At 65.3% G+C, this 54,211-nt stretch carries 60 protein-coding genes (2 of these 60 only partly in view); 30 read left to right on the forward strand and 30 right to left on the reverse strand.

All coding sequences use genetic code 11. The annotated features are described in order from the left end of the window. The 3 genes in view from AAA989_RS01100 to AAA989_RS01110 are tightly spaced (at most 2 nt apart) and all read left to right on the forward strand, a layout consistent with a single transcriptional unit that may run on beyond the window. Positions 1–25 carry the 3' end of a glycosyltransferase family 2 protein gene (locus AAA989_RS01100; protein ID WP_338240575.1) on the forward strand. It extends 1,004 nt beyond the left edge of the window, so 25 of the gene's 1,029 nt are visible here — the last part of the coding sequence; its start codon lies beyond the left edge, outside the window; its stop codon occupies positions 23–25. 2 nt (positions 26–27) lie between these two features. Beyond that, entirely contained in the window at positions 28–1,716 is a 1,689-nt protein-coding gene (locus AAA989_RS01105; RefSeq protein ID WP_338240576.1) for a hypothetical protein, read from the forward strand. Next, positions 1,703–2,779, forward strand: a complete 1,077-nt coding sequence (locus tag AAA989_RS01110; RefSeq protein WP_338240577.1) for a glycosyltransferase family 4 protein — start codon at positions 1,703–1,705, stop codon at positions 2,777–2,779. The genes AAA989_RS01105 and AAA989_RS01110 overlap by 14 nt, the downstream gene beginning before the upstream one ends. Here the strand turns inward: AAA989_RS01110 and AAA989_RS01115 are convergent. Genes AAA989_RS01115 through AAA989_RS01130 form a run of 4 tightly spaced genes read right to left on the reverse strand, consistent with a single transcriptional unit; the run spans position 2,761 to position 6,906 of the window. Beyond that, entirely contained in the window at positions 2,761–3,549 is a 789-nt protein-coding gene (locus tag AAA989_RS01115; protein ID WP_338240578.1) for a glycosyltransferase family 2 protein, read from the reverse strand. The two genes, AAA989_RS01110 and AAA989_RS01115, sit on opposite strands and share 19 nt — an antisense overlap. Then, the gene (locus AAA989_RS01120; protein ID WP_338240579.1) at positions 3,546–4,304 is read right to left on the reverse strand and encodes a glycosyltransferase family 2 protein; all 759 of its coding nucleotides are present in this window, start codon (positions 4,302–4,304) and stop codon (positions 3,546–3,548) included. Before AAA989_RS01120 ends, AAA989_RS01115 begins: the two co-directional genes overlap by 4 nt. Continuing rightward, the gene (locus AAA989_RS01125) at positions 4,294–5,544 is read right to left on the reverse strand and encodes a glycosyltransferase (RefSeq protein WP_338240580.1); all 1,251 of its coding nucleotides are present in this window, start codon (positions 5,542–5,544) and stop codon (positions 4,294–4,296) included. The genes AAA989_RS01120 and AAA989_RS01125 overlap by 11 nt, the downstream gene beginning before the upstream one ends. A 48-nt stretch (positions 5,545–5,592) precedes the next feature. Then, positions 5,593–6,906, reverse strand: a complete 1,314-nt coding sequence (locus tag AAA989_RS01130) for a flippase (protein WP_338240581.1) — start codon at positions 6,904–6,906, stop codon at positions 5,593–5,595. Between the two features lie 384 nt (positions 6,907–7,290). On the opposite strand from AAA989_RS01130, the gene AAA989_RS01135 reads away from it, so the two are divergent. After that, positions 7,291–8,820, forward strand: a complete 1,530-nt coding sequence (locus tag AAA989_RS01135) for a TadA family conjugal transfer-associated ATPase (protein ID WP_338240582.1) — start codon at positions 7,291–7,293, stop codon at positions 8,818–8,820. Here the strand turns inward: AAA989_RS01135 and AAA989_RS01140 are convergent. Further along, positions 8,817–9,050, reverse strand: coding sequence for a hypothetical protein (locus tag AAA989_RS01140; protein WP_338240584.1), 234 nt, complete (start codon positions 9,048–9,050; stop codon positions 8,817–8,819). The two genes, AAA989_RS01135 and AAA989_RS01140, sit on opposite strands and share 4 nt — an antisense overlap. A 75-nt stretch (positions 9,051–9,125) precedes the next feature. Between AAA989_RS01140 and AAA989_RS01145 the strand changes: the two genes are divergently transcribed. The 3 genes from AAA989_RS01145 (at position 9,126) to AAA989_RS01155 (ending at position 10,414) form a co-directional block, all read left to right on the forward strand. After that, positions 9,126–10,052 carry a DMT family transporter gene (locus tag AAA989_RS01145; protein ID WP_338240585.1) on the forward strand — a complete coding sequence of 309 codons (927 nt, stop codon included), beginning with the start codon at positions 9,126–9,128 and terminating at the stop codon, positions 10,050–10,052. A gap of 66 nt (positions 10,053–10,118) precedes the next feature. Continuing rightward, complete coding sequence (locus AAA989_RS01150; RefSeq protein ID WP_338240587.1) at positions 10,119–10,247, forward strand: hypothetical protein; 129 nt, start codon at positions 10,119–10,121, stop codon at positions 10,245–10,247. A 41-nt stretch (positions 10,248–10,288) separates the two neighbouring features. Further along, positions 10,289–10,414 (forward strand): hypothetical protein, encoded by a 126-nt coding sequence (locus AAA989_RS01155; protein ID WP_338240589.1) that lies wholly within the window; start codon positions 10,289–10,291, stop codon positions 10,412–10,414. 62 nt (positions 10,415–10,476) lie between these two features. On the opposite strand, the gene AAA989_RS01160 is transcribed toward AAA989_RS01155, so the two are convergent. The 11 genes from AAA989_RS01160 to AAA989_RS01210 all read right to left on the reverse strand — a co-directional run bounded on the left by AAA989_RS01160 (position 10,477) and on the right by AAA989_RS01210 (position 17,849). Then, positions 10,477–11,070: a DUF938 domain-containing protein gene (locus AAA989_RS01160; protein WP_338240590.1), complete on the reverse strand. Its 594-nt coding sequence runs from the start codon at positions 11,068–11,070 to the stop codon at positions 10,477–10,479. Next, positions 11,067–11,525: an ABA4-like family protein gene (locus AAA989_RS01165; protein ID WP_338240591.1), complete on the reverse strand. Its 459-nt coding sequence runs from the start codon at positions 11,523–11,525 to the stop codon at positions 11,067–11,069. The genes AAA989_RS01160 and AAA989_RS01165 overlap by 4 nt, the downstream gene beginning before the upstream one ends. Before the next feature lie 30 nt (positions 11,526–11,555). After that, positions 11,556–12,269 (reverse strand): NAD(P)H-binding protein, encoded by a 714-nt coding sequence (locus tag AAA989_RS01170; RefSeq protein ID WP_338240592.1) that lies wholly within the window; start codon positions 12,267–12,269, stop codon positions 11,556–11,558. Next, positions 12,262–13,422: a deoxyguanosinetriphosphate triphosphohydrolase gene (locus AAA989_RS01175; RefSeq protein WP_338240593.1), complete on the reverse strand. Its 1,161-nt coding sequence runs from the start codon at positions 13,420–13,422 to the stop codon at positions 12,262–12,264. The genes AAA989_RS01170 and AAA989_RS01175 overlap by 8 nt, the downstream gene beginning before the upstream one ends. 72 nt (positions 13,423–13,494) lie before the next feature. Next, positions 13,495–13,869: a VOC family protein gene (locus AAA989_RS01180; RefSeq protein ID WP_338240594.1), complete on the reverse strand. Its 375-nt coding sequence runs from the start codon at positions 13,867–13,869 to the stop codon at positions 13,495–13,497. Continuing rightward, positions 13,866–14,558, reverse strand: coding sequence for an aspartate/glutamate racemase family protein (locus tag AAA989_RS01185; RefSeq protein WP_338240595.1), 693 nt, complete (start codon positions 14,556–14,558; stop codon positions 13,866–13,868). The genes AAA989_RS01180 and AAA989_RS01185 overlap by 4 nt, the downstream gene beginning before the upstream one ends. A gap of 152 nt (positions 14,559–14,710) precedes the next feature. Beyond that, a complete protein-coding gene (locus AAA989_RS01190) occupies positions 14,711–16,171 on the reverse strand; it encodes an NAD(P)(+) transhydrogenase (Re/Si-specific) subunit beta (RefSeq protein ID WP_338242164.1) in 1,461 nt (486 codons plus the stop codon). A 2-nt stretch (positions 16,172–16,173) separates the two neighbouring features. Continuing rightward, the gene (locus AAA989_RS01195) at positions 16,174–16,455 is read right to left on the reverse strand and encodes an NAD(P) transhydrogenase subunit alpha part 2 (protein WP_338240597.1); all 282 of its coding nucleotides are present in this window, start codon (positions 16,453–16,455) and stop codon (positions 16,174–16,176) included. After that, the gene (locus AAA989_RS01200) at positions 16,455–16,601 is read right to left on the reverse strand and encodes a hypothetical protein (protein ID WP_338240598.1); all 147 of its coding nucleotides are present in this window, start codon (positions 16,599–16,601) and stop codon (positions 16,455–16,457) included. Before AAA989_RS01200 ends, AAA989_RS01195 begins: the two co-directional genes overlap by 1 nt. Next, entirely contained in the window at positions 16,598–17,710 is a 1,113-nt protein-coding gene (locus tag AAA989_RS01205; protein WP_338240600.1) for an NAD(P) transhydrogenase subunit alpha, read from the reverse strand. The genes AAA989_RS01200 and AAA989_RS01205 overlap by 4 nt, the downstream gene beginning before the upstream one ends. Before the next feature lie 16 nt (positions 17,711–17,726). After that, positions 17,727–17,849 (reverse strand): hypothetical protein, encoded by a 123-nt coding sequence (locus AAA989_RS01210; protein WP_338240602.1) that lies wholly within the window; start codon positions 17,847–17,849, stop codon positions 17,727–17,729. 168 nt (positions 17,850–18,017) lie between these two features. Between AAA989_RS01210 and AAA989_RS01215 the strand changes: the two genes are divergently transcribed. Next, positions 18,018–19,439: a sigma-54-dependent transcriptional regulator gene (locus tag AAA989_RS01215; RefSeq protein WP_338240604.1), complete on the forward strand. Its 1,422-nt coding sequence runs from the start codon at positions 18,018–18,020 to the stop codon at positions 19,437–19,439. A gap of 141 nt (positions 19,440–19,580) precedes the next feature. Beyond that, entirely contained in the window at positions 19,581–20,195 is a 615-nt protein-coding gene (locus AAA989_RS01220) for a hypothetical protein (RefSeq protein WP_338240605.1), read from the forward strand. Between the two features lie 18 nt (positions 20,196–20,213). Here AAA989_RS01220 and folP read toward each other — a convergent pair whose 3' ends face one another. Both folP and AAA989_RS01230 read right to left on the reverse strand, forming a co-directional pair. Then, positions 20,214–21,326 carry a dihydropteroate synthase gene (gene folP, locus AAA989_RS01225; RefSeq protein ID WP_338240606.1) on the reverse strand — a complete coding sequence of 371 codons (1,113 nt, stop codon included), beginning with the start codon at positions 21,324–21,326 and terminating at the stop codon, positions 20,214–20,216. Between the two features lie 157 nt (positions 21,327–21,483). Continuing rightward, positions 21,484–22,629: a site-specific DNA-methyltransferase gene (locus AAA989_RS01230; RefSeq protein ID WP_338240607.1), complete on the reverse strand. Its 1,146-nt coding sequence runs from the start codon at positions 22,627–22,629 to the stop codon at positions 21,484–21,486. Between the two features lie 212 nt (positions 22,630–22,841). On the opposite strand from AAA989_RS01230, the gene AAA989_RS01235 reads away from it, so the two are divergent. After that, complete coding sequence (locus AAA989_RS01235) at positions 22,842–23,534, forward strand: sulfotransferase family protein (protein ID WP_338240609.1); 693 nt, start codon at positions 22,842–22,844, stop codon at positions 23,532–23,534. Here AAA989_RS01235 and AAA989_RS01240 read toward each other — a convergent pair. Both AAA989_RS01240 and rnhB read right to left on the reverse strand, forming a co-directional pair. Next, complete coding sequence (locus tag AAA989_RS01240) at positions 23,531–24,445, reverse strand: oxidoreductase (protein ID WP_338240611.1); 915 nt, start codon at positions 24,443–24,445, stop codon at positions 23,531–23,533. The two genes, AAA989_RS01235 and AAA989_RS01240, sit on opposite strands and share 4 nt — an antisense overlap. Beyond that, on the reverse strand, positions 24,442–25,080 hold the full coding sequence (gene rnhB / locus AAA989_RS01245) for a ribonuclease HII (protein WP_338240612.1): 639 nt from the start codon (positions 25,078–25,080) through the stop codon (positions 24,442–24,444). The genes AAA989_RS01240 and rnhB overlap by 4 nt, the downstream gene beginning before the upstream one ends. Here rnhB and AAA989_RS01250 point away from each other — a divergent pair. From AAA989_RS01250 to AAA989_RS01275, 6 genes are all read left to right on the forward strand, one after another. Then, complete coding sequence (locus AAA989_RS01250; RefSeq protein WP_338240613.1) at positions 25,079–26,290, forward strand: PQQ-dependent sugar dehydrogenase; 1,212 nt, start codon at positions 25,079–25,081, stop codon at positions 26,288–26,290. The two genes, rnhB and AAA989_RS01250, sit on opposite strands and share 2 nt — an antisense overlap. A gap of 62 nt (positions 26,291–26,352) precedes the next feature. Next, complete coding sequence (locus AAA989_RS01255) at positions 26,353–26,874, forward strand: GNAT family N-acetyltransferase (RefSeq protein WP_338240614.1); 522 nt, start codon at positions 26,353–26,355, stop codon at positions 26,872–26,874. Between the two features lie 26 nt (positions 26,875–26,900). Beyond that, on the forward strand, positions 26,901–27,467 hold the full coding sequence (locus AAA989_RS01260) for a DUF1285 domain-containing protein (RefSeq protein ID WP_338240615.1): 567 nt from the start codon (positions 26,901–26,903) through the stop codon (positions 27,465–27,467). Beyond that, positions 27,464–28,066: a CoA pyrophosphatase gene (locus AAA989_RS01265; RefSeq protein WP_338240616.1), complete on the forward strand. Its 603-nt coding sequence runs from the start codon at positions 27,464–27,466 to the stop codon at positions 28,064–28,066. The genes AAA989_RS01260 and AAA989_RS01265 overlap by 4 nt, the downstream gene beginning before the upstream one ends. A 113-nt stretch (positions 28,067–28,179) precedes the next feature. Then, positions 28,180–29,355 (forward strand): CCA tRNA nucleotidyltransferase, encoded by a 1,176-nt coding sequence (locus tag AAA989_RS01270; protein ID WP_338240617.1) that lies wholly within the window; start codon positions 28,180–28,182, stop codon positions 29,353–29,355. 268 nt (positions 29,356–29,623) lie between these two features. Beyond that, a complete protein-coding gene (locus AAA989_RS01275) occupies positions 29,624–30,133 on the forward strand; it encodes a hypothetical protein (protein ID WP_338240618.1) in 510 nt (169 codons plus the stop codon). A gap of 68 nt (positions 30,134–30,201) precedes the next feature. Here the strand turns inward: AAA989_RS01275 and parC are convergent, their stop codons facing one another. Next, on the reverse strand, positions 30,202–32,499 hold the full coding sequence (gene parC / locus AAA989_RS01280; RefSeq protein ID WP_338240619.1) for a DNA topoisomerase IV subunit A: 2,298 nt from the start codon (positions 32,497–32,499) through the stop codon (positions 30,202–30,204). Positions 32,500–32,604: 105 nt separating this feature from the next. On the opposite strand from parC, the gene AAA989_RS01285 reads away from it, so the two are divergent. Further along, complete coding sequence (locus tag AAA989_RS01285) at positions 32,605–33,156, forward strand: type 1 glutamine amidotransferase domain-containing protein (RefSeq protein ID WP_338240620.1); 552 nt, start codon at positions 32,605–32,607, stop codon at positions 33,154–33,156. Between the two features lie 109 nt (positions 33,157–33,265). Here AAA989_RS01285 and AAA989_RS01290 read toward each other — a convergent pair whose 3' ends face one another. The 4 genes from AAA989_RS01290 to AAA989_RS01305 form a co-directional block, all read right to left on the reverse strand. Further along, the gene (locus AAA989_RS01290; RefSeq protein WP_338240621.1) at positions 33,266–34,555 is read right to left on the reverse strand and encodes a class I SAM-dependent methyltransferase; all 1,290 of its coding nucleotides are present in this window, start codon (positions 34,553–34,555) and stop codon (positions 33,266–33,268) included. A gap of 125 nt (positions 34,556–34,680) precedes the next feature. Beyond that, complete coding sequence (locus AAA989_RS01295; protein WP_338242166.1) at positions 34,681–35,010, reverse strand: 2Fe-2S iron-sulfur cluster-binding protein; 330 nt, start codon at positions 35,008–35,010, stop codon at positions 34,681–34,683. Positions 35,011–35,033: 23 nt separating this feature from the next. Then, positions 35,034–36,104: a cysteine desulfurase family protein gene (locus tag AAA989_RS01300; RefSeq protein WP_338240622.1), complete on the reverse strand. Its 1,071-nt coding sequence runs from the start codon at positions 36,102–36,104 to the stop codon at positions 35,034–35,036. After that, a complete protein-coding gene (locus AAA989_RS01305; protein WP_338242167.1) occupies positions 36,101–37,153 on the reverse strand; it encodes a cysteine desulfurase family protein in 1,053 nt (350 codons plus the stop codon). The genes AAA989_RS01300 and AAA989_RS01305 overlap by 4 nt, the downstream gene beginning before the upstream one ends. Before the next feature lie 107 nt (positions 37,154–37,260). Between AAA989_RS01305 and AAA989_RS01310 the strand changes: the two genes are divergently transcribed. Next, positions 37,261–37,917 carry an alpha/beta hydrolase gene (locus tag AAA989_RS01310; RefSeq protein WP_338240623.1) on the forward strand — a complete coding sequence of 219 codons (657 nt, stop codon included), beginning with the start codon at positions 37,261–37,263 and terminating at the stop codon, positions 37,915–37,917. Positions 37,918–38,056: 139 nt separating this feature from the next. Then, entirely contained in the window at positions 38,057–38,746 is a 690-nt protein-coding gene (locus AAA989_RS01315; RefSeq protein WP_338240624.1) for a TonB family protein, read from the forward strand. A gap of 21 nt (positions 38,747–38,767) precedes the next feature. Here AAA989_RS01315 and AAA989_RS01320 read toward each other — a convergent pair whose 3' ends face one another. After that, positions 38,768–38,992 (reverse strand): hypothetical protein, encoded by a 225-nt coding sequence (locus AAA989_RS01320; RefSeq protein ID WP_338240625.1) that lies wholly within the window; start codon positions 38,990–38,992, stop codon positions 38,768–38,770. Positions 38,993–39,091: 99 nt separating this feature from the next. On the opposite strand from AAA989_RS01320, the gene AAA989_RS01325 reads away from it, so the two are divergent. The 3 genes from AAA989_RS01325 to AAA989_RS01335 all read left to right on the forward strand — a co-directional run bounded on the left by AAA989_RS01325 (position 39,092) and on the right by AAA989_RS01335 (position 42,343). Next, on the forward strand, positions 39,092–40,939 hold the full coding sequence (locus AAA989_RS01325) for a DUF885 domain-containing protein (protein ID WP_338240626.1): 1,848 nt from the start codon (positions 39,092–39,094) through the stop codon (positions 40,937–40,939). 81 nt (positions 40,940–41,020) lie between these two features. Further along, positions 41,021–41,983, forward strand: a complete 963-nt coding sequence (locus tag AAA989_RS01330; protein WP_338240627.1) for a polysaccharide deacetylase family protein — start codon at positions 41,021–41,023, stop codon at positions 41,981–41,983. 201 nt (positions 41,984–42,184) lie between these two features. Continuing rightward, positions 42,185–42,343: a hypothetical protein gene (locus AAA989_RS01335; protein ID WP_338240628.1), complete on the forward strand. Its 159-nt coding sequence runs from the start codon at positions 42,185–42,187 to the stop codon at positions 42,341–42,343. Between the two features lie 92 nt (positions 42,344–42,435). Here AAA989_RS01335 and AAA989_RS01340 read toward each other — a convergent pair whose 3' ends face one another. Next, a complete protein-coding gene (locus AAA989_RS01340) occupies positions 42,436–44,043 on the reverse strand; it encodes a phosphoenolpyruvate carboxykinase (RefSeq protein WP_338240629.1) in 1,608 nt (535 codons plus the stop codon). Positions 44,044–44,263: 220 nt separating this feature from the next. Here AAA989_RS01340 and AAA989_RS01345 point away from each other — a divergent pair, with 220 nt between their 5' ends. Genes AAA989_RS01345 through AAA989_RS01375 form a run of 7 tightly spaced genes read left to right on the forward strand, consistent with a single transcriptional unit; the run spans position 44,264 to position 49,535 of the window. Beyond that, positions 44,264–45,034, forward strand: coding sequence for a response regulator transcription factor (locus AAA989_RS01345; RefSeq protein ID WP_338240630.1), 771 nt, complete (start codon positions 44,264–44,266; stop codon positions 45,032–45,034). Next, positions 45,027–46,595 carry an ATP-binding protein gene (locus AAA989_RS01350; protein WP_338240631.1) on the forward strand — a complete coding sequence of 523 codons (1,569 nt, stop codon included), beginning with the start codon at positions 45,027–45,029 and terminating at the stop codon, positions 46,593–46,595. Before AAA989_RS01345 ends, AAA989_RS01350 begins: the two co-directional genes overlap by 8 nt. Continuing rightward, the gene (locus tag AAA989_RS01355) at positions 46,592–47,011 is read left to right on the forward strand and encodes an HPr kinase/phosphorylase (protein ID WP_338240632.1); all 420 of its coding nucleotides are present in this window, start codon (positions 46,592–46,594) and stop codon (positions 47,009–47,011) included. The genes AAA989_RS01350 and AAA989_RS01355 overlap by 4 nt, the downstream gene beginning before the upstream one ends. A 46-nt stretch (positions 47,012–47,057) precedes the next feature. Further along, positions 47,058–47,975 (forward strand): RNase adapter RapZ, encoded by a 918-nt coding sequence (gene rapZ / locus AAA989_RS01360; protein ID WP_338240633.1) that lies wholly within the window; start codon positions 47,058–47,060, stop codon positions 47,973–47,975. A 55-nt stretch (positions 47,976–48,030) separates the two neighbouring features. Further along, entirely contained in the window at positions 48,031–48,435 is a 405-nt protein-coding gene (locus AAA989_RS01365; RefSeq protein ID WP_338240634.1) for a PTS sugar transporter subunit IIA, read from the forward strand. A gap of 12 nt (positions 48,436–48,447) precedes the next feature. Beyond that, positions 48,448–48,723: an HPr family phosphocarrier protein gene (locus tag AAA989_RS01370; RefSeq protein WP_338240635.1), complete on the forward strand. Its 276-nt coding sequence runs from the start codon at positions 48,448–48,450 to the stop codon at positions 48,721–48,723. Beyond that, complete coding sequence (locus tag AAA989_RS01375; RefSeq protein ID WP_338240636.1) at positions 48,723–49,535, forward strand: TrmH family RNA methyltransferase; 813 nt, start codon at positions 48,723–48,725, stop codon at positions 49,533–49,535. The genes AAA989_RS01370 and AAA989_RS01375 overlap by 1 nt, the downstream gene beginning before the upstream one ends. A gap of 15 nt (positions 49,536–49,550) precedes the next feature. Here the strand turns inward: AAA989_RS01375 and AAA989_RS01380 are convergent, their stop codons facing one another. The 3 genes from AAA989_RS01380 to AAA989_RS01390 form a co-directional block, all read right to left on the reverse strand. Continuing rightward, positions 49,551–50,573 carry a cupin-like domain-containing protein gene (locus tag AAA989_RS01380; protein WP_338240637.1) on the reverse strand — a complete coding sequence of 341 codons (1,023 nt, stop codon included), beginning with the start codon at positions 50,571–50,573 and terminating at the stop codon, positions 49,551–49,553. Positions 50,574–50,649: 76 nt separating this feature from the next. Then, a complete protein-coding gene (locus AAA989_RS01385; protein WP_338240638.1) occupies positions 50,650–51,387 on the reverse strand; it encodes a hypothetical protein in 738 nt (245 codons plus the stop codon). A gap of 5 nt (positions 51,388–51,392) precedes the next feature. Continuing rightward, a complete protein-coding gene (locus AAA989_RS01390; protein WP_338240639.1) occupies positions 51,393–52,823 on the reverse strand; it encodes a DNA recombination protein RmuC in 1,431 nt (476 codons plus the stop codon). Positions 52,824–53,040: 217 nt separating this feature from the next. Here AAA989_RS01390 and AAA989_RS01395 point away from each other — a divergent pair, with 217 nt between their 5' ends. Then, positions 53,041–54,211 carry the 5' portion of a formate--tetrahydrofolate ligase gene (locus AAA989_RS01395; protein ID WP_338240641.1) on the forward strand. The gene runs 491 nt beyond the window's last position, so 1,171 of the gene's 1,662 nt are visible here — the first part of the coding sequence; its start codon is at positions 53,041–53,043; the stop codon falls past the right edge of the window.

Here is a 54,211-nt window from a genome sequence, read left to right on the forward strand (position 1 = left end):
CATCGCCGGAAGCAAGGAACGCTGACGATGGCGACCGCCGCCGGCGAGGCGATGACCGCGCCCCGCGAACCTACCGCCGTTGCCTGGCGCGCGGCGGACAGCCGTTTCTGGCCGCTCGCCATGCTGGGCCTGCTGGCGGCTCTGCAATTCACGATGATCTTCACCCGGGCCATCAACTGGGACGAGTATTCCTATTTCCGTGAGGTGGTCTGGTTCTCCGAGGGACGGCTCGACCGCACCCTGCAGACCTTCCATGTGCGCCTCTTCGCGTGGCTCCCATCCCTGTTCGGAACCAGCACCGATCACGTGGTCGCCGCGCGCGTGGCGATGTTCGGTTTCGAGCTGGTCACGCTGGGCTCCCTGTATCTGGTGGCGCGGCGCTTCGTGGAAGACAGAGTCGCGCTGCTGGCACCGCTTACCTACCTTTCCGCCGGGATGGTCATGCAGCACGGTTTCTCCTTCCGTGTGGACCCGATTGCGACCGCGCTGCTCTGCGCCTCGCTCGCCGTGCTCGCCAGTGCGCGACTGCGCCTTGCAGGCATCCTGGCCTTCGGCCTGTTCGCCGGGCTCGCCGCCATGGTGACGATCAAGGTCGCTCTCTACCTTCCCGCCTTTCTCGGCCTCGCCTGGTGGCGCGCCGCCGATGCCGGGTGGAGCCGGACGGAACTGGCGCGGATCGCCGCCTGTCCGCTGGCGGCGCTTGGTTTCTTCGCGGCACTCTACGCCTATCACGCGACCGGGGTGACGGCGGTTTCCGGCGCCGGCACCGACGCCGGCGCACAGATCGGCGAAGCCGGCAACTACTCCTTCTTCCTCGGCATCCCGCTCTACTGGCAACTCGCGATCAAGGCTGCGGCAAGCGCCCCGGCCTTTACCGTCATGATCGCCGTACTGCCGTTCATGCTCCTGCGCTCGGAGCGGGGAGTTTCGGAAAAGGCGGCACTGCTGGGTCTCTGGCTGCCGATCAGCACCATCGCCTTCTACACCAACACGCTCCCCTACTTTTACGCCTTCATCCTCGCTCCGCTTGCGATTGCGGTTGTCCCCGCGCTGGAATGGCTGGTGCGCCGCTACGATCTTCGCCTCGTCGCAATCGTGCTGGCCCTGCTGGGTACGGGCATCTGGCTGACCGAGGATCGCGGTCTGATCGACCGGCAGCGCCAGATCGAGCGCAACGTGCACGCGATCTTCCCCGCGCCGGTCACCTATTTCGATCATAACTACATGCTCGGCGGCTGGCCCAAGGCCAACGGCTTCATGACCTTGTGGGGCCTGCAGAGCTATCGCATGTCGGGCGAGCCGCGCTATCGCAAGGCGATGGAGCGCGAAACCGTGCCTTTGTTCCTCGCCAACTATCCCGAGCTCGACGAGATGATCTCCGGCAGGCTGGACGGGTTGCTGCTGGCGCCGGACGAGCAAGCGCTGCGCGACAATTACATCGAGTTCTCGTGGCCGATCTGGATCGCCGGCAAGGATTTTTCCGACCGGCGTGGAAGCTTCGTCGAGGAGTTTCTCGTGCCGGGCCCGTACACCGTGGAAGGCGGAGACATCTCCATCGACGGCCGGGTCATCGCGGAAGGCGCGGTGGTGACGCTCGAGAGGGGCGATCATGCCATCGAACTGACCGGAGAGGCGAACGTCCGCCTCGTCTGGGGAGAACGCCTGCAGCCTCCGGCCGCGCCTGTCGAGCCGGGGCCGATATATGCCCTCTACTGACGTCACAGGGGACGAGCCCGAGATCGTCTTCATTACCCGCAAGTGGGCGCCGGCTACCGGCGGAATGGAGACCTACTCGGTGCGCCTGACCCAGGAGATCGCCCGGAGGCATCCCGTCCAGGTCATTAGCCTGCCGGGGCGCGCAGGCGGAATGCCGCCCGGTGTCGCATCCCTGCTGCTTTTCCCATTCACCGTCGTGCGCAGGCTTGCCGCGCGGCACGGGCCGGCGCGCGTCATCCACCTTGGCGACCTGGCGCTGTGGCCGATCGGTCTGCTTGCCGGACGCAGGACAAAAGTGGTGGTCTCCGCCCACGGGACCGATGTCGCCTACCACCGCCGCGGCGGCCTGCGCGGGCGGCTCTACGGCGCCTACCTGCGCCTCGGGGCAAGGCTGCTGGGCCGGGCCAGGCTGGTTGCCAACTCCCACGCCACCGCGCAGGTGGCAGCCGAAACCGGGTGGCGCACCCACTGCGTAATCCCCCTTGCCGCCGATCCGGTGGAGGCCGGGAAAGCCGAGGGGCACGAGAGCTTCATACTCTTTGCTGGCAGGCTGGTCGCACGCAAGGGCTGCGGCTGGTTCGTGCGCGAGGTGTTGCCGTCGCTGCCGGAAGGGATCCAGCTCAGGATCGCCGGCACGGTGTGGGACGAGAGCGAGCGGGCCGCGCTCGACGACGAGCGGGTTGAATTTCTCGGGCCGCAGGAGCCTGCTGCCCTCGCCCGGCTCTATCGTGCCGCGCTGTGCGTCATCGTGCCGAATATCGATCTGCCCAACGGAGAATATGAGGGCTTCGGTCTCGTCGCTCCCGAGGCGGCGTCGGCTGGCGGGCTCGTTCTCGCCGCGGCCAGCGGGGGATTGACGGACGCCGTGATCGACGGCGAAACGGGATTCCTGCTGCCGAGCGGCGATGCCGAAGCCTGGGCCACCAGGATCAACGACGTGGCTGCCTGGCCATCAGACAAGCGCCAGGCCTTCACCGAAAAGGCTCAGGCCCTTAGCCGCGAGGTATATTCCTGGGACCGCGTGGCCGAGGAAACTGTCGCGGTCTATTTCGATAGGGGCTGATCCCGCCACTCGCCTGCCCGCAGGGCAGTCGTATCGAGGCCGCGCCGGGAAAAGCGCGGCGCCAGGACGCGGTGAAAGAACCAGGACCCCGCCCTGCCCGGAACGACCTTGTAGGCGAGCCTTTCGCCAAGCGTCCATCCGACCGAGGTGCGTTCGCTCCGGCGGTCGGATGTGCGGATGACATGGTCGCGGCGGTACCTGATCGGTCCGAACCGCGCCACCTGGTGAACGATCTCGTGGTTTTCCAGCACGAAGGGCCAGCGTGCCGGGTCGAACCCTCCGACCTCCTCGAACGCATCGCGGCGAAAGGCCTGTCCCCAGCCGCCGGAATGGCAGTGGGCCGGGCGGAGGGCGATCTGCAGCCACTTGACAAGCCCTGCCTTGCCGGGCCTACTGAAATCGTCGTGCAGAGCGAGGACCGCCGCCGCGCGCTCGTCGCGCGCGAACTCGTCGAGGATCGTCCCCACATAACCGGGCGGATAGATGGTGTCCGCATCCAGCGTGCCGATGAACGGCGTCTCGATCCCGCGGCACCCGGAAGCCAGGGCAAACAGCTTGCCCGGCCGCCTTTCCTCCAGGCACTCGACGCGGATGTCGCCCATGCGCTCTGTCGCGTGGCGAACGATCGCGGCACTCTCGTCGGTAGAGCCATTGTCCACGAGGCGCAACGCGAAACGCCGGTCGTCCTGCGCGGCCAGGCTCGCCAGCGTCGCCGGCAAATAAGCTTCCTCGTTGTAGAACGGCAGCACGAAGGTGATGAGTGGCATCATCGCGCCAGGTTCATCCTGAACCATTTGTACGGTAGATAAAGGGTCCAGAACGCGGCGTAGATGGCGGTTTCGGCGGCGTTTCGCGCATAGCGAAAGTGCAGTTTGCGCGCCTCCGCCAGTCTTCGCCTTACCGAAGGCCAGTCCGTTCGCGTGCTGATACCGCCTACGGGCATGAGCGAAAGGGGCTCGTTGACGACCCGTACGCCAACCCCTGCCTCTCGCGCGCGGAAGTAGAAGTCGTAATCCAGCGCGACTGCGCAGGTCGGATCGAAACCGCCGCACCGCTCAAGCAGGTCGCGGCGGCAGAAGGCTCCCTGGTGGGGCATCGACATGAAGAAGGAGAAGGTGGTTCCAAACCCCTTCGCGCGCAGCAGGCGCTCGCTGTCAGCCTCCTGCAGGATCACGTCGAAGCTGACGATTTCGTATCCCTCGCCGAGATGCCGCATCGCGCGTTCGAGCGTCGTATCGTCGAAAAACAGGTCGCCCGCCTGCAGGACTATGATCCACTCACCCCGCGCCATCGCGACCCCCTTGTTAAGGGCGTCGGCAATCCCTTCGTCGGGCTCGCTGACCCAGCGAACATTGTCGCAGCTTTGGAGGTACTCGCGCGTCCCGTCGTCCGAGCCGCCGTCGATCACGACATGCTCGACGCAGTCGAGGCCCTGCGCCGCGACGCTTTCCACCGTCTGACGCAGGTCCTCCAGGGCGCGGAAGGATGCCGTAACGACAGTAACGAGGGGGCGATCAACCGACATCAGCAAGGCCTTTTTCCGAAAGTTGCGCATAGAGCCTGCGATAGGCCTCCACCACCCTGGCTTCGTTGAAACCAGCCCTTACCCGGCTTCGCCGCATCTCGCGCTCCTTCGCTTCCGCGCTCGCTTCGGTCTGGCGCGCCAGCGCGCTGGAAAAGGCCTGGGCGTCAGCGATGGGCACCACATCGCCAATCAGCGGCGCATCGATCAATTCGGAAGCAGCACCCGTGTCAAAGGCGACGCAGCGCGTCCCGCAGGCGAGTGCTTCTAGGGTGGTGTTGCCGAACGTTTCCGCGACGGACGGATTGGCGAACACGTCGGCGGCGGCGTAGACACCGGCCAGCTTTCGGGGGTCGTCCTGCCGCCCCGCCTCGACCCGTGTCATTCCGGCAATGCCATCTTGACCGGAACCGGTGCCGCCGAAGGTCAGAAGGACTGTTCGCTGCCGCAAGCTGTCGTCCAATTGCGCAAGCGCCTCGCGGAGAATGGCAAAGCCCTTTCGCGGGTCGGAAGTGCCGCCTTGCGCCCCGAATGCGATGACATGCGCATCCGGCGCGATACCCAGTTCCAGCCGCGCGGCGCGGCGATCCAGCAGCGGAAAGGCATCGAAGTCGATGGTGTTGGGGATCACCGTAACCGGCCGGTCACGGGTCAACGGGCTTCGCGCCACCTGCTCGGCCGACCAGCGGCTGAGGCAGACGAGGTGCGCGGGCCAGTCGTTCAGGAGACGGCGCTTGCGCAGGAAGACCAACCGATCCGGGTCGTGGCGCGGGCGATCCGCATAGCCGCTGGCGAAATCGTCGGTCGCGGGGAAATGCTCGGCACCGCAGGCAATCCAGTGATCGCGACAGGTCCAGACCGAAGGGACATCGGGAACCAGCAGCTCGGCAAGCGAGGCCGTCTCCGCGCCCATCCAGTGCCATTGGACGATATCGGGCCTGCGTCCGGCGACCGCCCTGCCTATGCCGGTCGGCACGAGACCGAACGACCTCATGGTTTCGGGCGCATCGTAAGCGAAACGCGAAGCCAGGTGCCGGGCCATGAAGCGGGCAAGGCGCGCCCGCATGCGGCCCGTGGACGTGCCCACGCGGCAAACGTCGTCCTCATGCTGCTTGTCGAACAATACCAGCAACTGCGCATCCATGCCGGCCCGCCGCTGCGCGGCGACCAGGCGCCGCGCGCCGATGGCCGCCCCGCCGGAGGACGTTCCCGCGACATGAAGGATCAACGGCTCGCGGGTCATGCCGCGCCCCCGCTTGCGAAATCGCTTCCGTGGAGTTCCGCGATCATGTCATCGCTCCCGCCGGGCCAGCGCATTCCCGGCAACCAGCGAACGTGCGAGTTTAAGCGGGATGCGGACCGGGCTGAGGAGGCTTCGCGTCATGGCATTGGCAAGCGGCCGCGTTCCGGGATGGAAATGAAATGCCAGATAGCCCGACGCGGCATAGGAAATCACGGTTGCGAGAGCCGCGCCTTGCAGGCCCATCGCAGGAATTAGCGCGAGGTTCAGCCCGATGTTGATGGCCGCCCCTGCCCCGTGCGACACGACGGACATGCCATAAATCTCGTGCAGGACTATCCACTTGCTGGCCATAGTTCGCATTGCGACGAAGATTCCACCCCACACATGCAACACGAGCACGGGGGCGGCTGCGGCGTATTGAGCGCCAAACAGCAGGTCTATTGCCCAGGGTGCCAGTAAAGTCGTGATCAGGGCCACCACGAGACCCAGTCCGACATTCACGTCCAGCAGCCGGGCCATTCGCGCTGTCATCTTCGATTTCGATCTTTGCTGCATGCTCACCAGTTCGGGCATGGCGGCCGCGGCGATCATGACGGGCACGAAGAACCACATCTCGGAGAGCCGTGCGGCAACGGCATACTGGCCTGCCGCCCCGTCACCCAGGATCTGGCCCACCATGACCTGGTCGATCTTGAGGTTGGCCACGGCAAGCACACCCGAAAAGGCGAGAACGAAAGCGGGTTTCGCAAGGCGCCGGAAGCAGGACGGGTCGACGGAAAGCCGCGTCTTCGCGCAACGCAGCCGCTCGAGCAACACGAACAGCGGCCCGGTAACGGCGATCTCGCCTGCATAGGCCCAGATCAGTTCGTTCATTCCCAGGCCAAGCGTCACGAGAACGATCTTGAGCGCGGCGAAGACGATGGAAACGGCCCCCGTCGCCAGCGCAATCGTGTCGAACTGGCGGTCGGCTTCCAGCCGCAAGGAAAACAGGGCCCCCGCCCGCAACAGTTCGGCTGCCAGCAGGATCGTGACGAACATCTGGGTTTGAATATCGTCGGGCCGCATGATCCGGATCGCAGCCCAGCCGATCGCGAGCGCAAGCGCCGTGGCCGCAACCCGCATGGTCAGCGCCGTACCCAGAATGGCGCCGAAATTTTCGGGATTCCTCGCGATCGCCTTGACCACCACGGCGTTCAGACCGAACTCGCTCAACGGCGCGACAAGGCCCACCAATGCAATCGCGAAGGCCAGCTGTCCGAACACTTCCGGTCCGAAAGACCTGCTGACGACGACCATGGCGGCAAAGGCCGCCACAAGAGCTACCGCCTTGCTGCCGATCAACCAGAGAGAGCCGCGCACCATGGCGCTTATGCCGCCTCGTGGCTGCGGAACGCCCGCGGCAGGTTCGCCGCACGACGGAGACAGGCCGGTGCAGGCCGCAATGCAGATGCTTCCTGTCGTGCCTTACGTATGATCCGCCGGATCATTGCCATCTGTCCCCTGGTGTCTCGCAAACAGTCAGGGAATCCTTTGTGCTACTATGGTTAACATTTCGGAAAAGACCCGCTCTCCGCACACCGGGCCACCAATGCCCTGCCGCGACAGGCGGGAGGTGATTTGCAGCCATGCCAATCGGCCACGCTTTCCGAATTGTTAACCATTCCTGCCTAGTGCTGCGTGCTGGTTACGGCGGCCTGGCTGTCGGATTTCGAATTGATGGTTGTGACCTCAGGGGGATAGCAGACGATGAGCGCATTCGGACGCAAGAACGGCGCAGGTGGCATGTCCAAGGGCGCACGTCCGAGCTTCGGCGTGGCCAAGCCCATGCGCGGCGGTAGCCCCGGGCAGAAGTCGTCGTCCGATGACAAGAGCGACGGCTCCGGCGGCGAGCAGTTCCCCCCCGTCCCCGCAGAGGGTGAGCCGGTAAAAGCCGGAGCGCCCAGGGGCGACGCGATGAGCCGCCTGGCGGATCGATCCAACGCCGTTCACGACAATACGAGCGAACTGGGCGGATTCGAGGCCAGCGTTCACAAGATCAAGGAACAGGTGCTGCCGCGCCTGCTGGAACGCGTCGATCCCGAGGCCGCGGCGACGCTGACCAAGGAAGAGCTTTCCGAGGAATTCCGCCCGATCATCATGGAAGTGCTGGCCGAGCTGAAGGTCACGCTGAACCGGCGCGAGCAGTTCGCGCTGGAAAAGGTGCTGATCGACGAACTGCTCGGCTTCGGCCCGCTGGAAGAGCTGCTGGGCGACCCCGACGTGTCCGACATCATGGTGAACGGGCCGGACCAGACCTACATCGAAAAGGGCGGCAAGCTGGTGCTTGCCCCGATCAAGTTCCGCGACGAGCAGCACCTGTTCCAGATCGCCCAGCGCATCGTGAACCAGGTCGGCCGCCGCGTCGACCAGACGACGCCGCTGGCCGACGCCCGTCTCAAGGACGGATCCCGTGTGAACGTGATCGTGCCGCCGCTGTCGCTGCGCGGCACCGCGATCTCCATTCGTAAGTTCTCCGAGAAGCCGATCACCATCGACATGCTCAAGAACTTCGGCTCGATGAACGACAAGATGGCGACCGCGCTGAAGATTGCCGGCGCGTGCCGCATGAACATCGTCATCTCGGGCGGTACGGGTTCGGGCAAGACGACCATGCTCAACGCCCTGTCGAAGATGATCGACCCGGGCGAACGCGTGCTGACCATCGAGGACGCGGCCGAACTCCGCCTGCAGCAGCCCCACTGGCTGCCGCTGGAAACCCGCCCGCCGAACCTTGAAGGCCAGGGTGCCATCACCATCGGCGACCTCGTGAAGAACGCCCTGCGTATGCGCCCTGACCGCATCATCCTGGGCGAAATTCGTGGCGCGGAATGTTTCGACCTTCTCGCCGCCATGAACACCGGCCACGATGGCTCCATGTGTACGCTCCACGCCAACTCGCCGCGCGAGTGCCTGGGCCGTATGGAAAACATGATCCTGATGGGCGACATCAAGATCCCCAAGGAAGCCATCAGCCGCCAGATCGCCGAATCGGTCGACCTGATCGTGCAGGTGAAGCGCCTTCGCGACGGTTCGCGCCGCACCACCAACGTCACCGAGGTGATCGGAATGGAAGGCGACGTGATCGTGACGCAGGAGCTGTTCGGGTTCGAGTACCTGGACGAAGGCGAGGACGGCAAGATCCTGGGCGAGTTCCGCTCTTCCGGTCTGCGCCCCTACACCCTGGAAAAGGCCCGCCAGTTCGGGTTCGACCAGGCGTACCTGGAGGCCTGTCTCTAACCCCCGGCCAGCCAGCCCACGGCGGCAAAGCTCATCAGGGCGAGCCCCAGGAAACCGGAAAGTGCGCCGATATCGCGCCACGGCATCAGGCCGACGTCGTCCACGTCCCTGCGCTTCGCGCGGCGGCGATCGCCCCACACGGACAGCAGGGAAACGAGCAGGAATGCTCCGCCCCACAGGCCGTACAAGGTGGCGTCGCTGGCAAATCTGATCCACTGGGGCAGGTGCATGGCGCCGGGTATATGGGCGCCGCCCCTCCTGCGAACAACGCTTGATCGAACCGGTCGCGCGCCTATGGCCGCACGATGACCAGCGCTCCCCTGGACAGTTCGAGCGACCGCCCCCTGCTGGCGCTGCTGATGCGGCTTGCAGGGATCGCCGGGTTTGCAATGATGGCGGCCTTCATCAAGATGGCTGCGGACACCGGCATCCACATCGCAGAGCTGCTGTTCTGGCGTCAGCTGGTCTCGCTTCCCATCCTCCTCGCCTGGGCCTTGCTGGCCGGCGGCCTGGGTCAACTCGCGACGAGCAGGCCGGGGGCCCACGGCGTTCGCGCCGCATACGGCGTCGTCGGCATGGTGCTCAATTTCGGCGGCGTGATCCTGCTTCCGCTGGCCGAAGCGACGACGCTCAGCTTCACCGCGCCCATGTTCGCGGTGCTGCTGTCCATCGTGCTGCTGAAGGAGAGCGTGGGCATCTGGCGCTGGTCCGCCGTGGCAGCAGGCTTTGCCGGCATCGTCATCATCGCCCAGCCCGGCGGCGGGAACATTCCGCTGTTCGGTGCCGCAGTGGCGCTGGGCGGGGCGTTCATGATTGCCCTGATCGCCATCCAGATCCGCGACCTTTCACGCACCGAGACGCCGCTGGTGATCGTGTTCTGGTTCAGCGTGGCATCCGTCATCGTCACCCTGCCCTTCATGCTGTGGGTGCACGAGCCGCTGTCGGGCGACCAGTGGTGGCTTCTGATCGGCATCGGGCTGGCGGGAACCTGGGGACAGGTGCTGGTGACCATGGCCATTCGCTTCGGCAAGGTCTCCAGCGTGATCGTGATGGACTATTCCAGCATCGTGTGGGCCACGCTCTACGGCTGGCTGTTCTTCGCCACTCTTCCCGCGGTGTCGACCTGGATCGGCGCGCCCCTGGTCGTGCTGGCGGGGCTGATCATCAGCTGGCGCGAACACTACCTCGCCAGGCGGGCCTTCGTGGACCAGAGGCAGGCCACCGGAACCTGAATGCTGGCAGTCGGTTATACAATGCAGTGGCCTGTCCCAGCAGGAACAGCAGAAGGAAACAAACATATGACCCGCAAGATCATTCTGGCCGTCACTGCCAGTGTGATGGCCCTCACAGCCACCGCCTGCAACACGGTTCGCGGCGTTGGCGAGGACCTTGAATCGGTCGCTAACGAGGTCGACGAAGAAACTTGATCAGAGTCGCTTCGCGTCGACAGCAATAGGAGACGCCCCCAATGCGCAAGATGATTACCGCCGTAACCGCCGCCGTATTCGCCCTTTCGGCCGCCGCCTGCAACACCATCGAAGGTGCTGGCGAAGACGTCGAATCCGTCGCCGACGAGGTTGACGAAGAAATCTGACAGCCATGACCTCTTCAGGGTCGCAGGGTGCCCGTCGGTCCATGCCGGCGGGCACTCCTGTGTCAGGCGTAGACCAGGACCAGATTGTTGGCCGGCATCTCCACTCGGCGCACGCGCTGCATTCCGTTAAGGATGGCCAGCTCGTCTAGATCGCGCCCGTTGCGCAGTCCCCACTCGGGATTGCGCGCTTTCAGGCTGGCATCGAAATCGCGGTTCGATGCGACCGTTTCCACGCAATCTTCAAGGAACGGGCCGTAGATTATCAACGGCCCTCCGTCCTTCAGCAAGGACTCGGCGTGCTCGAATAGTCCGACCGTCGCCGCCCAGGGGCTGATGTGTGTCATGTTGACGCACAGGATCGCGTCCGCGCTCTCGACAGGCCAATCGGGTGCCGAGGCGTCGAGCTGCAGCGGCGGCAGCAGGTTCGCCCCTCCTTCCTCCGCGCGCCAGGCGGCTATCGAGGCCAGCGCATCGGGATCGGGATCGGTCGGCTGCCATTGCCACTGCGGAAAAGCGCGAGACAGGTAGACGGCGTGCTCCCCCGTTCCTGCGGCGATCTCCAGCAAGAGACCGCCGGCTTCGGGAAGCTCCCGCTCCAGCACCTCCCTGATGGGCTCACGATTGCGCTGTGTGGCCGGGGCGTGGTTCTTGCTCATCCCCCGATCCTCGCGCCCTTGCGCGCCCTTCCCTCGCGGATGAAAAGCCACAGCAGCAATCCCGCAGGGCCCGCGACGAACGTCAGCAGCAGCACGGGACCCTGCAACCATCGGGAGAAGCCCTTCTGGTCGGCATCCTTGGCGATCCAGAGTCCGGCGAACAGGTCCAACGCGAGATAGTGAATCCAGCCCACCGTCACTCCGCCATCGGACATGAAGATGCCGCGAACCCCCTCGATGCTCTGGAAGGAAGCCTGCCCGCCGCCTCCGACAGGGTCGGCGTCCACCGTCCCGCTGATCACCAGCACCAGCAGCACCGCATAGGCCAGGCACAAGAGGCCGATGCCGGCATAGAAGATCGCACTTTGCACGAATGCGCCGCGCGGTGCGAATATCAGCGCGGCCCAGCACACCATCGCCCAGATATTGGCCACGCCGAAGACACTATCCCACACGTCGTTTCCCCTTTTGCTGCCGCGCCCCGGCTATTCGTTTTCTTCCGCCTCCATGGCAGCAAGGTTCCGCCGGAATTCCCGCGTGGTGCGCATCAGCGATTCGTGTTCGTGCACGAACTGCCCCCGCGCCTTGGCACAGGCCAAGGCCAACGCCGCGTCGGCAAGGTCGGTCGCCTTGATCGAACGATATTTCTCTTTCCCTCCCTGCAGGAAGAGATTGCCCAGCGGGGCGACCATCTGGCCCAGCGATTCCAGCGGACGCACGTCGTTCTGCCGCTTCCCGCGCAGCAGGCCGGGGCGCAGGATATCGAGGCGGTGAAGCTTCAGGGCCCTCAGGTCCTTTTCGGTTTCGCCTTTCACGCGGAGGTACGAATTGCGCGAGAACGGGTCCGCCCCGACCGAGGATATGTAGACGAAGTTCTTGATCGATGCCGATTTGGCCGCCTTGCCCACTTCCAGCACCAGGTCGTGATCGACCTCGCGAAAGGCGCTGTCGCTGCCCGCTTTCCTGTGCGTGGTACCCAGGGCGCAGATCACGGCGTCAGGCTCGAGCTGGGCGATGATGTCGGGCCAGTCCTCGCTCTCGGCCAGCACCAGTTCCATCCGCGTGCCTTTGGGGAAGGCAATCTCGCGGCGGGCGACACCCTGCAGGATGATGTCGTGCAGGTCTGGCGAGCGCTCGATGATCGTGCGGCCGATAAGTCCGGTCGCGCCGACCAGCAGGATGCGTCGTGCCTCAGACATTGGAAAGGTTCTCCGGTCGCTCTCCGAAAATCCGCGCATACTGGTTCATGGCGAAATGGTCGGTCATGCCGGCGATGAAATCGGCGATGTGCCGGGCGCGTTCCGGCTGTCCCTCGGGCAAGGTTTCCGACCAGCCCGAGTTCATCAGCGAAGGGTCCTGATCGTAGGCGGCATAGAGTTTGGCGATCACGGTCCGCGCGGATTGCGCGGTGCGGTTCTGCGCCTCGTGATGATAGAGATTGGCGTACATGAATTTCTTGAGCGCGCGCTCTCTCAGCGTCATTTCGTCGGAAAACGTAGCCAGCGCGCAGCCCGCCCCGCGGACCTGCTCGACACTGTCGATACCCGCCAGGTTGCTGCGCGTGGTCTGCAGCAGGTCGTTCACCATCACGCCGATCTGTGTGCGCACCATTTCCCGAAGTTGCTCCTCGCGCCGCGCGTGCGGAAAGCGCTTTGCGACGTCGCGCCAGAGATCAGCGATGAAATCCAGCTCCAGCAGCTGTTCCAGCTCGAGATATCCCGCGCGAAGGCCGTCGTCGATATCGTGATTGTCGTAGGCGATATCGTCAGCCAGAGCGGCAACCTGCGCCTCCAGCGAGGGCCAGCGGCGCAGGTCGAGCGGAAACGCGCCGTCCAGTTCCGCCAGCGCCCAGCCGGGGTTCTCCACCGGGCCGTTGTGCTTGGCGAGGCCTTCCAGCGTCTCCCACGTCAGGTTCAGGCCCGGACAGTCGCAGTAGGGCGTGTCGATGCGCATGACGGTGCGCAGCGCATGTTCGTTGTGATCGAAGCCCCCACGGGTCGCCAGCGCATCGTTCAAGGCGCCCTCGCCGGGGTGGCCGAATGGCGGGTGGCCCAGATCGTGCGAGAGGCACAGCGCCTCAGTCAGGTCCTCGTCCAGCCCGAGTTCTCGAGCGACGACCCGGCCGATCTGCGCCACCTCGAGGCTGTGCGTCAGGCGGACGCGGTAGTGATCGCCGTCGGGCGCGACGAAAACCTGCGTCTTTCCCGCCAGGCGGCGAAAGGCGATGGAATGGATGATCCGGTCGCGGTCACGCTGGAAAGCGGTGCGCGGCCCCCGGGCACCGTGGCCCGGCTGGTTGAACTCGCGACCGCGGGTTTTCGCGGGATCGGCAGCATAGGGCGCGCGGGACATGGCCGTTCGCTAGGTCAGCGCAGACGGACAGGCAACGGGAACAGATGCCGAACCCGCGCCGAAATGCACCGCTTATTGGACGACCGCCTCGACTTTCCATCCATCGGGATCGATCAGGAAGGCAGCGTAGTACCCGGGCGCGTAATGCGGACGCTCTCCGGGCGCTCCGCAATCGGTTCCGCCCGCCTTCAGACCTGCCGCGTGAAAGGCGTCGACCGCGGCGCGGCTAGGTGCCGTGAAGGCGAGATGGAACCCGGGCAAGACGGCGCTTCCGCGAGGTTCTTCCCTGACGAAGATAGCCAGCTTGTCCTGACCTCCGGGAGGCCCGTATCCGGCGCCCTTCTCGATGATCCAGAGCCTTTCGAAACCTAGCGGCGCGAGGACGGCGTCGTAGAAGCCCATCGATCGCCGGAGGTCGTCCACACCAATCGAAAGGTGGTCAATCAATCACCGACAATCCATTTTGCCGCCGCGTCGGCGTGGATGCCTGTACAGTCGTAAATGGGCACAATGTTCGCATCCACGTCCACGACCAGCTCCAGTTCGGTGCAGGCCAGGATCACCGCCTGCGCGCCGTCCTTCTGCATGTTGGTGAACATCGACCGCAAGGCGCGCCGGGCGTCCTTGCTGGCCTTGCCCAACATCAGTTCCTCGTAGATGATCCTGTCCAGGTGCTCGACATTGTCCATGTCGGGCGGCAGCAGGTCCACGCCGTGCGACACCAGCCTGCGGCGATAGAAACTCTCGGTCATGACATTGCGGGTGCCGATCAGCGCCGCGCGTTCGATCCCGTCTTCCTTCATCTTCGCGCCGACGCATTCTGCGATGTGGAGGATCGGCTTATCGACCCGCGCTTCCACGTCGCGATAGACCTTGTGCATCGAATTGGCGCCGATCACGATCATCTCGGCCCCTGCATCGATCAGCCGCTGTGCGCTGTCGGCGATGACATCGGTGGCTCGCTGCCAGTCCTCGCTGCTCTGCAGGCGGTAGACGCGCGAGAAGTCGAGGCTCTCGATCAGCATCGGAGCCGACGCCGTCTTTCCGACATGGCGTTGCACGTAGCGGTTGATCCGCTCGTAATACGTGCTGGTCGAAACCCAGCTCATGCCGCCGATCAGGCCGATTTTACGCAAAGTGATATGCCCCCGTCAGTGCCCTGGAGTTTCGATTGCAAGGCCCGCTCTTCTAGCGGCTGACCCCGGGCTGGAACGACCCGGAGCGACCACCGGTTCCCTCCGTAAGGCAGGCAGAACGTGGAATGACGTCACGACGCCCGATCTTGGCACTAGTCGAGCGCCTTCACGATTTCCTCGACCATCTTCTTGGCGTCGGAAAGCAGCATCATCGTCTGGTCCATGTAGAAGACGTCGTTGTCGACGCCGGCATAGCCGACCCCGCCCATGCTGCGCTTGATGAAGAACACCTGCTTGGCCTTTTCCACGTCGAACACCGGCATGCCGTAGATGGGACTGGACTTGTCCGTCTTGGCCGCCGGGTTCACCACGTCGTTCGCGCCGATGATGAAGGCGACGTCGGCCTGCGCGAATTCGGAGTTGATGTCCTCCAGTTCGAACACCTTGTCGTATTCGACGGAGGCCTCCGCCAGCAGCACGTTCATGTGCCCCGGCATGCGCCCGGCGACGGGGTGGATGGCGTATTTCACTTCCACGCCCTTCTCCTCCAGCAGGTCGGCCATTTCGCGAAGGGCGTGCTGGGCCTGTGCCACGGCCATGCCGTAGCCGGGGATGATGATGACCTTCTCCGCCTGCTCCAGCATGTAGGCGGCGTCTGCCGCGCTGCCCTGCTTGTAGGGGCGCTGCTCGCGCGGTTCGCCGTCCCCGCCGCCGCTGTCGTCGGCACCGAAGCCGCCCGCGATCACGCTGATGAAGCTGCGGTTCATGGCGCGGCACATGATGTAGCTGAGGATCGCACCGGACGAGCCGACCAGCGCGCCGGTGATAATCATCGCGGTATTGCCGAGCGTGAAGCCCATCGCCGCCGCCGCCCAGCCGGAATAGGAGTTGAGCATGGAGACCACGACCGGCATGTCCGCCCCGCCGATCGGGATGATCAGCAGGAAGCCGATGATGAAGGCGAGCAGCGTGATCCACAGCACCAGCATGCCCTCGCCCGGCCCGCCAGCGCCGGACATCGCATAGGCCGCAATCAGGCCGATGATCGCGAGTAGCGTTCCCAGGTTGATCACGTGGCGCGCCGGCAGAAGGATGGGCGATCCGCTCATCTTGCCCGACAGCTTGGCGAAGGCGATCACCGAACCGGAAAAGGTGATCGCACCGATGGCGATGCCGAGACCCAGTTCGATGCGACTGACGACGAGTATCTGGCCATCGGCTCCCAGAATGCCGAATGCGCCGGGATTGAGATAGGCCGCCCAGCCCACCAGCACGGCGGCAAGGCCCACCAGCGAGTGGAAGCCCGCAACCAGTTCGGGCATTGCCGTCATCGCGATCTTGCGCGCTACCGTCACGCCGATGATGCCGCCGATCAGAATGGCGATGCCGATCTCGACGATGTTGGCAATGTCATGCGTCACCAGCGTGGTGACGACCGCGATGGCCATGCCGATCATGCCGTTGCGATTGCCCGCGCGGCTGGTCGCCGGGCTGGAAAGCCCGCGCAGCGCGAGGATGAAGAACACGCCCGCGACGAGATAGGCCAGCGCGACCCAGGGGTTCACGGGACCGTGGGCGGCGACGTCCGCGGCGGGAGCAAGGAAGGACAGCATGCTCACTTGTCCTTCTTCTTGTACATGGCGAGCATCCGCTCGGTGACGGCGAAGCCGCCGAAGATGTTGACGCTGGCCAGCACCACCGCGGCAAGCCCGAGCCACTTCGCGATGTCGCTACCGGCTTCGGCACTGGCGATCAGGCCGCCCACGATGATCACGCTGGAAATTGCGTTGGTCACCGCCATCAGCGGCGTGTGCAATGCGGGTGTCACCGACCAGACCACGTAATAGCCGACGAAGCACGCCAGCACGAAAATCGAGAGGATCGAAATGAAGTCCATTATTCCCCCTCATCCGCATAGGATGTGTCGGTCAGGGCCTGGCCAACGATGTAGCCGCCCCGGTAGAGCAATGTCGCAGCGATTATCGTGGCCACGATCAGGATGAGCACTCTCGCGCCTTTCGGCAGGTCGGCGTACCAGCTCACTCCTTCAGCCTCGCGTTCACCACTTCGCCGCCCCTGGTCAGCCGGATGGCGTCGCCGATTTCCTCGTCGAGCACCGGTTTGCCCGCTTCCTTGTCCCAGAAGGCGTTGAGGAGATTGAACAGGTTGCGGCTGAAAAGTGCGCTCGAATCCGCAGGCAGGTGGGCAGGCGTGTTGGAGAAGCCCATGATCGTCACGCCGTGCTTCTCGACCACCTGATCGGGCACGGAGCCTTCCACGTTGCCGCCCTGTGCCACGGCAAGATCGAAAATCACGCTGCCCTGTTTCATCGTGGCAATCTGCGCGTCGCTGACGAGCCGCGGTGCCGCGCGCCCGGGGATCAGCGCGGTGGTGATGACGATGTCCTGCTTGGCGATGTGCGCGGAAACCATCTCTGCCTGCGCGGCCTTCTGCTCGTCGGTCAGCTCGGCCGCGTAGCCACCCTCGCCCGCTGCCTCCAGCCCATCGGCAAACACCGGTTTCCCGCCAAGGCTCTTGATCTGCTCGGCCGTTTCGGGCCGCACGTCCGTGGCGGAAACCTGCGCGCCAAGCCGCTTTGCCGTGGCAATGGCTTGAAGTCCCGCAACGCCCACGCCCATGACGAAAACCTTGGCCGCGGACACCGTGCCCGCCGCCGTCATCATCATCGGGAAAGCGCGGCCATAGGTGTCCGCCGCGGCGATCACCGCCTTGTAGCCTGCCAGGTTCGACTGGCTGGAGAGCACGTCCATGCTCTGCGCGCGGGTAATGCGCGGCATGAATTCCATCGCCAGCGCCTCGAACCCCGCCTTGGCATAGGCTTCCACGCGGTCACGCTGGCCGAAGGGATCGAAGGTCGCTGCCACCCAGGCACCCGGCTTCGCGCCAGACAGCGCGGCGACATCGGGTGCCTGCACGCCCAGAACCAGGTCGGCATCGGCCACGGCCTTCGCCGCGCTCGTCACCTGCGCGCCGGCTTCGGCATAATCGGCATCGGGGATTGCGGATTGCTCGCCCGCCCCTTTTTCCACCGCCAGGGTAGCGCCGAGTGCGGAAAGCTTCTTTACCGTTTCAGGCGTCGCGGCGACGCGGGTTTCACCCGGCGCACGCTCCTTCAGAACCGCAATCTTCATCCCCCCGCCCGTCACCTCAGGCAATCAGGATGACGACGATCAACGTGATCAGCGCGATTACCGGGATGGACCACTTCAACAGGCTGATAAAGCTTTCGTAGGTGCCCTTGGCCGCCTTCATGTCGTGCGGATTACTCATCGTATGTATTCCCTTTGGGATTGGTCTCGTGTTCATGGTCCTATCCCTGCTTGCGCGCCCGCTCAAGTCTGCAAACGTGGAAGAATGGCCTTAATCGGCTCTTTACCCAGACCTGATAGCGCAGACTTTCGACATCCGGACCGTTCCGGAGCCAGGGATAGTTTTCGCATGGTAGAGCCAGAACAGCGATTGCTGATGCTGATTGACGACGATCCGGCGCATTGCCGGCTCGTCAGTGCGCTTGCCGGGCGCGAGGGCTGGCGCACGATCACCGTTGCAGACCACGAGACAGCCATCGCCACGATGGGCACCCGACAGGGCATGCAGCTTTCCGCGATCATCCTCGACCAGTCCGTGCCGGGGGAACGCGCCTGCGAACTCATCGCCGACCTGAAGGACCGTCGTCCCGCCCTGCCGATCCTGATGCTGACCACCAGCACCAGTCCGCAACTAGCGGTAGAGGCAATGCGCGCAGGCGCTGCAGACTATCTGGTGAAGCCGGTCTCTCCCGATCGCCTGATGCTGGCGCTGCGCAACACCACCATGTGCGAGGCACCTCGCGACGAACTGACCCCGCTTTCCGAGAAGATGCCGACCCAGCTCGATTTCGACGCGATGGTGGGCACCGCCCCGTCTTTCCGCGATGCGCTGGCGAAGGCCGCCAAGGCTGCGCGCGGACACGGTCACGTGCTGATCGAGGGTGAAAGCGGTACCGGCAAGGAAATGCTGGTGCGGGCGATGCAAGCGGCCTCGCCCCGCGCCAAGACGGCATTCCGCATGATAAACATCGGAGGAGTTTCGGCTAACCATCTGGAATCGCAGCTATTCGGTCACGAGAAGGGAGCCTTCGCCGGCGCTTTCGACCGCCGGACGGGCGCCTTCCATGACTGCGACGGCGGCACGCTCGTGCTCGACGAGATCGATCGCCTTTCGCTGGAAGTTCAGGACCGGTTGATCGCGGTGCTCGAAAGCGGCAGCGTGAAGCCGTTGGGCGCGCAATACGGGTTCAAGGTCGATGTGCGGGTGATCGCGGCCAGCAACCTTCCTCTGGCCGACATGGTGGCGACGGGGCACTTCCGCGCGGAATTGCTCGAATTGCTCGCCCGCACCTTCATCGAACTGCCCCCGCTGCGCGAGCGTGGTCGCGACCTTGGCGCGCTGGCTCGCTATTTCCTTCACCAGATCGGACAGCAGCCCGGGCTGCGCCCCATCAGCATCACCGGCGACGCGCTGCGCCTTCTCGGTGCCTTCGAATGGCCCGGCAACGTGCGCCAGCTGCAGGCCGTGCTGTTCCGGGCTGCGGTGTTCTGCGACGGAGATGCGCTGACGTCGGAGGATTTCCCGCACCTGCGCGAGATCATCGGGGAAACCGAGGCGCCCAGCAACGGCCCCATCCGCGAGAGCGCGGGCGTGCAGCTCTATTCCGAGGACGGCAACCTGCGTCCGCTCGAAGAAATCGAGGCCGACGTGATCCGCCTCGCCATCGGGCACTACCGCGGACGCATGACGGAAGTCGCGCGCCGCCTCGGCATCGGGCGCTCCACGCTTTATCGCAAGCTTTCGGACCTCGGCATCGACAACGCCGCCTGAGCGGCGCCAAGCGACCGAAAAATCCGCAAAAATCCGGCATTTGTCGCTTTGTGACCACGCTGCAAAATAATGCGCGTCGTTCGCGGAACATAAGCTGATTTCAAGCGATTGCATCATATGTTTATTTTTCGACGCTCCATCATGATGGCCGCCCTAGGTCTCGCCATCGCGTCCTGCGGCGACAGCAGCGCCGAACTGGGCGAGAGCCAGAGCGTCTCGACGCACCCGGCTGGGGCCGGTGCCATGCAGAACGCAACGCTAGGCCCCCTCACCTACCAGTTCGACCAGTCCGAACTGACCGCGGCGGACGTCGATATTCGCATTCCGCCCGACTACCAGACCATGCAGAGCGCGACGAAGCTGATCCCGGAAGCGCGCGCTTTCTCGCTTGGAGAAGAGAACTGCTCGTATGGCGAATCCGGGCTGGTCAGCGAATGCAGTGCCGAGCAGGAGGCCGGGTTGACGTTGGCCCTGCTTCCCCGCCCGGTGGGAGAATATCGGGAGGCCTTCGAAGAGGCCGGACCGATCGCCGACGAACTGGAGCCGACACAATTGAACGGAATCGACGGCTTCTCCTTCACGGCCGAGGCCGAAGGGGCGGGCACGGAATATCGCTTCTTCGGGATCGACGAACGCACGATCCTGCTGGCGAGAACTTTCGATTCCGACAGCACCGACGATGCAGGAAACGCCATCGAGAAGGTTATCAGAACCCTTTCGCGATCGGTGGACGACCAGCTGGAAGAAGACAGCTGACCGGCTTAGCCGTCCGACCTAGTCCGCCAGCATTCCGAAATCGGTAAGCGCGGCATCGCGCAAGCCACGCCACACGTTGCGCGCCTGCACCGTCTCGAACACGTCATGCGCGCGCAGCAACTGCACGCCCGCATCCATTCCCAGCTGCGCCATGACCAGCGAGCCGCCCAGCCGCTCGTGCGCGGCGGCCTCGTTCGACAAGGCACCTATCATCCGCTTCCGGCTGGCACCCAGCAGCAACGGCTGGCCCAGAGCATGGAACAGCGGCAGCGCATTCAGCAGGGCGAGATTGTCCGCCAGGGACTTGCCGAAGCCGACACCGGGATCGAGGATGATGTTCCTGCGATCGATGCCCGCCGCGATGGCCTTGTCGCGCATGGCCTTGAGGAAGTCGAACACGTCGAACACCACGCTGGTGTAGTCGGGATCGGCGTGCAGGTCCTCCCCCGTGCCCGGCGCGTGCATCAGGATCACCGGCACGCCGGCCCCGGCAGCGAATTCCATGCTTCGCGGGTCGTAGCGCAGGGCCGATACGTCGTTGATCACCTGCGCGCCGGCTTCCAGCGCGGCTTCCATCACCGCGGGGCGGCGCGTGTCGATGCTGACCGCCGCGCCCATTCCCGCGCAGTGGCGCACGGCCGGTTCGATCCGCTTGATCTCCTCGCCTTCCCACACCTCTTTCGCGCCCGGCCGGGTGCTCTCGCCGCCGATGTCGATGATGGCGGCGCCTGCCTGGTGCATGGCGGCGGCCTGCGATTGCATGGCTTCGGGATCGTCCATGAACTGTCCGCCGTCGGAAAAGCTGTCGGGCGTCACGTTGAGGATGCCCATCACCTGCGGTTGGTCCAGCCGGATCGTGCGCGCGCCGAGCTCCAGCGGCGGGTGCGCCATGCGCAGGTTCGACCATTGCTGCTCGCCCTCTGCCCCGACCTCTTCAGGCAGGGCGGCCAGCACGTCGTCTATCGTGGAAGGGACAGCGATATGCCGCTCTATCACCGCGCCATCGCGCCGCAGCATCACGGCGAATTCGCGGGCGTAGACCATGCCGCCCGCCAGCCGCACGGCTTCGCCTTCCACGGCCTGCGGACCGGGGACGGTCGTCAGCGGCTGGATGTAGATCTGGTCGGGCATTCAGATAACCTCGGCATTTCCAGCTAATGTGGAACACATGGAACACTGTCCTGAAGCAAGAGCCTTACCCCTTGCGCGGATAGCGCGAAAGGCAAGGATTTGCGCGGTTCGGCACACATGCCTCGCCCCTGACGCAATGACTAGAAAGTAGGAAAGGTCAGTCGTCCGCGGCCAGCAGGTAGAGGCTGCGCGCGGCATCGATGGGTTTCACCTCTCCGCCTGCCTCGTAATGCCAGAAGGTCCAGCCGTTGCAGCTGGGCGCATCCTGCAGCGTCTTGCCCACGCCGTGGATCGAGCCGGTTTCCTTACCGCATTGGATCGAGCCGTCGGCGCGCACGGTCGCCTTCCAGCGCCGCTGCTTGTCGAAGATCTCGGTCCCCGGCTTCAGCAGCCCGGCCTCCACCACCGCGCCGAAGGCGACGCGCGGCTGGGTCTTGCGGCTCTGCATCGTGGTGAGGGCACTTTCGTCCAGCGGAAGCTCCTTCTCGATCCTCGCCCGCGCCACCTTGCGATAACTCTCCTCGCGCTCGCAACCGATCCATTCGCGGCCCAGCCGCTTGGCGATCGCGCCCGTCGTGCCGGTGCCGAAGAACGGGTCCAGCACCACGTCGCCGGCTTCCGTCGTCGCCAGCAGTACGCGGTAGAGCAGCGCCTCGGGCTTCTGCGTCGGATGGGCCTTGTGTCCCTCCTCATCCTTCAGCCGCTCCCCGCCCGAGCAGATCGGGAAGGTCCAGTCGCTGCGCATCTGCAACTCGTCGTTCAGCGTCTTCATCGCGCGGTAGTTGAACTGGTAGCGCGCCTTTTCGCCCTGGCTGGCCCAGATCAGCGTCTCGTGCGCGTTGGTGAAGCGCGTACCGCGAAAGTTGGGCATGGGGTTGGTCTTGCGCCAGACGATGTCGTTGAGGATCCAGAACCCCAGGTCCTGCAGCACCGCGCCCACGCGATAGATGTTGTGATAGCTGCCGATCACCCACAGGGCGCCATCGGGCTTCAGCACGCGGCGGCATTCGGCCAGCCAGGCGCGGGTGAATGCGTCGTAGGCTCCGAAACTGTCGAAGCGGTCCCAGTCGTTTGTCACGGCGTCCACATGGCTGCCGTCGGGCCGGTTCAGATCGCCGCCCAGCTGCAGGTTGTAAGGCGGATCGGCGAAGACGAGGTCGACGCTGGCATCGGGCAGTTCACGCATCGCCGCCACGCAGTCGCCATCCAGGATCTGCCCCAGCGGCAGGTCCGCCTTGTCGACTTTCGCCGCCCTGGTCTTGCGCACGCTTGGCGTTGCGCGAAGTTTCGTGATTTCGCCCATGAACATCTTACCCCTGACTTATCCACAAGGTTGTGAGTCCTCGCCGAGTCCGGGTCAAGCGGCAATTGCGCCGCACCTTCAAGGGCCTGTGACGGAACGAAACGAGTCCCCCACAAGATGTGGAGCCTTGGAAGGTTGGCAGGACTCGATATGGTGTGGTGTGGCCGCAAGGACTCGCCTGCATGAATTGCGGGCCAACCGGGGGAAAATCGATGGCACTCAAGGTAATAGGTGCAGGTCCGGGGCGCACCGCGACCTTCTCTTTGAAATTCGCGCTGGAGCATATCGGCTTCGGCCCGTGCTACCACATGGTGGAGGTGTTCAGGAACGCGCGGAAGACCATCCCGATGTGGCAGGCCGCGGCAGACGGCAACCCGGACTGGGACGCGATTTTCGAAGGATACCAGTCGACCACCGACAACCCCGCCTGCGTCTTCTGGCGCGAACTGGCCGATTACTATCCCGATGCGAAGATCGTCCTCACCGTGCGCGATGCGGAGACCTGGGTGGAATCGTGCAATGCCACGATCAATTCGCCGCGCATGCTCGCCTCGCTGGAGGGCAGTCCGCTGGAGGCGATGCTGAAAGCCACCTATCTCAAGCAGTTCGGCGACAAGATCGACGACCCGCAATGGATGGCCGACTGGTATCGCGCCTACAACCAAGAAATCATCGACACCATTGCGCCGGAAAGGCTGCTGGTGTTCCACCCGAAGGAAGGCTGGGAACCGCTGTGCGAATTTCTCGGCGTGCCCGTTCCCGCCGAACCCTTCCCCCGCGTCAACAGCAGGGACGAACTGGGTTCGGCGTCTGATGAAAAGGGCGGCCTTCCTGCCGACCCGCTGGAGCTTGAAGCCTTCGCAGGAGCCTACAACGACCAGTTGAAAGCAAACGCTTTCGGCTAGGCTGGGGGCAGCTTCGGATCGATACCGGTCAGTTCGACCGACTTGTCCCATAGCCGCGCGGCCAGGGCTTCGTCCTGCGCCCGGCGGCTCTGCACGCCGCGCCCGGATGCCTTGCCGCGCGCTTCCATGAAGCCGTACGGCCCGTAGTACTCGCCGCCCTCGGCCTGCGGATCGGTGGCGGCCTGCAGGGCGGGCAAGGCGCCTTCCTCTGCCGTGTTCAGCACCGTGCCGACGATGGAACTCATGAAACCGCCGCCCTTGATGTGGCGCATCAGTTCGCTCGCCGCGATGCCCGGGTGGCAAGCCAGCGCCGTGACCGAGGAGCCCTTCTTGCGCAGGCGGCGGTCAAGCTCGTTGGCGAACAGCAGGTTGGCGAGCTTGCTCTGTCCGTAGAATCGCTGCTTGTCGTAGCCCCTGGCGCCATCGAGGTTGTCGAAATCGATATCCGCCCCGCGATGCGCCAGGCTGGACTGCATCACCACGCGGGCGCCGCCCTCTTCCGCCAGCTTGTCGAGCAGGAGCGCGGTGAAGGCGAAGTGGCCGAGGTGGTTCACGGCAAACTGCAACTCGCAGCCCGCCGTCGCGGTGGAGAACGGGGGCATCATCACGCCCGCGTTGTTGATCAGCATGTCGATCCGCTCTTCCCCGGCCACCTGCTCGGCAGCTTCGCGGACGCTGGCGATATTGCCGAGATCGAGATGCAGGTATTCGGTCTCTCCGCCCTGCTCCCTGCCGCCGTCGATCCGGGTGATGGCCTCGGCCGCCTTGTCGCCGTCGCGGCAGGCCAGCAGCACGCGCGCCCCCTTGCTGGCCAGCGCGCGGGCTATTTCGAAGCCGATGCCGGTGTTGGCTCCGGTGACGATGGCGGTTCGCCCCTGTTGCAGGGGAATATCGCCGAAGGTGAAACTCATGCAAACATCTCCAATTGCGAGACGGGCGCAAAGCTGCGTCGGTGCAGCGGGGTTGGCCCGTGCTCTCGCAATGCCTGGAGATGGTCGGCTGTTCCGTAACCCTTGTTGCGGTCCCAGCCGTACTGGGGATGGTGTACGGCCGCGTCTTTCATCAGGCGGTCGCGGTATTCCTTGGCCAGGATGCTCGCCGCGCCGATGGCGGGTTCGCGCCCGTCCCCGCCCACGATCGCGCGGGCGGGCCAGGTCCATTCGGCACAGCGGCCCTGCGGCGTGAGGTTGCCGTCGATCAGCGCTTCCAGCCGCATTTCGCCCAGCGCCTCACAAAGGCCGCGCATTGCCAGGCTCATCGCCAGCATGGTGGCGCCGAAGATGTTGAGGCGGTCGATCTCGGCAACGTCGACCACCCCGATTCCGAAGGCGCAGCGGCGTCGGATCGCCTCCTCCGCCTCGGCCCGGGCCTGGGGACTGAGCTTCTTCGAATCGCCTACCCCCTTTGGTCGGGGCTTGCAGAGCAGCACCGCTGCCGCCACAACCGGCCCCGCAAGCGGCCCGCGCCCCGCCTCGTCCACGCCGGCGACCAGCGGACCGGGCCCCAGCGAGGCACAAAATTCGTTTGATGGAGTTCCTGAGAGCATGCGTACTACGATCCTGACCGCCATCATATTGCCCGTCGCCGCGCTCGCAAGCTGCAACAGCGCCGCAAGCGGGGATACCGCCCCCACTGCCACCGCGCAGGCGAACGAGAATTCCTCCACCACGCTCGCTTCTTCCGGAGAGCCGGTGGAACTGCAGTCCACCTCGCCGTTCGATGCGGCAAGCTACGGCTCTTTCGACGAGCCGTGGGCGCTGGCGTTCGAGCCGGGCACCGGGGTGATCTTCATCACCGAGAAGCCGGGCACGATGAAGTTCTACGATCCGCGCAGCGGACGCATGGGCACCGTCACCGGCATGCCTTCCGTCGCCTACGAGGGACAGGGCGGCCTCGGCGCCATCGCCTTCGGCCCCGACTACGAGACCACCGACACGATCTACCTTTCCTGGGCCAAGCAGGAGGGAGAGGATACCAAGGCCGTCGTCGGGCGCGGCACGCTGGTGTGCGAGGAAGCCGATTCCTGTTATGTCGACGGCCTGACCGAGATCTGGGAGCAGAGCCGCACCGGCCCGCGCCGCGGCCACTATTCGCACCGCATCGCCTTCTCGCCCGACGGCGAGTACCTGTTCGTCTCCAGCGGCGACCGGCAGGAGCAGGATCCCGCGCAGAACCTGGAAAACAATCTCGGCACCGTCGTGCGGCTGAACCTGGATGGCACCCCCGCCGCCGGCAATCCCTTCGCCGACCGCGGATCGCCGACCGACCAGATCTGGACCTACGGCCAGCGCAACATGCTGGGCCTCGAATTCGATTCCGCTGGCAACCTGTGGGCGCTGGAGCACGGCCCGGCAGGGGGCGACGAACTGAACCTCGTGGAACGCGGCAACAACTACGGCTGGCCGACCCGCTCGAACGGCGACAATTACGACGGCGGCAATATCCCCGATCACTCGCCGGACGACGGCTTCGTGAAGCCCGCGATCAGCTGGAACCCCGTGATCGCGCCGGGCGGCATGGCCTTCTACGACGGCAGCATGTTCGCCGACTGGCAGGGCCAACTGCTGATCGCCAACCTGCGCACGCAGTCGATCAGCCGCGTCACCACCGATGCCGCGGCCAATTCCGCCGACGAGGTAGCCCGCTACGAGATGCCGAGCCGTCTGCGCGATATTGCCGTGGCACCCGATGGTGCCATCTGGGTGATCGAGGATGGTTCGAATGGTCGCCTGCTGCGCCTCACGCCCAAGGGCTGAAGACAAAAGTATCGCGCGAAACATTTGCGCCCTTGGCCGCGCCGCCCTATCGGCGCGCGCCCATGACGCAAGCTGATGCCGCCACCCTGATTCCGCTCGCCGAGGTCGACCCCGACCTCGTCGAGACGCTGCTCGACCGCGCTTTCGGCGAGGATCGCAGGTCGCGCACCGCCTACAAGGTGCGCGAAGGGACGGACTGGCTGCCCGCGCTCAGCCACGCCGTGGTCGACGGCGACAACCTGCTGGTCGGCAGCATCCAGGTCTGGCCCGTGGCGCTCACCGATCTCAAGGGCCGCCGGCACCCGCTGCTGATGGTGGGCCCCGTCGCCGTGGTGCCCGAACGTCACAACCAGGGCTTTGGCCGGGCGCTGATGGCGGCCATGGCCAGCGGAATGGACCCGCAGGCGCCCCTGCCGCAGGTGCTGATCGGCGATCCGGAATACTATGCGCGTTTCGGCTTTCATTCCGCACCGGCCCGCAACTGGACCCTCCCCGGCCCCTTCGAGCCCCGCCGCCTGCTGGTTCGGGCGGACAACCCGGGCATTTTGCCCGATGAAGGCACGCTTGGCCCTTGGCTTGGGTGACGCAAGACGCCATCTGTTGAACACCGATGGCCTACGATATCCCGCCCGACCTTGCCGGAATGAGCCTGCTCGAGATTGCCGAGGCGGTCTCCGCGCGCCAGTTGCCCCCGGTTGACCAGTGGAAGCCGGAGGCGACCAGCGACAGCCGCATGCGGATCGCCGCCGACGGCACCTGGTATCATGACGGCAGCCCGATCACGCGCCCGGCCATGGTGCGCGCCTTCGCCAGCCTGCTGTGGCGCGATCCCGACGATGGGCAGCACTACCTCGTCACGCCGCATTACCGGCAGACCATCGAAGTGGAGGATGCCGCCTTCATCGCCACCGACCTGCGCGTGGACGCGGATGCCCTGGCCTTCCGGCTGAATACCGACGAGCTGGTTATCGCCGGCCCCGATCATCCCCTGCGGGCCGAAGGCGATCCCGACGCGCCGAGCATCTACCTTGCCGTGCGCCACGGCTGCGAAGCCAGGCTGGACCGGTCCACCTGGCTGCAACTTGCCGAACATGCGCTGGCAACGGACGGGAGCGATGGCGATGGCCTTGTCGTCGCGTCGCAAGGGGAGCAGTTCTCACTGGTGCCTGCCGGATGAGCGCGCTGTTCGAACGCCTGCAACGCCGTTTCGCCGATACCGTCCACGTCGGCATGGCGGGCATTCGCGACGACAGCGAATTCGTTCGGGGAAAGCCGCTGCGCGATGCAGCCGTCCTGATCCCGGTCACCGAGCGCGAGGAACCGGGCGTGCTGCTGACCCATCGACCCCACACCATGGCCAGCCATCCCGGACAGGTCGCCTTCCCCGGCGGCAAGCTGGAAGCGGGAGAAGACGCCATCGCCGCCGCGCTGCGAGAGGCGCACGAGGAACTGGCCATCGACCCCGGCACGGTGCGCATCGCCGGGGAAGCGACCACCTTCGTTACCGGGAGCGGCTTCCGGCTGACGCCCGTGCTCGGCGTGGTTCCGGCGGACCTGCAGATCAGGCCCGACCCGCGCGAGGTTGCCGACTGGTTCGAGGCGCCGCTGCGCCACCTGCTGGATCAGGACAATCACAAGCCGAAGATCGGCATGTTCAACGGCAACGAGCGGCCCTACGTCGAGATCGACTGGCAGGGGCATCGCATCTGGGGGATCACCGCCGGGATCATCGCCCACCTTTCGCACCGGCTTTCGATGGACGATCTGCTGGGGTGAACTTTCCCCACCTGTGCCGCCCCCGCGCTTGTCGAGGGGCCACCTTTGCTTCTAGCGGGGATGGCTGAAAGGAAGGACGATGCTTCGACGGGCTCGGCAACAGCGGGACAGGCATGGCTAGGCTGCCCGAAGCCGGATGGACTGCGCGCGATGATCTCGCCGCGCTCGTCGCCGCGCTGGGCGCCGATAGCGTGCGCTGGGTGGGCGGCGCGGTGCGCGACACGCTGCTCGACCTGCCGGTGAAGGATATCGACGCCGCCACCACCCTGCATCCCGAGGAAGTGATGGCCCGCCTGAAGGACGCTGGCATCAGGTCCGTGCCGACGGGCATCGATCACGGCACGATCACCGCCCTTCTGGACCACGGTCCGGTCGAGGTCACGACGCTGAGAAAGGATGTCGCCACCGACGGGCGGCGGGCGACGGTGTCCTTCGCCACCGACTGGCGCGAGGATGCGGCACGGCGCGATTTCACCATCAACGCGCTCTACGTTCATCCCGAAACGCTGGAAATTGCGGATTATTTCGGCGGGCTGGCCGATCTGGATACTCGCCGCGTGCGCTTCATCGGCGACGCGGAGGAGCGCATTCGCGAGGATCACCTGCGCATCCTGCGCTACTACCGCTTCCAGGCGCGCTTCGGCTCGATCCTCGATGACGAGGGGGAAGAGGCCTGCGCGAAACTGGCACCCATGCTGAAGGGGCTGAGCCGCGAACGCGTCGCGATGGAACTGCTGGGCCTGCTGGCGCTGGACGATCCGCAGACCACGGTGCAGCGCATGTTCGCGCGCGGCGTTCTGCCGGTCATCCTGCCCGAAGTGGACAGCGATGGCCTCGCCCGGATGGCGGACCTCATAGCGGCGGAGAAACGCCGGCACGCTCCGCCCGCGGCCATTCGCCGCCTTGCCGCCTTGTTGCCCGCCGACGCCCGCACCGCGGAGCAGGTGGCGGCGCGGCTGCGCCTTTCCAACGCGCAGAAAAAGCGCCTTGCCCGCCTGGCCGCGCGGGCGCGGCGTCCGGGCGATGCGCGCGTCCTGGCCTACCGCGAAGGGATGGATGTCGCGCGCGACCTGCTGCTGCTGGCAGACGCGCCCACCGACGTGCTGGATGACTGGTCGATCCCCGAACTTCCCTTGCGCGGCGGTGAGATAGTCGCGCGCGGGGTGGATGCCGGACCTGAAGTAGCGCGTATCCTGCAGGCGGTCGAAAGCCGCTGGCTCGAGGAAGGTTTTCCCGATCGCGGCAGGGTCGAGCAGCTTCTTCAGGAAGAGCTCGATTCATCCTCTTAGGCGCTCTCTCCGCCCTTTATTGTATGCGACACATACAATTTATTCTTGAAATCCGTTGCAAGGCTGGTGCAGGTAACATTCATAGGCTGCCTGCTAGGTAGTTTTGCAACGGGATCGGTGCTTTTGATGTGCCGACTGTGTCTGCCCCGGCCCTGCCGGGTGCTTGCCGACCGTTCGCCATTTTCCGGCGCCACTTCGGGCCTTGTCGGACGAATATTAATCCCGGACCCGCCTCATGCGAGGGTCTGGATGGAAGAGGAACACTTGCATGAAGAAAATCGCTATCACCGCCGCCGCCGCTCTCGCGGCTCTCGCTGCCAACCCCGCCCTGGCGCAGGACGTTGGCGACACCGTCACGGGTAACGACGGCAACCCGATCGGCACCGTTGCCGAAACCAACGAGCAGGCCGTTCTGCTGACCGTCGGCGAATATCGAATCGCCCTGCCCGCCAACCTGTTCGGCGAAGGCGAAAGCGGTCCCACGCTGAACGTCACGCGCGATCAGCTGGTGCAGATGCACGAAGAGCAGCTGGCCCAGGCCGAAGCCGCCCTGGCCGAAGCGCTGGTGGAAGGTGCCGCCGTGGTCACCGCCGATCCGCAGCCGCTGGGTACGATCGACACCATCGACGAAGCCAACGTCGTGATCGTGCGCGAAGACGAGAGCAAGGTCACGCTGCCGCGCGAAATGTTCGCGGTCGACGCGAACGGCGCGCTGGTTGCTCGCATCACCATGACCGACCTCGAAGCCGCGCTCGCCGCGCAGGCAGAGGCCGGCTAAGCGAAAGCTGAAACCAATCACCAAGGAACCCGGCAGGAGCGATCCTGCCGGGTTTTTTGTGGGGTGGTTCAGAACCGGTTGTTCTTGGGGAAGCCCTGCGGCGGCAAACGCCCGGCGGCACCGCGCGCCACCTTCCACATGCCGATCTCGTTCTCGGTCCGGGTCCGGCCACTGTCGCCGCCCATCGCCCAGCTGAGGCCCTCTTCCAGCGTGAAGGTGGTGGCATCGGACAGTCCACCGTCGCGGTAGCGTTGCAGGGTTACGCCCTGCCCCCGCGTCATCACCGGCATCTCCTCCAGCGCGAAGACCACCAGCTTGCGGTTCTCGCCCACCACGGCGACATGGTCGTGCTCGGGCGCGATCTCGCGCGCGACAATCAGCCTCGCATCGCCCTTGAGGTTCACCACCTGCCTGCCCTTGCGGGTCTCGGCCAGCAGCTCGTCGGTAATGGCGACGAAGCCCTTGCCCACCGTCGAGGCCAGCAGCACCTGCTTGTCCTTCTCATGCACGATCATGGCCACGATCTGCGTTGCGGCGTCGATGTCCAGCGTGTTGCGCACCGGCTCGCCAAAGCCGCGCGCGCTGGGCAGCTTGTCCGCCCCCAGCGTGAAGAAGCGCCCGTCGGCGCCCGCCAGCAGCAGCTTGTCCGTCGTCTGGCAATGGACGGCGAAGGCCGGGCCATCGCCCTCCTTGTACTTGAAATCGCCGCAGCCGTCCGCGCCAAGGTCCACGTGGCCCTTGGCCGCGCGCACCCAGCCCTTGGCCGAGAGGATCACCGTCACCGGCTCCTTCTCGATCATGGCATCGGGATCGAACTCCACCGTCGGTTCGGCCTCGTCGATGGTGGTGCGACGCGCGCCGATGGCCGTGTCCGGCCCGTATTCTTTGCGCAGCGCGGCCATGTCCCTCTTCAGGCGGGTGCGCTGGCGGGCCGGGCTTTCGAGCAGCTTCTGCAGCTCCTCCTGCTCCTTGAGCAGCTCGTCCTTCTCCTGCCGCAGCTGCATTTCCTCCAGTTTGCGCAAGCTGCGCAGCCGCATGTTGAGGATCGCTTCGGCCTGCCGGTCGGTAAGCGCGAATTCCGCGATCATCACCGGCTTGGGCTCGTCCTCGGTGCGGATGATCTCGATCACGCGGTCGAGGTTGAGGAAGGCGATGATGTAGCCTTCCAGCAGTTCCAGCCGGTCGGCGATCTTCTCCAGCCGGTGCGCGGTGCGCCGCTGGAGGATCTCGATCTGGTGACCGATCCAGTGGCCCAGCAGTTCCTTCAGCCCCATCACCATCGGCGTGCGGCTGGCGTCCAGCACGTTCATGTTGAGGCTGAAGCGCGATTCAAGGTCGGTGAGCTTGTAGACGCTTTCCTTCAGCAGTTCGGGATCGACGTTGCGGCTGCGCGGCACCAGCACGATGCGCACCTGCTCGTCGCTCTCGTCGCGCACGTCTTCCAGGATCGGCAGCTTCTTGTCGCCGATGGCCGCGGCGATCTGCTCGATCAGCTTGCCCTTGGGCACCTGGTAGGGAATTTCGGAAATCACCAGCTGGTAACCGCCGCCCTTCAGCCGCTCGATCCCTGCCTCGCGATCCGCCTCGGCCTCGGCCTCGGCGGCGTGGAAGCGGCCGCGCACGCGGAAGGATCCGCGCCCGGTTTCGTAGGCGTTGCTGATCGCTTCCGGACTGTCCACCACCAGGCCGCCGGTGGCGAAGTCCGGCCCCTTGAAGACGCCCATCAGTTCCTGGTGGGTGACGTCCTTGTTGAACATCACCAGTTCTGCCGCTTCCAGCACTTCCGCCACGTTGTGGCTGGGGATGCTGGTGGCCATGCCGACGGCGATGCCGCTCGCCCCGTTGGCCAGCAGGTTGGGGAACAGGCCGGGCATGATGACCGGTTCGTGTTCCTCGTTGTTGTAAGTGGGAGTGAACTCGACGGTGCCTTCGTCCAGCCCGTCCATCAGCTGCATCGCGGTGCGCGTCAGGCGACACTCGGTGTAGCGATAGGCCGCCGCGTTATCGCCGTCGATGTTGCCGAAGTTGCCCTGCCCCTCCACCAGCGGATAGCGCAGGGTGAACGGCTGGGCGAGGCGCACCATGGCATCGTATACCGCCACGTCGCCGTGCGGGTGATACTTGCCGATCACGTCGCCCACGACGCGCGCCGATTTCTTGAAGGTGCTGTCCGGACTCAGGCGCAGCTGCCGCATCGTCCACAGCAGGCGGCGGTGAACCGGCTTCAGACCGTCGCGCAGGTCCGGCAGCGAACGCGCTGTAATCGTTGACAGCGCATAGACCAGATACCGCTCCGACAAGGCGCTTTCGAACGGTTCACGGATGATCCCGGCACCGGAATCGGATGGTTCTTCGACTGTTGCCATGCGCTTCGCCCTATCACCGTCACGGCTCGGCGGACAGCGCGGAACGGCGGGCTTTCCCCACCCGTTACAGGATCAAACGCAATCAAATCGAACGGAGCATCCACTATGGCACAACGCGTCATGATCCTCGCCACCAACGGCTTTGAGCAGTCCGAACTGGAAAAGCCCAAGGCCAACCTCGAAGAAGCCGGCTACGAAACCGTCGTCGTCAGCCTGGAAGACGGCCAGATCAAGGGCTGGGACGAAGACGACTGGGGCAGCCCGGTCGATGTCGACCTGACCCTTGACGAAGCGAACTCGAACGAATTCGACGCCCTTCTCCTGCCCGGCGGCCAGATCAATCCCGATCTGCTGCGCGTGGAAGACAAGGCCGTGCAGATCGTCAAGGACTTCAACGCCGAAGGAAAGCCCATTGCCGCCATCTGCCACGCACCCTGGCTGCTGATCGAGGCGGGCATCGTGCAGGGCCGCGAAGCGACCTCCTACCATTCCATCCGCACCGATCTCGCCAATGCCGGCGCTCGGGTCGTGGACAAGGAAGTTGCGGTCGACGGCAACATCATTACCAGCCGGAACCCCGATGACATTCCCGCATTCTCCAAGGCGCTGATCGAAGCGCTGCAAAGGCAGAATGCCAAGATGACCGAAGCCGCCTGATCCCCGCGGACCTTCCCGTCCATCCCCCCCCAATGCGGGGATATCGGACTTCGACAGACCCCGTCGCGCCATCAGGTGCGGCGGGGTTCTTGTAATCAGGCCGCGCCGATCACTCGCCTGCGATAACCGATGCGAGCGAGAGGATGCGCTGCGCCTCGAGCTCGCCCGCCAGTGCATAGGCGAAGGGACCGCCTTCCCAGTATGCCAGCGAACGGCCCTCGCGCATTTCCAGCAGCGGCAGTTTTTCCGCAGGCGTTTCGGCGCGCGTCGCGAACAGGGAGACGCTCTCGCCGTCGTCGGTCATCATCACGATCGCGACCGCGGGGCCGTGATCGGACGGATAGACCTGCACATCGTGCATCGACCAGCCGTCCGGGATGGCGGGAAGGTCGATACCGGTCGCGTTCGCAATTTCCGCACGGTCGAGCACCTGCGTCTCGGGTTGTGAGGCCATGCGCAGGCGCGCCTGCGTCGCGTCATAGGAGGCGTCGGCTTCGTCGATGAAGGATGCCGCGCTGGCCGGCTCGGATTGTCCCACGGTCGCGTGGACGATCCAGCCACCGGCAAAGGCCAGCGCCAGCATTGCGACCTTCTTCCAGCCGGTCGAATTCGCACGCGCCGACCGCCTGGGAAATGGGATCACTTCGCCTTCGCGGCGCTTGCGTCCAACGAGCGTGCCCTTGGTGCTCCCCGCCACGCGATCGAAGCTGATCTGCGGCCAGTTCCTGCGCCAGCGGTGGGCCACGACCCGTTCACCGGGCCGGGCACCGTCGTCCAGCAGCACGATGGCGCCGGGCGAAAGGCGATCGAACAGACATTCCGCCGCACCGCGCACGAAGGGGTGCACGGTCCACGGCGGGCCGTCGATGATCAGCAGGTCGATGGTCTCGGGAAGGTCGGAAAGGTCGTACCAGGTGCCCGGCCAGCCCGGAACGGTGGCCGTCAGCGGAGCGGCACGCAGTTTGGCATCCACCCCTTCATCGCGCAGCCATTCGCGAGTGGCTTCCACGAAACCGCCATGCTGATCGAAACTGTGAAGCGACCCGCCACCGTTGCGCTCCAGCGCCTTGGCGCAGACCAGCGTCGTCGCGCCGGCACCCAGTTCGACGACATTGGCCGGACGCAGTTCCTCGATCGCATCGACGATGCGGTGCAGGAAGCCGGTATCGGCCTTCCAGCTGCCCAGATGCGGCAGGGCATCGTTGTCCAGCCCCACCCGTGCCAGCAGGCGGCGCTTCTCGGATTTCCGGCCGCCCCACAGGCTGAACGCCAGCCACGGCCAGCCGATGGCGCCGAAAGCCAGTCGATAGGCCATGTCCGATACCGGGCGCGAAGAGCGAGCCGGCTCGTCCTGCGTGTCGGGCAGAGCCCATAGGGGGGTGATGTTGCGAGAAGTCATGGGGAGAATCCGGAAAGGTAAACGCGCGAATAGCCAGCGCTGTTAGAGATGGCTGTGCGCGTTATCCAACCTTATCTCGCCAGAGCATGAACGAGAGGCCGGAAGATTCAACCAGCCGGGTCGGTTCAGAACCTTTGGGCGTCGGTGCTGTCGCTGGGAATGCGAACCTCGATACCGTCCAGGTCCTCTGTCAGGACGATCTGGCAGGACAGGCGGCTGGTGGCATGGACGTCTGCCGCAAGGTCGAGCATGTCCTCTTCCTCTTCCGCCGCTTCGGGCAGCCTGGCGAACCATTCGCGCGCGACGATCACGTGGCAGGTGGAGCATGCCATCTGCCCCTCGCAGGTTCCTTCCAGCGGCATGCCCGCGGCCTGACCGACTTCAAGCAGACGGTCTCCAGGCGAGGCCTCCGCCTCCACCCTGTCGTTGTTGCGCGTAATGAAAGTGACCTTGATGGCGGCGATTCCCGTTGCTGGTCCTATTGCTGCGATGCAGCATTATTGATCGTTTTTGCCGCCTCTTCAAGCTCCTCCATGCCGGTATAGCGGCCGAAGCCCAATCGGATGGAACTCTTGGCCTTTTTCGCCGACAGGCCGATCGCCTGCAGCACGTGGCTGGGACGACCCGATCCGCTGGCGCAGGCCGACCCGGCGGAGAACATCACGTTGCGGCAATCCGACATCAACCGGTTCACGTCCAGCCCCTTGCGGCGGATATTGAGGTTGCCGTGCCAGCGCGCCTCCGCGCTGCCATTGAGGTCCCAGTCCTCGAACAGTTCGCGGGCCCTGTTCCACAGCGCTTCCACGTGGGCGGCGTCTTCCTCCATGCGCTCCTTCGCCACCATCGCGGCCGCGCCGAACCCGGCGCACAGCGAGGGGCTGAGCGTGCCGGAGCGCAGGTTCGCCTCCTGCCCGCCGCCGGTCTGCACCGGTTCCAGTTCCACGCCGTTGCGCACCCACAGCGCGCCGATGCCCTTGGGGCCGTGGATCTTGTGCGCGGACACGGCGATCATGTCGGCGGCGGCAAGCGGCGTCTTGCCGTAGGCCTGCACCGCATCGCAAAGATACAGCGCGCCCGCTTCCTTCGCCTTGCGGTGGAATTCCACCGTGGGTTGGATCACCCCGATCTCGTTGTTGATCTGCATCACGCAGACGAGCTTGGTGTTGTTGGGAATGTCCTGCTTCACGTTGCACTGGCCGTCCTTGGCGACGTTCAGCTCGTGCGCCCTGCCGATGGCGTGCGCGGTATCGAGCACGGCGGCATGCTCGATGGCGCTGACGCTGATCGCCCCCTTGCCGGGGCAACCGCGCATGGCGAGGTTGATCGCCTCGGTCGCGCCGCTGGTGAAAATGACCTTGCCGTTGGGCGGAAACAGCGCCGCTACCCTGTCGCGCGCCAGGTCCACTGCGGCGGCGGCCTGCCGGCCCATGCGATGCGGGCTGTGCGGATTGCCGAAGGCGGTACCGTCCGGCCCGTCCAGCCATTGCAGCATGGCATCGCGCGCCTCGGGCGCGAGCGGAGTGGTGGCCTGGTAGTCGAGATAGATCATGTCAGCGATTTCCAAGCGTCTGCGAAGGCGTCCAGTTCCTCCGGAGTGGTATTCCAGCCCAGCGACACGCGGATGGTGCGGTCTGCCAGCTGGGGTTCGACGGACATGGCCTGCATCACGTGGCTGGTCTTCATGGTGCCGCTGGAGCAGGCGCTGCCCTGCGAGACCGCGAAGCCCATCATGTCGAAGCGCATGACCTGCGCCGTGGCGGACATCTTCGGCATGGCGAGCGCGCTGACGAAGGGCGTGGAATCGGAAAGCCGGTCCGCCCACCAGGTGCCGCCCGCCCCGCGCACCGTGTCTGCCAGGCGATCGCGTGCGGCCAGCACCTCGTCGCCCAGGTAGGGGCCATCGGCTTCCAGCGCCGCCGCCATGCCCAGCGCGCCCGGCAGGTTTTCGGTCCCGCGTCGATAGCCGCGCTCGTGTCCGCCCGTGGGTTCCAGCATGCCAAACCGCTTCACCAGCAGCGCGCCGATTCCCACGGGACCGCCGAACTTGTGAGCCGAGACGATGGCCATGTCGCACTGCGGCAGTGCGATCTTTCCAGCGCCTTGCGCGCAGTCCGCAAGCAGAAGACCACCGGCCTCGCCGACCAGGCGAGCGACCGCTTCCAGGTCCTGCCGATTGCCGGTCTCGGAATTCACCTGCTGCACTGCGACCAGCGGCTCTTCGCGCTGCACCGCTTCTTGCAACACGTCGAGGTCGAGCGCGCCATCGGCCCCGACCGGCAGCCGCTCCGCCTGCCTTGCGGTGCCGAGGATGCAGTCGTGCTCCACCGCGCTTACCAGCCGCGCCCCGGCCTTCGCGTGCAGCAAGGCCAGCGAAGCCGCCTCGCTCGCGCCGCTGGTGAAGATCAGTTCCCCGTCCCAGCCCAGCGCCGCCTTGCAGCGATCGCGCGCATCCTCCAGCGCGGCGCGCGCCTTGCGCCCTTCGGCGTGGGGGCTGGACGGATTGGCCCACATCGCAAAGCCTTCATCCATCGCCACTTTCGCCTCGGGGCGCAGCGGCGTGGTGGCGGCGTGATCGAGATAGATGCGCTGGCTTGGCACAGCGTTCACGTAACAATTGCGAAAATCGGCATAATCCCTATATAGCCGCCCACTTGCGCCGCGCTACCCGCGCTGGCGATCCACATTCCAGCAGAGCTAACCCGCCCATGCCTCACGTTATCTTCCCCGGCCCCGAAGGCCGTCTCGAAGGCCGTTTCTCTCCCGCCCCGCGCCCCCGCGCGCCCGTCGCCATGATCCTGCACCCGCACAGCCAGGGCGGCGGCACCATGAACGACCGGATCGTGCAGCAATTGTACAAGACCTTCGTCAACCGGGGTTTCGCCACGCTGCGCTTCAACTTCCGCGGCGTCGGCAAGAGCCAGGGCAGCTTCGACAACGGCATCGGCGAACTGTCCGATGCCGCCAGCGCGCTCGACTGGGTGCAGCAGATCCACCCCGAAGCGCAGACCACCTGGGTCGCCGGCGTGTCCTTCGGCGCGCTGATCGGCATGCAGCTGCTGATGCGCCGCCCGGAAATCCGCGGCTTCATTTCCATCGCGCCGCCCGCCAACATGTACGACTTCTCGTTCCTGGCGCCCTGCCCCGCCAGCGGCATCTTTATCCAGGGCACCGCCGACACAGTGGTGCAGCCGGGCGCAGTGCAGAAGCTGGTCGACAAGCTGCGCACGCAGAAGCACATCACCATCCACCACGACGAGATTCCGCGCGCCAATCACTTCTTCGAGAACGAGCAGGACGAGCTGATGAAGTCGGTCGACAACTATCTCGATTTCCGGCTGGACCCGAACTGCCCGATCACCTGATCGCGGCCCTCCATCGATGGACACCCAGCGCGCGTCGGAGCCTCGGTTCCGGCGCGCGCTTGCTTTTGCGTCCTCTTCTGATAGTGTTATAGTATAACATGACTCGCCAGACGGCGGGCGGAAGGAAGAGGAGAGCCTTATGTCCTATGTCGATACCACTGCCAGCCCGGCGGCCCGCATGCGTGCGGTTGCCGGCGTCGTCGCGATCCACGCCCTGGTGGGCGTGGGCGTGGTGGCCGGCCTGACCATCACCGGCGTGATTGCGGAGGAGGATGGCGGCATCATCGCCTATTTCGAACCCGATCCGCCGGCACCTCCGCCTCCGCCGCCCCAGACAATACCGGAGCCCGCCGAACAGGCCCTCGCGCCCGTCACCGCCGCGGAGCCGCCGATACCGCTCGAACGCAACACGCCGTTCGTCGTGGACCACGTAAGCCCGGATATCCCGGACGAAATGGTCTTCACCCCGCCACCTCGCCGGATCGAGGTCCCCGGCCCCGTCGTGACGCCCAGCGTCGCGCCCGCCTTCGATCCCGTCGGCCCGGTTCCACGCAACGGACCTGCCGGATGGATCACCAACGACGACTACCCGCGCCGCGGCATTACCCGCGAACTGGAAGGGACATCGGGCTATCGCCTGGTGGTGGGCAGCGGTGGGCGCGTGGATGCCTGCGAGATAACCCGCAGCAGCGGCCATTCCGTGCTGGACGGCGCCGTGTGCGGCCTGATCGAGCGGCGCGCCCGCTTCGATCCCGCGAAGGACGGCAGCGGCGAGAGAGTCGTCGGGACATTCACCGGCACGGTGACCTGGCAGCTTCCCCGCCGATAGCGGCGGCGGGAGGCCGGGCGGCTACCGTCCGGCCTCCTCGTCGGCCACGGCTTTGGAAGCGGCTTCCATCGGCGTGTTGCCGTCTTCCATCGGCACGAGCCAGACCGCGACGTTGGCCAACATGATGAAGGCCAAGAGCCCCATCAGCATGGCCTTGCGCGTGAAGCCCTTGCGCCAGAGTACGAAGCCTCCAACCGCCAGGGCGACGGCGGCAAGAACGATGATCGAAATGATGAGATCGAACATCACCCTGCCCTAGCCCGCGCCAATGCCTGTCGCCAGCCCTTACGGTGCTTCGCCGCATCTGTCTTGACGCAGGCGGTTGCATCGGCAACCAGTCGGGCCATGCACAAGATCATCGATACCCCCTTCTCCCGCCGCTCTTTTCTTGGAGCGCTGGGCGCATCCACCGCGCTGACGGTCCTTCCCGGCTGCGTCACCACGCCGGCCAGCGGAAGCGGTCAGGCGGCGGCGCAGGAACTGCTGGACGACGTGGCCTGGAACCTGCTGCGGCACGAACCCACCCGCGCCACATCGCTGGGCGTGGACACCGGCGTACACGCCGCCCTGCGCAGTCAGCTGGCCGATGCCTCGCCGGAAGGACAGGACGCCTACGCGGCGACTTTGCGCGCCGATCTCGCGCGCGTGCGCAGTTTCCCGAAGGACGGTCTCGACCCCGCGACCCGCACCAGTTTCGAAGTCGTCGAGAGCGCCTATGCCACCGCGATCGAAGGGTTCGCACTGCCCTATGGCGATATTCCGGTGGGCAGCTGGCGTACCGCGCCCTACCCGGTGATCCAGAACGTTGGCGCGTACATCGACCTGCCGCGCTTCCTCGATTCCGATCATCCCGTCCGCGATCAGGCCGATGCGGAGGCCTACATCTCGCGGCTGGAGGAGATGCCCGGCGTCCTCGCAGGCGAGCTGGAGCGGATGCAGGCCGAGCGGGCGATGGGCGTCATTCCCCCCGACTTCCTGCTGGAGCGCACCAACGAGCAGCTGGCGGCCCAGGTGACCGATGCCATGAGCGGCGGCGCGCTGGTGGAATCGCTGGTCCGGCGCACGCGCGAGCAGAATATCCCCGGCAACTGGCAGGAGCGCGCGCAGGCTATCGTTACCGGCCGGATCGCACCCGCGCTGGAGCGGCAACTTGCGGAAATCCGCACGCAGATGCCCCTGGCGACGGGCGCACCGGGCATCTCGGCAAGGCCCCACGGCCGCGAGTGGTACGAATGGTCGCTCAAGTCGAGCACGACGACGAACCTTTCACCCGCCGAGATTCACCAGCTTGGCCAGGATACGCTGGCCGACATCCACGGCCGGATGGACCCGATCCTGCGCAGCCTCGGCTATACCGAGGGCAATCCCGGCCAGCGCATGCTGCAGCTGGCGGAGGACGAGCGCTTCCAGTTCGCCGAGGGCGATGCCGGGCGCGCGGAGATCCTTGCCTTCATCGAGGAGCGGATCGACTGGATCCGGGCGCAGATGCCGCGCGCGTTCGAGCGGGTGGTGGACCCGGCCATCGACGTGAAGCGCATTCCGCCCAACGAGGAAACCGGCGCGCCCACCGCCTATGGCGGAGCGCCCTCTGTCGACGGATCGCGCCCCGGCACGTTCTGGATCAACCTGCGCGACACCGACCTGCACCGGAAGTACGACCTGCCCACCCTTACCCACCACGAGGCCATTCCCGGCCACGTGTGGGAGGGCGAATATTCCAACCAGCTGCCGCTCATCCGCGCCATCCTGGCCTTCAACGCCTTTTCCGAAGGCTGGGCGCTTTATGCCGAACAGCTGGGAGACGAGCTTGGCGCCTACGACGACAATCCCGCCTGGCGCCTCGGCTACCTGCAAGACCAGGCCTATCGCGCGGTCCGGCTGGTGGTCGATACCGGCATGCACGCGATGGACTGGGATCGGCAGCGCGCCATCGATTTCTTCAGCCTCAACGTGGGCAAGGGCCTGGCGGAGACGACGAACGAGATCGACCGCTATTGCAGCTGGCCCGGCCAGGCCTGCGGCTACATGGTCGGCAAGCTGGAAATCCTGCGCCAGCGCCAGCGCGCGATGGAGACGCTGGGCGGTGCCTACGACCTGCGCGGCTTCAACCAGGCGGTGGTGAACGGCGGCAATGCGCCGCTGGACGTGCTGGCCGGAAACGTCGGACGCTACATCGCGCAAACCGGCGCTTAACCCGCGCCTGCTACCATCCCGTGATCAGGCCGGCCGCTTCGCGCGGCGGGCGCAATGGTTTGCGGGAGGCAGGCAGTACGGATGGTTTCACTCTACGTGACCATCGATACCGAGTACGAATCCGGCTTCACCGCGAGGCACGGGGCCGACACGCGTGCCGCCAATTTCGACCGCGCCATCCGCGGCGCCACGTCCGATGGCGATGTCGGCATCTTCCACCAGATGGACGTGTTCGACCGGCACGGCCTGAAGGCGGTCTTCTTCGTCGATCCCATGCCCGCGCTGATCTGGGGAACGGGCGCTGTCGCCGACGTGGTGGAACCGATCGTCCGGCGCGGTCACGACGTGCAGTTGCATCTCCACACCGAATGGCTGGCCATCGCAGGAAACGCGAACCCGGTGGGGCCTGGCAGAGGGCCCAACCTCAAGGACTATTCCTTCGAGGAGCAATGCCGGTTGCTCGATTACGCGGCGCAGGTCCTGATGGACGCGGGGGCTCCGCGTCCGGTGGCTTTCCGCGCGGGCAATTACGGCGCCAACGACGATACGCTGCGCGCGCTCGCCACCCTGGGGCTGACGCACGATACCAGCCATCCGCCCGGCCTGATGGACGGCAGCTGCGCAATCGCCCTGACCGAGAATGACCGCGCACCGCTGGAGATGCACGGAGTGGTGGAAGTGCCCATCGGCTGTATCGAGGATGCTTTCGGCGGGCTTCGCCATGCCCAGCTGACCGCGCTCTCCTATCGCGAGATCGTTGCCGCCCTGCGCCACGCGCGCGGCAGCGGCAACCAGCAGTTCACGCTGGTTTCGCATAGCTTCGAGCTGCTTTGCCGAAAACGCACGCGGATCAACCGGATCGTGACGCGCCGGTTCGAAAAGGTCTGCGCCATGGTCGCGAAGATGAAGGGTGTCACCACCGCCACCTATGCGCAGCAGGCACCTCGCCCGGCGCGCGAGACTGCGCCGGTGATGCCCGCCGCGCCCCTGCTGAATGGCAGCCGGTTGATGGAACAGGCGATCGCCAACGCGCTCTACGGCTAGCGGCGGCACACCAGCCCGATCGCCCGCGCCGATACCGGGCCAGAACAGGGATGCACTGTCTTCGGCTGCGATCGAACGGCAAGAAACTTGTCCATGGATTGAGCCGCCAAGGTGGTTGACGCCGTCTTAACCCTGTTTCGCAAGCAGACATTAACCAGATGAGCGCTCTTCTAGGCCGTCCAATCAAGGGAGGTTTCCGCCATGATGACCTACTTGGTGGTAGGAGCGACGGGGCTGATGTTGCTTTTGCTCGTACCGGAATCGAAGATCCGCTGGCAGCGCGTCTCATCGAAGGGCGGCGCGGCCATGCTGTTCGGCCTTGGCCTGTTCGGCAGTGTCTATTCGCTGATGGCGCCCTGACGGGCCGGACGCGCATCTTCGCCACACGTTAAAGACCCCGCTCCGGCCATGGGCCGTGCGGGGTCCTCCTCTCCAACCGTGTAATCGGTACGTCAGGCGACTTGCGGAGCAGCCTGGCGAACGCCCTCGTCCACGTGCGCGGCGAAGGGCTGGAAATTGTTCACGAACAGATCGACCAGCTTGTGCGCGGTGCGATCGTACTCGTCCTTGTCATCCCAAGTGGAACGCGGATCCAGGATGGTCTGGTCGATCCCGGCTTCTTCGAGGACGGGCACGCTGACGGGCACGTCGAAACCGAAGTTCGGATCCTTGCGGTATTCCACGTCGTCCAGCTTGCCATCCAGCGCGGCGTTCAGCAGCGCGCGGGTGGCCTTGATCGGCATGCGGTTGCCGACGCCGTACTTGCCGCCGGTCCAGCCGGTGTTGAGCAGCCAGCACTGCACCCCGCCCTTGGCGATCCGCTCTTTCAGCAGGTTGCCGTAGACGCTGGGGTGGCGCGGCATGAAGGGCGCGCCGAAGCAGGTCGAGAAGGTGGCTTCCGGCTCGGTCACGCCGATTTCGGTGCCGGCGACCTTGGCGGTGTAGCCCGACAGGAAGTGATACATCGCCTGGTCCGGGGTCAGCCGCGCAATCGGAGGCAGCACGCCGAAGGCATCGGCAGTCAGCATCACGACGTTGCTGGGCACCGGGCCGAGGTTTTCCTCGCTGGTGTTGGGGATGAAGTCGATCGGATAGGCTCCGCGCGAATTCTCGGCCAGCGAGTTGTCGTCGAAATCGAGCTCGCGGGTCTTCTCGTCCATCACCACGTTTTCGAGCACGGTGCCGAACATGCGGGTGGTGGCATAGATTTCCGGCTCGGCCTCTTCGGACAGGCGGATCATCTTGGCATAGCAGCCGCCTTCGAAATTGAAGACCGCGGTGTCCGACCAGCCGTGCTCGTCGTCGCCGATCAGCGTGCGGCTGGCATCGGCAGACAGCGTCGTCTTGCCGGTGCCCGAAAGGCCGAAGAACACCGCCGTCTTTCCGTCCGGCCCCACGTTGGCGCTGCAGTGCATGGGCATGACGCCCTTGGGCGGCAGCAGGTAGTTGAGCACGCCGAACACGCTCTTCTTCATCTCGCCGGCATATTTCGTGCCGCCGAGCAGGATCAGCTTTTCCGAAAGGTTCACGGCCACCACGGTTCCGGTGCGCGTGCCGTGGCGTTCCGGATCGGCCTGGAAGCTCGGCAGGTCGATGATGGTGTATTCAGGATCGAAGCCTTCAAGCTCCGCCTCGGTCGGGCGGCACAGCATCGTGCGGATGAACAGGTTGTGCCAGGCCAGTTCGTTGATCACGCGCACCTTCACGCGGTATTCCGGCTGCGAGCCGCCGAACAGGTCGGCCACGTAGAGCGTGTCCTTGCCCTTCACGGCTGCCAGGAAATCTTCCTTCAGTGCCGCGAACTGGTCGGGCGTGATGGAGGCGTTATTGTCCCACCACACGGTGTTTTCCGTTTCCGCGTCGCGGACGATGAACTTGTCCTTGGCGCTGCGGCCGGTGTGCTTGCCCGTCTTCACCACCAGCGGGCCGTGCGCGGCCAGATGGCCCTCGCCATTGGCGATCGCGTGTTCGACCAGAGCGGCCGTTCCGAGGTTCGGGAAAATAGTTGCGGCGGTCGCAATGCCCTGGTCGGGCAGCGACTTCGAAAGCTTGTATGACACGTTAGCTCCTCAAAACGGTCAAGATGTCGACGGTGCATTCAAATACACGCGTGTTGTCGCGCCCGCATAAGCACGTATTCATCGCGCGTCAATTTGACACGCTTGTCTTTGATTTTGTCCGAAAACGCCGTCGGCGAACAATCTTGTTCGCAGGCTCACCCCGCAGGCCGGTTGTCACGTTGATTGCAAGGCATTACGCCCTTGTCGGGCTAGGAGCAGCATGAACCAGGTATCGGACCAGACCAGCCACGAGGCGCAGAATTCCGCGGCCGAAGGCCAGCGCACCATCGCGCTGGTGGATGACGATCGCAATATCCTGACCACGCTTTCCATCGCCCTGCAGGCGGAAGGATACGCCACGCGCGTCTATTCCGATGGCGAGGCGGCGCTGACCGCTCTGCAACAAAATCCGCCTGATCTCGCGGTGTTCGACATCAAGATGCCGCGCCTGGACGGGATGGAATTGCTGCAGAAACTGCGCGAATCGTCCGACCTTCCCGTGATCTTCCTGACCAGCAAGGATCAGGAGGAGGACGAGGAAGCGGGCCTTGCCATGGGCGCCGACGACTACATCGCGAAGCCATTCAGCCAGCGCCTGCTGCTGGCCCGCATCCGCGCCATCCTGCGCCGCGCCGCGCCGCTGCCCGAACCGAGCGAGGGCGCCGCCCCGATGCCTTCCGCGCACAGCGAGGTGATCGAGCGCGGGCGCCTGGCGATGGACCCGGCACGCCACCAGGTCACCTGGGACGGCGAGCCCGTGAGTCTGACCGTGACCGAATTCCTGATCCTGGAGGCGCTGGCTGTGCGACCCGGCGTGATCAAGAGCCGCAACCAGCTGATGGATGCGGCCTATCCCGACGACGTGTTCGTGGACGATCGCACGGTCGATTCGCACATCAAGCGTCTGCGCCGCAAGTTCCGCGCCGTTGATCCCGAATTCGGTGCCATCGAAACGCTCTACGGCGCCGGCTATAGCTTCTCCGATGGCTGACAGCGACGGTGATAGCGGCCTGCGGGCAAGCCGGCTGGAGAGGCTGGCTTTCCCCGTCGGCCGCTCGCTGACGGCGCGCATCCTGGCCGTGAACCTGATCCCGCTGCTGGTGCTGGCGGGCAGCCTGTTCTTCCTCGATTCCTATCGCCGCCAGTTGCTCGACGAACGTTTCAAGCTCGCCCGCATCGAGGCGCAGATCACGGCAGAAGCCCTGGCCGGCGCCACACGCGAGCGGCAGGAAGCGCTGATCGGCCAGATCGGCCGCGAACAACGCATGCGGCTGCGGCTCTACGACAGCAGCGGCGCGCTGGTCGCCGACAGCTTCGAACTCGACCAGCCCACCTTTGTCTTCGACGATCCGGTTGCAGAGCCCTTCGTGGAGGACCTTGCAAGGTGGACCGACCACGCGGTGAACGTAGTCGTCGGCGCGCCCTCGCCCCCGCCCTATACGGAGCCCGCCGAAACGGTCGCCGACGCCTGGCCGGAACTCGCCCTGGTGCGGCAGCGAGGTCTGTCGCAGATCGAACTGCGCCGCGCGCCCGACGGCACCCCTGTGATCAACGCCGCCGCACCGGTGGGCATCAACGGTGCCAGCCTGCTCACCACCCGCAACGCCGCAGACATCACCCAGGCGGTGCGCAATGCGCGCAGCAGCCTGATGACCATCATCCTGCTGGCGCTCGCCGTTTCCACGATCCTGTCGCTCTACCTGGCGAACACCATCATCGAGCCGCTGCGGCGACTGGTGCGCGCCACCTCGCGCGTGCGGCTGGGGCGCGAGCGCGAGGTGGAAGTGCCGCGCATGGACGAACGTGCCGACGAGATCGGTTTGCTGGCGCGCGCCGTTTCCGACATGACCGCCACGCTTCGCCACAGGATCGACGCGGTGGAAGCTTTCGCCGCCGATGTCGCGCACGAAATCAAGAACCCGCTCGCATCCCTGCGCAGCGCGACCGAATCCCTGCCCAAGGTGCAGGATCCCGAACTGCGCGCGCAGCTGGTGGATATTGCCGCCCATGACGTGCGCCGCATCGACCGCCTCGTTTCCGAAATATCCGAGGCCAGCCGCATCGACGCAGAGCTGAGCCGCGCGACCTTCGAGCCGGTTGAGCTGGGCCAGCTGTTCGCCAACGTCGTCGCCCGCAAGATCGAGCGCAACGAGAACCGCGGCTGCACCATCGTCATCGAGATGGAGACGCAGCGCGACGTGGTGATGGGCGTGCCCGTCAGGCTGGAGCGCATCGCGGAAAACCTGATCGACAACGCAGTGTCGTTCTCGCCCGAAGGCGGCCGCATCGTGGTGACCGTGTCAGGCAGTCTCGATCACGTGACGGCAACGGTCTGCGACCAGGGGCCGGGCATCCCCGAGGCCGAGCGCGAGAAGGTCTTCCGCCGGTTCCATTCGCATCGTCCCGAAGAGGAGGAATACGGCAACCATTCGGGCCTGGGCCTCGCCATCGGCCGCACGATTGCCGAGGCGCACGGCGGCAGCCTGACGGTGGCGGAATCGTCCCCATCGCTGGGCGGTGCCTGCCTGACGCTGGAGCTGCCCGCGGCATGACCGAGACGCTGGCCAACGTCACCTGCGTGGCCCTGCGCGGGAAGGCCGTGCTGATCGCCGGACCGCCGGGCAGCGGCAAGTCGAGCCTGGCGCTGGCGCTGATCGACAGGGGGGCGCAGCTCATCGGGGACGACGGCGTGACGCTGGAAAGGGCGGGCGATGACATCGTCGCCATGCCCCCGCCCAATACACAGGGCCTGATCGAGGTGCGCAATGTCGGCCTGGTGGAGATGCCCACCACGCAGGCACCCGTCGCCATCGTTCTCAGACTTTCGCCGGATGCCGAACGCCTGCCCGCGGGCCATGCCACGGTCGATCTGCTGGGCCGCCAGGTGCCGCAGGTCGACCTCTATCCCGGCACCCCATGTCTCGCGCTGCGTGCGGAAGCGGCCCTGGATATGCACGGTCTGGACTGAAGTCCACTCTTCACATTTGATCGACAAACGCGCACATCCCGCCGCTATGGAACCATCATCTTCCCCGCTCTCGTCTCGCGGTCAGAACATCATGCTGGTGACCGGCATGCTGGGCGCCGGCAAGACCACGGCCCTGCGCGAACTGGAGGATCTTGGCTGGGAATCGATCGACAATTTCCCCATCCGCCTGCTCGATCGCCTCGTCGATGCCGATCCCGTCGACCATTCGCTGGCCATCGGTTTCGATTGCCGCACGCGCGACTTCGTGCCCGCCGACATCATCGAGAAGGTCAAGCGCTGGGTGGAGGATGACGGCCTGTCGATCACCACCCTGTTCCTCGATTGCAACGGGCAGGAGCTCGAACGCCGGTTCAACGAGACGCGCCGCCGCCACTTCCTCGCGGGAGACCTGCCCGCGGCCTCCGGCATCTCGGCGGAGCGCGAACTGCTTGCTCCCCTGCGACGCTGGGCGGACGTGCTGATCGATACCAGCGATTTCTCGGTCAACGACCTGAAGCAGACCATTCGCGACCAGTTCCAGCAAACCGCCCCGCAGCAGATGACGGTGACCGTTTCCAGCTTCGGCTTCGCGCGCGGCAAGCCGCCCACGGCCGATCTCGTGTTCGACATGCGCTATCTCGACAACCCGCACTGGGAACGGGGGCTTCGCGAACTGACGGGGATGGACCAGAGCGTGGGCGAGTTCATTGAACGCAGCGCCGTTTTCGCCTCCAGTTTCGAGAAGATTCGCGCCCTGCTGCTGGAATTGCTTCCCCGCTACGCCGAGCAGGGCAAGGCCTACGTCAACATTGCTTTCGGTTGTACCGGAGGGAGACACCGCTCCGTTTACACTGCGGAGAAGATGGCGCAGGCCTTGCGCGAAGGCGGCTTTTCGCCCACCGTTCTTCACCGCAACCTGGGATCGCGGGCGGAAGACCTGGTAGAGGGAACACAGAACCCGTGACCTTTTTCGCCGCTACCCCTTTGCATTTTGAAAGCGCAAAGAGCATCGCCGCCAAATGATCGGACTGATTCTCGTCACCCACGGCAAATTGGCCGAGGAGTTCGTTTCCGCGATGGAGCATGTGGTTGGCAAGCAGGATGCCATCGCCACCATCTGCATCGGCCCGAATGACGACATGGAAATTCGGCGCAAGGAGATCGCGCAGGCGATCGAGAAGGTCGATACCGGCTCCGGCGCCATCCTGCTGACCGACCTGTTCGGCGGCACTCCCTCCAATCTCGCGATTTCGCTGCTGGAGTCGGGCCGCACGGAAGTGCTCGCCGGGATCAACCTGCCGATGCTGATACGCCTGGCAGGCGCGCGCAAGGAACTGCCGCTGGGCAAGGCGGCCTACGCCGCGCGGGAAGCCGGGCGCAACTACATCACGCTCGCCTCCGAATTTCTCGGACAGGACGCCTGAGGAGACCGGGCGTTGAGCGAGGCCAGCCAGGAGGTGGTGATTCCGAACAAGCGCGGACTGCACGCCCGCGCCAGCGCGAAGTTCGTCGCCGCCGTGAGCGAGATGGACGGCCACCACGTCTTCGTCGAGAAGGACGGGCAGGAAGCCGCCGGCGGCTCCATCCTGGGCCTGATGATGCTGGGCGCGGCCATGGGTGATACCGTGAAGGTGCGCGTGGCCGGGGACGATGCCGATGCGAAACTGGCGGAGCTGGTAGCGCTGGTCGAAGGCAAGTTCGGCGAAGATTGATGCCCTTCCCCAACCGGCGCGAGATCACCGGCTTTTCCAATCCCACCGTCAAGTACCTGCGCTCCCTGCGCGAGAAGAAGCACCGCAAGCGCGAAGGCGTGTTCCTGGCAGAGGGGCTGCGCCTGCTGACCGACGCGCGCGAATCCGGGCACATCCCCCAGATGCTGGTGATGGCCGCCGGGCGCGATCCGCATCCCCTGATCGCGGAACTGGAGGATGCCGTTTCAGCCGGTGGCGGGGAGATCATCGTGACCTCGCCCGACATCCTTTCCAAGATCACCGGCAAGGACAACCCGCAGAGCGTGGCGGGCGTGTTTGCCGAATTCGATACCTCGCTGGCATCGCTCGATCGCTCGAAGGCCAGCGTCTGGCTGGTGGCGCAGGCGCTGCGCGATCCGGGCAACCTCGGAACCATGCTGCGCACGGGCGACGCGATTGGCGCAGGCGGCCTGATCCTAATCGACGACTGCGCCGATCCCTTCAGCGTGGAGGCGGTGCGCGCCAGCATGGGCGCGATCTTCACGCAGGATGTCGCGCGCGCTTCGTGGGACGAGTTCCTCCCCTGGCTGCGCGGTGCAGAAGGCCAGCTGGTCGCCGCCTCCTTGCGCGAGGCCGTGCCCTATCGCGGCGCGCCCTATGCCGCGCCGTGCTTCGTGATGGTGGGCAACGAGTCCCAGGGCCTGCCCGAAGAATACGAAATGGCCTGCGACCTGCGCGTGACGATGCCCATGCGTGGCCGGGCCGACAGCCTGAACGCCGCGGTCGCAGCGGCGGTGCTGGGATACGAGGTGCTGGCGCGACTGGAGAGCTAGCGCAGGCTCGCCTGCCTAGAAGCGCTGCTTGAAAACGCGCTCCATCGTCTTGGAAAGCCCCGAACCCAGCGATTGCCAGAGTTGCACCCGCATTCTCGGGTCGAGCGGGCCCAGCCCTCCCCGTTTCGAAGGCTCGATATGCTCCATGGGCTCGCCATGGGACTTGAAGACGTAGGTCTCGAACATGGTCTGCCACGCGGCGCGCATGGGCGGCGGCAGGTCGCGCACTGCCAGTATCGAATGGAGCATGGCATCGAGCGGCGACCCCAGCGCGTCGTGCTCGTTCCACCAGTAGTTCACCAGCACGTTGAGTTCGCCCCGCGCCGCGACGTGGTGCCACCACATGTAGGGTATGAACAGGGCATCGCCGGGTTCGAGATCCGCCGTCATCGAACTGGCCAGGGCCTCCCGGAAGCGGGGAAAGGTTTCGAAGTCGGGATCGTCCAGGCGCACCATGGAAATCGGCGCTCCCGATGGAGAACTTTCGAACGGTGCCATGTAGAGATTGGGAGTCTGGCTGGGCGGGAACAGGGTGAACCGCCTTTTCCCGCTCACGACATAGGCGATGTTCTGCTTGATGTCGAAATGGGTCTGCGTGCCCGTTCTGTTGCCCATCCAGATGCGCGGCGCGACGGTGGGCGGGACAATGGGAAGATGCATGCTCTGGGCCAGCGCGGGACTGAGGTCGGCAATCTTGGTCGATTCCAGATAGAGCATGCGCCCTTCGCCGGAGGCATCGAGGATCTGATCGACGAACGAGGTGAAGGGCATCTGGCCGCGTTCGAAATTGAAGGCGGTCACGCTGTCCTCGAAGAAGAAGGTCGAACCGGCATCCGGTTTCGCCGCAAGGACATCGATCTGCCTGTCGCCGATGGCCTGCTTCAGATAGTCGCCGAACTCCCGGGTGGATCGTTTCGCCAGCCGGACTGGCTCCAGCAAGGCTCCCACGCCGCGCAGGATTGCCGGTTCGGCCTTTGGGTAGATCGTCGCACTGAAGGTGGCGGCATCAGGCTGGTCGTATTCGGCGATTTCGGGCATCGCCCGATGGTAACCCAAGTCGCTTGCGAAACAAGCGGCTGCGGCCAAGGCGCGGAGACTTTCCCCGCGCTCCGGATCAATCGCCTGCGATCAGGGCGGTGATCCGCCAGCGGTCGTTGCGGCGGTTGGCGATCAGGCGGTAGTCGATCATGGAGCGCAGCATGTCCGCTGCGACGTAGCCTTCCACGCGTTCGTCTGTCTCCGGATCGAGCCAGCCCACCCGCTCGAAGCCCTCGTGCGGCCTGTCGTCGGGAAGCTGCTCGACCGCGTCCCACGAAAGCGTGGTCCGCACTTCGGCGTCGCGCGCAGGCGCGTTGTAGAGCGGCACATCCTCGCCCGTCACGATGGCGCCCATGTAGGGATCGACGGGCACTTCCTGCGCGAAGTACCAGGGGATGGTCATGCTGGTCTCGTCGCGCGAGGCGCAACCCAGTTCCAGGAGCTCGGCCAGCGTGTCCCAGTGCTCGCCGTCGTTGGCGGCCAGCCGTTCGCGCAACTGCTGCGCGCCCGATCCGCCGCCAAAGTCCAGCTTCACGTCGTCCGCTACCAGGGCCACGAGTGCATCGGCATCGCGGGTGTCGATGGCGGCCTGCAGGTTGGCGAGGAAATCCACGCCACCGGGCAGGTCGTCGCACTCGTTGCGCGGCGCCCAGGGCCCTTCGGCCTGCTCTTCGGGTTTGGGCGTACGTTCGACTTCCGCCACGATTTCGCCGGCGGCGCGTTCCAGCCGTTCGGACGGAGGATTGCTGCGGTCGCATGCCGCCAGCATCGCAAGCAGCATCATCGAAACGCCAGCGGCGCGCGGTATCCTCATTGTCGCTACGAAGCCTCCTCGCTCTCCTCCGTGCCAATAAGCAACGCTTCGGAAGGTTCCGCAAGATCGTTTAATCCGTAGGACGGAATTTTCTCGATCGGCTCGAGATCCTCGATCTCCTTCTTGCCGATCTCGATGCCCTTCTCCGCCAGGCGCCGGCCGGAGGACAGCACGTTGCGTTCGAAACTGCCGACGAACTTGTTGTAGTTGTTCACCGCGGTTTCCAGCCCGCCGCCCATGCGCTTCAGGTGTTCGGACGCGACCCGCAGCCGGTCGTACAACTCGGCGCCCATCCGGCCGATTTCCTGCGCTTCCTTCGCCAGGGCATCCTGCCGCCATACCTGCGCGACCGTGCGCGCGATGGCGACGAGGTTGGTGGGCGTCGCCAGCAGCACGCGCTTCTCGAAGGCAAAGTCCCACAACTCCGGATCGGCCTCAAGCGCGGCGGCGACGAAGTGTTCGCCGGGCACGAACATCACGACATAGTCCGGCGCATCCTCGAACTGGCTCTGGTAGCTTTTCGCGCCCAGCGTCTGCACGTGGTTGCGCATGGACTTGGCATGGAGGGCGAGGTGGCGCTGCCGCTCGTCCTCGTCGTCGGCCTCGAAAGCGGCCTGGTAGGCGTTGAGCGAGACCTTGGAATCGATCACCAGCTTCTTCTGGCCGGGCACGTTGACGATGGCATCGGGGCGCAGCCGCCCTTCTTCGGTATCCATCGACTGTTCGAGATGAAAATCGGTGTGCTCGGCAAGGCCGCATTGCTCCAGCAGGTTCTGCAAGGCCCGCTCTCCCCAGCGACCGCGCGCCTTGGGAGCGTTGGTGAGGGAGTTGCCCAGCCGCTGCGCCTCGCGCCGCACTTCCTCCTGTCCCAGCCGCATCGCCTCGATCTGCTGGTTCAGGCGGGAGAATGCATCGTTGCGCTGCGCCTCCAGCGATCCGACATGCTGCTCGTACTTCTCCAGCCGGTCATTCACCGGCTTCAGCAGGTTGGCCACGGCTTCCTTGTTGGCCCTTTCCGCACTGCCGAAGCGTTCGGCGGCATCGGCGATGAATTTCTCCTGCGCCTTCGAGAGCACCTCGTTCCCCGCATTGCGGAACTGGTTGAGCAGTTCCTCGCGCGCTTCCTTCATGAGCGTAAGCTGCTTCTCGAAATTGGCCTCGTTAGCCTCCAGCGTGGCGAGCCGGTTGCGCGCCGTATCGCGCTCTTCCCGCACGGTGTTCAGCTGGGTTTCCAGCCCGTCGGCGCGATCCGCGCGGACGGTGGCGTTCTCCAGTTCGACCACGGCCTTGCGGAATCGCTCGTCCAGGTCCTTCGCCTCCGCATCGCGCGCGGCGTGGCGCTCTCGCCATTCGGCAACGGGGCGCTGACCGATCCAGTAGCCCAGCCCTCCCATCACCAGGGCAAGCACGATAAGCGCAACGACGATCGGATCCATATTCAGCCTTCGGACATACAAGTGGAACGAAACGCGAACCTAGCCGCACCCTCCGCCACCCGCAAGCGCGCGGGCCGCTCCATCCCCGGCCGAGCGCAAAAAGCCCTTGTGGACTCGACCCGAAAAATCGTATGCGCAGCTTACAAATTCAGATTTGCGAAATTTTCGCCATCGTGAAATAAACGCAACGCCACGCACCAGAGAGAGGATGCCCGTCATGCCGACAGATATCGAAATTGCCCGCCAGGCGACGCTGAAGCCCATCGCCGAAGTAGCCGCGAAGGCCGGCGTGCCGGACGAGGCGCTGATCCCCTACGGCAAGTACAAGGCCAAGGTCGATACCCAGCAACTGCCGCAGGCCGACAATGGCAAGCTGATCCTGGTCACCGCCATCAACCCCACCCCGGCGGGCGAAGGCAAGACCACCACCTCCGTGGGCCTCAGCGACGCGCTGCACCGCATCGGCAAGAAGACCATGCTGTGCCTGCGCGAACCGAGCCTTGGCCCCTGCTTTGGAGTGAAGGGTGGCGGCGCCGGCGGCGGCAAGAGCCAGGTCATGCCGATGGACGAGATCAACCTGCACTTCACCGGCGACTTCCACGCCATCACCAGCGCGCACAACCTGCTCTCGGCGATGATCGACAACCACATCTACTGGGGCAACTCGCTGGAGATCGACCTACGCCGCGTCACCTGGCGCCGCGTGCTCGACATGAACGACCGCGCGCTGCGCCAGATCGTCGGCCCGCTGGGCGGCGTCACCAACGGCTTCCCGCGCGAGACCGGGTTCGACATTACCGTGGCCAGCGAGATCATGGCCATCCTGTGCCTCGCCACCGACCTCGAGGACCTGCAGAAGCGCCTTGGCGACATCATCATCGGCTATCGCCGCGACAAGACGCCGGTATTCTGCCGCGACGTGAAGGCGGACCCGGCGATGACCGTGCTGCTGAAGGATGCCATCCTGCCCAACCTGGTGCAGACGCTGGAGAACAACCCGGCCTTCCTGCACGGCGGCCCCTTCGCCAACATCGCGCACGGCTGCAACTCCGTGATCGCCACCAAGACCGCGCTGCGGATGGCCGACTACGTCGTGACCGAGGCCGGCTTCGGCGCCGACCTCGGTGCGGAAAAGTTCATGGACATCAAGTGCCGCATGGCTGATCTGAAGCCCGATGCCGTCGTGCTCGTGGCCACCGTGCGCGCCCTCAAGATGAATGGCGGCGTCGGCAAGAAGGATCTGGGCGAAGCCAATCCCGATGCCGTGCGCGCCGGTTCGGTCAACCTGCGCCGACACATCGAGAACGTGAAGAAGTTCGGCATCACGCCGACCATCGCCATCAACCACTTCTACATGGACACCGACGAGGAGATCGCGGTCATCCAGG

The organism is Aurantiacibacter hainanensis (genome assembly GCF_036321025.1).
GTDB classification, from domain to species: Bacteria; Pseudomonadota; Alphaproteobacteria; order Sphingomonadales; family Sphingomonadaceae; genus Alteraurantiacibacter; species Alteraurantiacibacter hainanensis.

What these genes read in the sequence shown, in the direction of transcription:
- AAA989_RS01105 (WP_338240576.1), top strand. Translation starts at nt 28, where the DNA reads ATGGCGACCGCCGCCGGCGAGGCGATGACCGCGCCCCGCGAACCTACC.
- AAA989_RS01110 (WP_338240577.1), top strand. Translation starts at nt 1,703, where the DNA reads ATGCCCTCTACTGACGTCACAGGGGACGAGCCCGAGATCGTCTTCATT.
- AAA989_RS01115 (WP_338240578.1), bottom strand. Translation starts at nt 3,549, where the DNA reads ATGATGCCACTCATCACCTTCGTGCTGCCGTTCTACAACGAGGAAGCT.
- AAA989_RS01120 (WP_338240579.1), bottom strand. Translation starts at nt 4,304, where the DNA reads ATGTCGGTTGATCGCCCCCTCGTTACTGTCGTTACGGCATCCTTCCGC.
- AAA989_RS01125 (WP_338240580.1), bottom strand. Translation starts at nt 5,544, where the DNA reads ATGACCCGCGAGCCGTTGATCCTTCATGTCGCGGGAACGTCCTCCGGC.
- AAA989_RS01130 (WP_338240581.1), bottom strand. Translation starts at nt 6,906, where the DNA reads ATGGTGCGCGGCTCTCTCTGGTTGATCGGCAGCAAGGCGGTAGCTCTT.
- AAA989_RS01135 (WP_338240582.1), top strand. Translation starts at nt 7,291, where the DNA reads ATGAGCGCATTCGGACGCAAGAACGGCGCAGGTGGCATGTCCAAGGGC.
- AAA989_RS01140 (WP_338240584.1), bottom strand. Translation starts at nt 9,050, where the DNA reads ATGCACCTGCCCCAGTGGATCAGATTTGCCAGCGACGCCACCTTGTAC.
- AAA989_RS01145 (WP_338240585.1), top strand. Translation starts at nt 9,126, where the DNA reads ATGACCAGCGCTCCCCTGGACAGTTCGAGCGACCGCCCCCTGCTGGCG.
- AAA989_RS01150 (WP_338240587.1), top strand. Translation starts at nt 10,119, where the DNA reads ATGACCCGCAAGATCATTCTGGCCGTCACTGCCAGTGTGATGGCCCTC.
- AAA989_RS01155 (WP_338240589.1), top strand. Translation starts at nt 10,289, where the DNA reads ATGCGCAAGATGATTACCGCCGTAACCGCCGCCGTATTCGCCCTTTCG.
- AAA989_RS01160 (WP_338240590.1), bottom strand. Translation starts at nt 11,070, where the DNA reads ATGAGCAAGAACCACGCCCCGGCCACACAGCGCAATCGTGAGCCCATC.
- AAA989_RS01170 (WP_338240592.1), bottom strand. Translation starts at nt 12,269, where the DNA reads ATGTCTGAGGCACGACGCATCCTGCTGGTCGGCGCGACCGGACTTATC.
- AAA989_RS01175 (WP_338240593.1), bottom strand. Translation starts at nt 13,422, where the DNA reads ATGTCCCGCGCGCCCTATGCTGCCGATCCCGCGAAAACCCGCGGTCGC.
- AAA989_RS01190 (WP_338242164.1), bottom strand. Translation starts at nt 16,171, where the DNA reads ATGCTGTCCTTCCTTGCTCCCGCCGCGGACGTCGCCGCCCACGGTCCC.
- AAA989_RS01195 (WP_338240597.1), bottom strand. Translation starts at nt 16,455, where the DNA reads ATGGACTTCATTTCGATCCTCTCGATTTTCGTGCTGGCGTGCTTCGTC.
- AAA989_RS01205 (WP_338240600.1), bottom strand. Translation starts at nt 17,710, where the DNA reads ATGAAGATTGCGGTTCTGAAGGAGCGTGCGCCGGGTGAAACCCGCGTC.
- AAA989_RS01210 (WP_338240602.1), bottom strand. Translation starts at nt 17,849, where the DNA reads ATGAGTAATCCGCACGACATGAAGGCGGCCAAGGGCACCTACGAAAGC.
- AAA989_RS01215 (WP_338240604.1), top strand. Translation starts at nt 18,018, where the DNA reads ATGGTAGAGCCAGAACAGCGATTGCTGATGCTGATTGACGACGATCCG.
- AAA989_RS01220 (WP_338240605.1), top strand. Translation starts at nt 19,581, where the DNA reads ATGATGGCCGCCCTAGGTCTCGCCATCGCGTCCTGCGGCGACAGCAGC.
- folP (WP_338240606.1), bottom strand. Translation starts at nt 21,326, where the DNA reads ATGCCCGACCAGATCTACATCCAGCCGCTGACGACCGTCCCCGGTCCG.
- AAA989_RS01230 (WP_338240607.1), bottom strand. Translation starts at nt 22,629, where the DNA reads ATGGGCGAAATCACGAAACTTCGCGCAACGCCAAGCGTGCGCAAGACC.
- AAA989_RS01235 (WP_338240609.1), top strand. Translation starts at nt 22,842, where the DNA reads ATGGCACTCAAGGTAATAGGTGCAGGTCCGGGGCGCACCGCGACCTTC.
- AAA989_RS01240 (WP_338240611.1), bottom strand. Translation starts at nt 24,445, where the DNA reads ATGAGTTTCACCTTCGGCGATATTCCCCTGCAACAGGGGCGAACCGCC.
- AAA989_RS01250 (WP_338240613.1), top strand. Translation starts at nt 25,079, where the DNA reads ATGCGTACTACGATCCTGACCGCCATCATATTGCCCGTCGCCGCGCTC.
- rnhB (WP_338240612.1), bottom strand. Translation starts at nt 25,080, where the DNA reads ATGCTCTCAGGAACTCCATCAAACGAATTTTGTGCCTCGCTGGGGCCC.
- AAA989_RS01255 (WP_338240614.1), top strand. Translation starts at nt 26,353, where the DNA reads ATGACGCAAGCTGATGCCGCCACCCTGATTCCGCTCGCCGAGGTCGAC.
- AAA989_RS01260 (WP_338240615.1), top strand. Translation starts at nt 26,901, where the DNA reads ATGGCCTACGATATCCCGCCCGACCTTGCCGGAATGAGCCTGCTCGAG.
- AAA989_RS01265 (WP_338240616.1), top strand. Translation starts at nt 27,464, where the DNA reads ATGAGCGCGCTGTTCGAACGCCTGCAACGCCGTTTCGCCGATACCGTC.
- AAA989_RS01270 (WP_338240617.1), top strand. Translation starts at nt 28,180, where the DNA reads ATGGCTAGGCTGCCCGAAGCCGGATGGACTGCGCGCGATGATCTCGCC.
- AAA989_RS01275 (WP_338240618.1), top strand. Translation starts at nt 29,624, where the DNA reads ATGAAGAAAATCGCTATCACCGCCGCCGCCGCTCTCGCGGCTCTCGCT.
- parC (WP_338240619.1), bottom strand. Translation starts at nt 32,499, where the DNA reads ATGGCAACAGTCGAAGAACCATCCGATTCCGGTGCCGGGATCATCCGT.
- AAA989_RS01285 (WP_338240620.1), top strand. Translation starts at nt 32,605, where the DNA reads ATGGCACAACGCGTCATGATCCTCGCCACCAACGGCTTTGAGCAGTCC.
- AAA989_RS01290 (WP_338240621.1), bottom strand. Translation starts at nt 34,555, where the DNA reads ATGACTTCTCGCAACATCACCCCCCTATGGGCTCTGCCCGACACGCAG.
- AAA989_RS01300 (WP_338240622.1), bottom strand. Translation starts at nt 36,104, where the DNA reads ATGATCTATCTCGACTACCAGGCCACCACTCCGCTCGCGCCCGAGGCG.
- AAA989_RS01310 (WP_338240623.1), top strand. Translation starts at nt 37,261, where the DNA reads ATGCCTCACGTTATCTTCCCCGGCCCCGAAGGCCGTCTCGAAGGCCGT.
- AAA989_RS01315 (WP_338240624.1), top strand. Translation starts at nt 38,057, where the DNA reads ATGTCCTATGTCGATACCACTGCCAGCCCGGCGGCCCGCATGCGTGCG.
- AAA989_RS01320 (WP_338240625.1), bottom strand. Translation starts at nt 38,992, where the DNA reads ATGTTCGATCTCATCATTTCGATCATCGTTCTTGCCGCCGTCGCCCTG.
- AAA989_RS01325 (WP_338240626.1), top strand. Translation starts at nt 39,092, where the DNA reads ATGCACAAGATCATCGATACCCCCTTCTCCCGCCGCTCTTTTCTTGGA.
- AAA989_RS01330 (WP_338240627.1), top strand. Translation starts at nt 41,021, where the DNA reads ATGGTTTCACTCTACGTGACCATCGATACCGAGTACGAATCCGGCTTC.
- AAA989_RS01335 (WP_338240628.1), top strand. Translation starts at nt 42,185, where the DNA reads ATGATGACCTACTTGGTGGTAGGAGCGACGGGGCTGATGTTGCTTTTG.
- AAA989_RS01345 (WP_338240630.1), top strand. Translation starts at nt 44,264, where the DNA reads ATGAACCAGGTATCGGACCAGACCAGCCACGAGGCGCAGAATTCCGCG.
- AAA989_RS01350 (WP_338240631.1), top strand. Translation starts at nt 45,027, where the DNA reads ATGGCTGACAGCGACGGTGATAGCGGCCTGCGGGCAAGCCGGCTGGAG.
- AAA989_RS01355 (WP_338240632.1), top strand. Translation starts at nt 46,592, where the DNA reads ATGACCGAGACGCTGGCCAACGTCACCTGCGTGGCCCTGCGCGGGAAG.
- rapZ (WP_338240633.1), top strand. Translation starts at nt 47,058, where the DNA reads ATGGAACCATCATCTTCCCCGCTCTCGTCTCGCGGTCAGAACATCATG.
- AAA989_RS01365 (WP_338240634.1), top strand. Translation starts at nt 48,031, where the DNA reads ATGATCGGACTGATTCTCGTCACCCACGGCAAATTGGCCGAGGAGTTC.
- AAA989_RS01375 (WP_338240636.1), top strand. Translation starts at nt 48,723, where the DNA reads ATGCCCTTCCCCAACCGGCGCGAGATCACCGGCTTTTCCAATCCCACC.
- AAA989_RS01380 (WP_338240637.1), bottom strand. Translation starts at nt 50,573, where the DNA reads ATGCCCGAAATCGCCGAATACGACCAGCCTGATGCCGCCACCTTCAGT.
- AAA989_RS01385 (WP_338240638.1), bottom strand. Translation starts at nt 51,387, where the DNA reads ATGAGGATACCGCGCGCCGCTGGCGTTTCGATGATGCTGCTTGCGATG.
- AAA989_RS01390 (WP_338240639.1), bottom strand. Translation starts at nt 52,823, where the DNA reads ATGGATCCGATCGTCGTTGCGCTTATCGTGCTTGCCCTGGTGATGGGA.